The sequence below is a fragment of the Wolbachia endosymbiont (group A) of Clivina fossor genome (assembly GCF_964026865.1).
GTDB lineage: Bacteria > Pseudomonadota > Alphaproteobacteria > Rickettsiales > Anaplasmataceae > Wolbachia.
Map to the genome: position 1 here is coordinate 1,672,469 of NZ_OZ034707.1, position 57,671 is coordinate 1,730,139.

The following is a 57,671-nucleotide window of genomic DNA, read 5'->3' on the forward strand; positions in this document are numbered from 1 at the left end:
ATGAGGATTTTCAATGATCACTACAACGTTGATAGGTTTATTTTAGATGAAAGCTTTTTTGGAAGTTTGTTATCGGATTACTCAGGGATAAAAATTGAAAAAGATGGACCAGTATTATCATTTGGAAGAGTAAATTTTTTCAGATTTAGTGGTACATCAATTAAGGTTATAGAGAGTTATCTACGCAACCATTATGAACAAGCGCTTAGTAATGACATATATCGGTTAGATGCAGCAGTGCTTGGGGAAACAGAGCCTCACACAAAGGATTACAAAGGCATCTATGAAAGAAATCATCAGTGGTACAATTTAAAAGCACTATATCCACTACCACAGAGCTTATTACCATCGATTAAATTTGCTAAAGCGCAGATAGTATTATCGGACAGTTGGAACTTAGGAGAAATAAATGCGTGCTTTCCAGTTAGTAGTGTAGAGGAAAGAGGGAATAAATTTGTATTGGGAAGCGATAAACTGTCTGAACAATTTTGGAATTTAAAACATAAGCCAATTTTAGAAAGGTTTAGCGTTACTCACCACTACAAAGTAGAAAACTATACAGATCAGAAGATTACAAAATATGGTTTAGCAGAACACAATATTAAGTATGAAAACGATTTAGATTCAGAGCAAAAAGACTCAATACACGAATTAGAAAAGCACATTTTAGTATTTTACCCAGGAGTACTAAAGTGGCATGAACATCGACATTTGCACAGAAGTTGGAAAAATAGTCAAGTAATATCTATAATAAGTTAAGTACTTATATTTAGATACTCATATATTATATTAATAATAGGTAAAAGTGTATGAAATAAAAAGAAAAAGACTTGCTTTCTCATGCTAAAAAGGACATGACTTGAATAGCAGCAGGTAAATATAAGAAATTTATCTGACGCTAGAAAAGCTAATTTTGTGAGGTATGAAATGAGTTTTAGCAAGAGTAAGTTTTTTAAAGAAGTATCAAGTAACGGGTTTAAAAACATTAATAAAAGAAATGAAGAAGGAGAGACGATATTGCACCAAGCAGTAGAAATCTCCAATTACAAAACAGTGAGATTATTAATAAAAAAAGGGGCAGAGGTAAATGCAAGAGATAAAAATGGTTATACACCACTACACTGTGCAGTATTTGCGAAAAGCTTAGAAAATGTAAAAGTGCTGCTAAGGTCGGGAGCAGAAGTAAATGCCACTCAATATGTCAGTGGATGTACGCCACTCCACTCTGCGTGCAAAATAGGAGGAGCAGGAGTTGAAATAATAAAAGAGCTAGTAAAGGCAGGGGCTGAGGTTAATCAACTGAATAAATATGGTGCAACACCAATGTATTACATCTGGGAAAGTGAAAAGTATCGTCTATGTGATAGCAAAGAAAGTGAAAAGGCAAGTAAATTTTTGAGAGAAAAAGGAGGAATAACAAAAAGTAGAAAACTGACGTGCTATGGAATAGAGGGGCTAGTGGGAGAAATAGCAGACATGTTGGATAGGAGCTATATGCCGGAGCTAAAAATAATAGAGATAGGAGAAATAAGGAAGAGAGACAAATCACTAATAAAGGAAGAATGTCAAAATTTAGCAAGCAAAATAATGAGCCAAGTGAATGAAATGATAGATGAGGTAGAAAATGTAGTAGGAAGAAAGGCTTAAAAAGGGGACTTGATTTTAAAGAAAAGGTGAGGTGGATTATGTTAAAGCTTGGCAAATTTAATAAATCAGTAAAAGAATTATTAGAGAACTCATTTAAAAGTATTTATGCAAGAGACGAAAAGGAAAGAACAGCTCTGCATTATGCAGTAGAAGCAAAAACAGTGAAGTTATTAGTCGAAAAAGGAGCGAATGTGAATGCAGCAGATGCAAGAGGATATACAGCACTGCATCTAGCGGTAACGGAGAAACGCCTAGAAACCGTGAGAGAATTGATAAAGTCAGGAGCAAATGTAAATGCTGAAGAGTATGGCAATAAATGCACTCCATTGCACCTTGCATGTATGGTAGGTGAAAAAGAAATAGTGGAGGAGCTAGTAAAAGCAGGGGCTGAAATAGAGCAAGCAGATAAATTTGGAATGACAGCAATGGATTATGCAAAAAATAGCAAAGAGATAACCAAGATATTGAAGAAAGAAACAGACAGAATTGAAAAGTTATTTGAGAAATTGTGAGAGGCTAAAAGATATGGAAAAAAGTGTAGAAATAGAAAAGAAAGTAATGAATTTAGAGAAAAAAGCGTTGGTAGAGTTGAGGAGAATATGGAAGAAGGTATATGGGGAAGAAGCGCCTAGATACTCAAAGAAATATCTGGTACCAAGATTAGCATATAGGTTGCAAGAGGAGGCGTATGGAGAAATATCAAGAAAAGGTTCAAAAAGACTAGAGTATCTGGCAGATCGGCTAGAGAAGGGAAAGAGAATAAGTAGTGACAAACTGCCAGTAGAAGGAACAGAGCTAATATTAGAGAGAGGGGAAGAGACTCACGCGGTAATGGTAACAGATAAGGGTTTAATCTACAGAGAAGAGTTTTACACGTCATTGTCGGCAGTAGCAGGGGAAATAATGGGAATGAGTTACAACGGACCTTTATTATTTGGAATGCGTGATAAAAATGGAAGTTGAAAATGCTACAAGAAGTAAGATGTGTGATATATACAAGAAAATCAAATGAGGATGGGCTAGAACAAAAGTTTAACAGTCTTGATGCGCAGCGAGTAGCATGTGAAAAGTACATAAAGAGCAGAGAAGGCTGGGTAGCATTGGCCAAAAGGTACGACGATGGAGGTTTCTCAGGAAAGAACTTAGAAAGACCAGCGATAAAGGAATTGTTTGAAGATGTAAAAAAAGGAGAAGTAGATTGTGTAGTAGTATATACGCTAGATAGATTATCAAGAGAAACAAAAGACAGCATTGAAGTAACATCATTTTTTAGAAGGCACCGAGTAAATTTTATAGCAGTAACGCAGATATTTGACAATAATACGCCAATGGGAAAATTTGTACAAACGGTATTGTCAGGAGCAGCACAACTAGAAAGAGAAATGATCGTAGAGAGAGTAAAAAACAAAATAGCAACATCAAAAGAACAAGGTCTATGGATGGGAGGAACTTTGCCGCTTGGATATGATGTAAAAGATAAAGAATTAATAATAAATGAGAAAGAAGCAAAAACAGTGAAACATATATTTGAAAGATATTTGGAGCTGAGATCAATGGCAGAATTGGCAAGAGAATTGAATAATCAAGGTTACAGAACGAAATCAGATATCTTTAAAAAGGCCACGGTAAGGAGAATAATAACAAACCCAATATATATGGGAAAAATCAGGCATTATGAGAAACAGTATAAAGGAAAGCATGAAGCAATAATAGAAGAAGAAAAGTGGAAAAAAGCACAAGAATTGATAAGGAATCAGCCATATAGAAAAGCAAAATATGAGGAAGCTCTGCTTAGAGGAATAATTAGGTGTAAGAGCTGTAGTGTAAATATGACGCTGACGTATGCAAAGAAGGAGAATAAGAGATATCGATATTACGTATGTAATAACCACTTAGGGGGAAAGAATTGTGAATCAATAAACCGAACAGTAGTAGCCGGAGAAGTGGAAAAAGAAGTGATGAAGAAAGCGGAAGATTTATATGAAAAATGGGGAGAAAAAGCGGAAGAGTGGAAAAATTTAAGTTTTGGAAAGCAAAAAGAAGTAGTGAAAAAGTTAATAAAGGGAGTAATGGTGAGAGAGGATGGAATAGAGGTGCATTCTGAATCAGAGGAAAAATTTATACCAATAAAAAAGAAAGGAAACAAATGCACAGTAGTAGAGCCAGAAGGAAAAACAAACAATGCGCTACTGAAAGCAGTGGTAAGAGCCCATCTGTGGAAACGGCAACTAGAAGAGGGAAAATATGCAAATATAAAAGAGCTGAGTGCAAAAATTAATATAGATACAAGACGTATACAGCAAATTTTAAGGCTGAATTATTTAGCTCCGAAGATTAAAGAAGACATAGTAAATGGGAGACAACCGAGAGATTTGAAATTAGTTGATTTAAAAGAAATACCGATGCTGTGGAGTGAGCAATTAGAGAAGTTTTATGGTCTTAATTTATAAAAGCAACAGTATGTGCCAGAAGGAGCTGCTAAAAAGGGCTATGCCAAAAGATGTTGAGATTGATGTAGAAGAGCAAATCAATATAGGTGATGAAGATTTTAGCATATTGGATACAACAGTGATAGAAAATGTATCCAATTTTAGCTGCATATTTTAATAGTGGATTTGAAGAAAAATTCTGTAAACATCAAAAAAGGCAATACTCTAAACCCCAGCACACAACTCCAGAAAGTAGTACATGTGGAGCAATCTATAGCCTCCTTGAATCTGAAAGTGTACTTGAAAATTCATAAGCATTAAGTAAACTTTTTAAATAAAATAATTTCTTCCTTAACTTACTAAATAAACTTCCTCCATCATTGCTGTGTAACAAGTCATATACAAAGCTATGGTCTACTTACAAGCAGTGCCTTATGTTGATGAGATGCTTTTTCTATCTTTAACTCATCCATACTATAGCTTGGCAAGCTTGAATAGCATAAGGAATCTTTTTGTTCTTGCGTTTGTTTTGCCAAGACCTTATTTCTATAAAGTAGGGGTTGAAAATGATCATGGCCTCCATTTACCATATGTAAGACACTATTGTGATTACAATCTATCTTACCTGCTTTTGATCCTGAGCTATCTATTAACTGATGCAAGAACGGATCTTGTTGCTTATCAGTAGTGTGCAATGAGTTACTCTCTGCAACATGCAATTTCACACCATACTTACCACAAAGTACTCTGCCCTCGATATCGGAACGTCCCCAAAATTCATTCTTTCCAATGCTATTGATATATTGGTTACACGTAATTCCACGATTTACGAACTCACCTTCAACCTCATCAAAGTCATTGCCAATTTTACTTATAAACCACTCTGGAGGATTGTCTTGCGCAAATCTCTTACACTCATTCCTTAACTGCTCTACAGTAACTTTGATTCCCTTCTGTTGTTCTAGACTTTGCCTGAATGAATCAAAAAAACAGCTTCCATTATTGATTGCGTGCCCTAAATAGAAGTCATTAGGTACGTTTGATTTTTGCTCTTTATCACCTTGTTTTTCTGCCTTTTCAGTATCTTCTTTCTCTAAATTAAAAATCCCATTCCAATTGTATCTACCTTCTAGTCCTAATCTTTTACTCTCTCTTTCTGCCGCGTTAACTAAATCTATTTTAGAAATATTCTCTTTTTCTTCAGATAACCTAGATAGAGTTTTAAAGATATCTATCAGATGAGTTTTTATGTCAAAGCTCTTCTCCTTTTTAACAATACTAGATTCAATATTACGTAAATCTTGTAATAACTTATGCCTTCTAGCAATTTCCTCCATAGAATCCCTTCTTAACTCTTCACATCCTGTCCATTTGTTGTTAGACTCGCTTATTACTTCAGGATGCATCAATTTTCCAGACCTTTCAAAATATCCCTGTTCAATAGCATCGTAGACACAACAATTACCAAGTTCACAATCCTCGCCTAGCTCTTCTTCATGATCCTTGAATTTTTTCAATACTTCTTCTTTATTATTCACCTTTACTATAATTTTGCTTTTATCTTGTACGTCAGGATACAGTCTAACGTCTATCTTTCCCAAACTAGTATAGAAAGTTAATACTATATCACTACCTTCTGCAAGATCTGTGTAATTTCTTATGCCATTTTCTGTTGTAATTTCTACTTCACTTTTACCGATCTTTATTACATCTCTTCCACATTCTATACTTTCCTGGGTTAGCCCTAACTTCCCATTTGTGATCTTTGCAATGTCTATTATGCTGTTTTCCGAGTATTCTAAGTAAAGAGTAGAGTTATCCAGTTTTGCATCTTTTACCTCACCAGTAGCTGCACTTTTAGCAATTTCCATGAATTCTAGGACACAACTCCTATAATCTGCATAAGCTTCTTTCGTATTAATTTTGTGGTCTTCAAATTCTGATTCGAGTTTGTTAATTACGTCCATACTACTTGCGTTATATAATACTGCTCCCCTTGATATTAACTTACATATTATACCACTAGCAACTTTAGGATTCTTTCCTAATTTACTAATCTTTTTTATTACGTGATCTGTAAAATTATATACTTCTCTACTTTGAGAGGACCGTATAGAAAAATTAAACCTCACTCCGGACTCTATAGCTTCGTTTACAACTTTTTCCAGTTGATCTATATTTTTAACCTCAGATACTTTACCTAAAAACGTACTCAACTTTCTCCGCTGACTTGGTATTAATTTGCTCCCTAAAACCCCAAATTCTGGAAAGCATTCTTCCCTGATATAACCTAACTCCTTTGAATCACTTGCTCCTGCTTCCAAAAGTAAGTTTTCTACTTTAGTAATGCCTTTATAACCAAGAAAAATATTTCTTAGGTATTCAAGTGCCTCAGATGCTCCTCCACTCCCTCGAATCTTTAAAACGGTCTTTAAATCTTGGTCATTTTTGTGCTTACTAAAAAACTCTTTTAGATCATTAGTAAGTTTAACAATGCGATCCGAATAATCTTTGCACTGAAGATGATAGTAGTTCTCACTAAAAATATGATTTAACTCTTCCCTCAATCTCTTTTGATTGTCAGGCAGAAAGCACTTTTCAATCTCATAGTGATGATTATCGATTGCAACCTGTAACGCAGTCTTTTTCTGCTTGTCACGTATATCGGGATCAGCTTTGTTCTTTAGGAGTAAATCTACTTTGTTATCTGCCCACTCGTCATGCATACCAAATTCAGCAATATGGTGCAAAGGTGTTTTCCCTTCACTATCTTGCATATTGGGATTAGCTCCGCTCTTTAGGAGTAAATCTGTACTTTCATCACTATAATCATCATTAATAACAACATAATGCAAAGGCGTTCTCCCTTCACTATCCTGTAAATTGGGATCTGCTCCTTTTTTTAGGAGAGAAGCTACACTACAAGGACCACTAGCGGAATGTAAGGGTGTCTTTCCCTTGTCATCTTTTACATTAGGATCGGCTCCTGCACTTAAGAGTAAACCCACAATAGAATCATGCTCTTTGCCTTCCCGAGCTATACTCGATACCGCATGTAATACTGTAAAGCCAGATTCTCCTCTTCTGAGGTTAAGAACAGACTTTAGATCTGGGTTACCCCTATTGTTTTTTAAAAACTTCTTAAGTCTTACAATATAACCCTCGCTTTCATAAGCAGAAAGAGATAGGTAGACATTGAGAATGCTTAATAGTTCTTCATTTAACTCCTCTTGACTTTCTGTCAAAGTTGCGTTAAAAAACCATATACTCGTTAAGTCATCAAATAAAGAGCATGCAGGGAGTGGTGAATAGTAGTAATGAGGGAATAATTTCTTTTTAATTAATTCATACTCATTATCTACTTGCTCTTTCTCTAGGTTTTTTGATGCATCTTCCAATAAATAATCAGCTTCGTTTGTTTCTGAACTTCTTTCCTTGCTGATAACCTTACTAAATGTTTCAAAACTGCTGATTGACATATTTACCTCTAGCCTATAAAAACATGTTGCATGTAGTATGCAGCGTAAGTAAAACTAATACAAGCATAATTTTTCACTAAGATACTCTGCATATTAAGAAGAGAACTTATATCCCTTCTGTACACGCTTTTCTTCAACTTGACGCTGTGATTTTCTATGAATTCGCCTTCTTTTGGACTTGCTACATGAGTTCCTTTTACTTATCTGTAAGCGATTGTGCAACAAAGCTAGACTTACATAAAAAAATTTCTAGTTTACTATTATTATAATAATAGTTAATTTAAGGCATGGTTCGTAAATAATTTGTAAAGGAACAACACCTACGCAAAGATCTAGTTTTAGCAAAAGTTAGAAGCATTATATAAGGTTAAAATGCAAGCTTGGAACTTACTAATCTCATTACTTTTAATACTAAACGGTAGTATTGTGTATGCTGATAAAACAGCTATATCTTCATGTGATAAGATGCCTTCAGGTTATAATGGCAAGGTTTTTAGAATTAAGACTGATTATCCGACTGAAATTAGTAATAAAGAAAGACCATGGGAACATATATCATTTAAAGAGGAACCACAAAAATACGCTTATACAATTTTAAAGTATATATATGATGGGAATATTGATTATGATTTTGATTTACATTGTGATAAGACTGCTAATTGGTATCATGCACTGTGGATGCATTATGGGGTGAATGGTAGAGAATTTGTTAATGGTTTAACGAGAGAAAGATCCTTTAAGTCTGGTGAATTGCACAGCGGTCAAAAGTCTATGCTACAGAATTGGGCAATTTCTATTGTTAATGAGCAAGGAGCATATACGTATGGACAGGTATGGCAAGATATAGACAATCCTGATATTACTAAAGGTAAATTCTTAGATGGTACGGTAAGTGCAAAATTAGTATTTACAGAAGCAACGCAGGATGATATTCCAACTCTTAAAAACAGTATCACTTGGACTGGCTATATTAATCAATCTGAGAAAGGAACTCCAAAAGTACTTAAGCAACTGAGATTATTTCAAATTGATTTTTTAGTCAAAGATAAGAGATCAGAAGAAACAGGATGGGTTGCAGGTACGTTTATTTATGATTGTACTATAAATAACAAAAATCCATGGTTGAATATGAATTTAGTAGGCATTGCTTGGGGTAATGACCCTAATTATTTTATGGCAGATTATATAATAGGAAAAAGGTTACTAGAATGTTGGATAAATCCCGATGTGGCAAAAAATTCTTTAGGGTATTTGGGTAGACTTAATGGTCCAATAGATAATAAAAAATCTTCATGTTTATCATGCCATAGTACAGCACAACATCCTGAGAAACCTTCATCAGTGCCACCAGAGCATGAGCAAGAAATAAAACACTGGTTTAGGAATCTAAAGGAAGAATCATTTGATGATGGAGCATTTAGTTTTGATTATTCCAAGCAGTTAAGCCATGGCGTTAGAAACTACTATAGTGCTAAAAAGGAAAATGATCCTATTGGATGTAAAGCTTTTAATTATAAAGATATCGCTCAAGCTCTGATCAACTAAATGAGTCTTATAGTCTTTAAAGCGTGTTAGGTAAAACTGTCAGATGGAAAACACAACAGTTCTGTAAATAAAATACGCTTGAAAGAAGTAGCTAATACCAACATTCGTTATCGGGAAGACAGATGGGATATGTTATAAACTTGCTTAACTTCCCAACTATAGGCAAAAAGAGCTCTTTTTCATTTGTTCCATTACCAATGAAACTTGGTATAACTTTAGCATCACAACAAATTTAATTATTTACTCTTTCCAAAAATTACAAAAAAGTACCTACCTTCGTGAGAACAAATTAAACAAAAGCAGCGTTGTGTAAATAAAAACGTGAAATTGTTTGAAACAAAATGAGGCAATTTGGTTCGTATGTAAATTTAGCGAAAGTGAGCCAATATAGCTGATTTCAGTGTATAATGGAATTACCATATATAAAGAGTTCGTATGTATCACATGGTAGACCATCCCATCCCAAAACAAACTCTTCTCACCGCCCTTGGTTTTGAGTGCTGGAAATGGTTGTTTTATTTAAGTTATTAACTTAATTTTTTGATAAATTAATAATAATTCATTTGGAAATGATAAAAAATCAGAATAAATTTATAGTAAAAATAGATCTTTTTTGGTATCTAATAGGAGCATGGTAGAGAAAATGTATCTGTTAGTAATACAGCCAAAATACAACTTAAAAAGCTTAAGTAATCCATTTTTTGCTTTGCACTATATAGGAGATCAAAAAAAACAGCCAAATCACACTATATTTAACTTATTTTTATCCTAACAACTTTGCTGTTTAGCCATTTTCTACGAGCCACTGAGTAGACACTAATTATCTTCGTATAGAACTATGATCCAGTTGATTATATACCTGAAGAGTTTCTGGAAGAGATATAAGAGTATTTGGCAGTTCTGCATCATTATTGAATACAGCACAAGATAAAACTATCTCATTCCCATCAGTAACACGCTTATACCCTCTCTGACTCATATATCCTGCTGACTGTTCTTCTCCTTCATTCATTTTCTGCTGTACCTCTCCTTCATTACGAGCAAATTTCAATTCTTCTCCAATTGGATGAGTATTTCGACCGTGCTCTATAGGTCTTAATAACAAAAGATCTAACTTCTTTCCTCTTCCCACTTGGTATTCAATAAGCACTCTAGCAGGATTATCACAAGCATAAAATATCCCATGCAATATAGAATGAAATCTGGCCTCACTATTCACATTTATTGCATTCTTTAATGGAATTAGCACTCTAGAAATGGCTTCAAATAGTTGATTATGCCTATCTATATTTTGCCAATCATCTTCCATAACCATATTAGAAATATCATATACATTTCTAGCACTTAATACTGGTACAAGTTGACCAATAAAAGTACCTCTATTTCTCAGATAATTATGAGGTGATTGAAATAGTCTTACACCAACAGTTATACCTAGATCATCCTCAGCTCTTCTATCAGGATTTAGCTCACATATTACTTCATAAACTCTAGCATTTGGCCATCGTGATAAATCTAACTCCATATCTGGAAATTGATGACGCAACATATGGTAGAGATGAAATACAATAACTCTCTCCTGTTTCGTAAAAGATGCACGTAAAACCATAGTTAAAGCACGATCTCCAACATTTACTTGTGCAATTCTTCCTCGTGGACCCAGCATCCTATCATCATCATGATAGTGAAACAAATACTTAGTCACATTTATTCTACTTCTGCCGATTGATACAGTGTCTCTTGCAAATGCAGCACTTCCAAAAGTAAAACCATTCATATAAGAAAATATCCTATCACTGCCACTTCTAGCACCTGGTACTGCAGGTACACCAAAAGATGGATAAAGTAGATAATCTCTAACGTTTTCTTCAACTTCAACCTCTCCTTCTACTACAGCTTCAAACAATCTTTCTACCAAAGGAAAGCCTCTCTCTAAAAAATTTTCCACACTAGTCATAAAATGCTGCTGTTGTAGATCAAAATTCAATCCAACACAGACGGCATTTTCTGATGAAGTATAGATAGATACAGATGAAATAGGACATTTTCTAACATAATTTTCAGCTTGTTCCAATGCTCTATCAGCATATTTATCTCTAGTAGCTCCTGCCTTAAGTTCAATAATAATGGGAACAGAATCTGTCAATCTTTCTTGACCACGTACAAGAAAAGTGATATCTGCATACCCACCTCCTACAAATAGCTCAAGGTAAATATTAGCTGTATGCTGATACCTAAAATTCATAAAAAAGCCTGCTAAAAACCCATGATAATCTGACTCTTTACCATAAAAACTCAATGCATTTTTATATCTATTATGGATATTCAAAATATACCGAAGAACCTGTCCCGTTAAATACTCTACATTGTCTGTATTGTTACTCACAAGTCCTGCTAAATTTGGTAAGTTGTTTTGCTCAATATGAGGAGTAATGATTTGGAATCTATTATTTCTGTTTCCTATATCATTTCCATTAAATCTATTCCCTAACTCTTCACATTTTGTAGGTTCTTCATCATTCTGCCTCCATACATACACCTTGTACTCTATAAAAATCAAATTTCCTTGTAACTGTTGGTTTTGTCCAATAAATTCCCTCTCCACTTCTAGCCTTTCCCATTCACTAAACCTCGAACCAGCACTATTCCACCTATCAGCAATGGTGAAACATTTAACTATTCTTCTGCCTTGCTCACCAGCTTCATTAGTAAGAACAGCAACCTTTAGGTTTCCTTTTTTGTTCCCATCATAATTATCAAAACGAAAATAAACCATTTCATTGTTTAAAATACCAGCATCAAATGCAGTGGCAAACATGCCGAAAAAGAATGCAGGGAAGAAACGATCTTTACCTACGGAATGTAAGAAAGATGGGCATTGATCTAAAAAAGATTCAAATCTTTTAATAAAATCATGGCAATCCATACAATCATCACAATTTTCATCACTACATTCTCCACTTAACAGACTTCTAATTAATCCGATATTTTCGTCATTGTTATCCATAAAACACCTCTATTTACTGTGACCAGACAAACCGCTAACACCAGGAGTTCCTAACATGGACTGTGGATGATCACCATAGGCAACAACCTCAGGAGATAAGAGCATCTTCTTCCCCTCTAACTGAGAAAATAATCTTCTTGCTAATTCACTGTAGTCAATACCCTCTTTCATACCTTTTCTACCAACCATTTTTAAATTTTCAACTATACAGTCCTTAAAAGATGAAAAATCTTTAGGTGAGCAACACTTTTTAGCAAACAATAAAATTTCTAATATTTCTTCTCTCTTTCCAGAATCACCTTTATCATCATCGTGTTTCCAATCAACAACTAACGCTGCAAGAGTATCTTGTATTGATATATCAGAAACAACAGCAGCTCTTTTATGCTGATCAAAGCGATCACACTTCCAGAGATTTATTATCATCTTTCTAATTTCTAGACCAGGATTTTGTAACATGACCTTTGAAATAGAAAAAAGAAGAAGTGAGTAATTTTGGCTTGAAAGTATTTTATTTGCTGGTATTACAGTTTGTTCAAGAGTCAAATTTTCAACAACATCCTCAACTGTATCAACAAACCCCCAACGTATCAATGGGTTAAGAAGTGAGTATATTCCCTCATCTTCCTGTGATAATTTATCTAGCAGGGCATTTTTATCACCTATGTTACGCACACAAAAATCTAGAATGACAGCACTATTTTGGTTACATTGAGCAGAGGATAAAGCAATAATTGTTTCAGTAATCTTCTTATCTTTATCTTCTCTTTTCAAACGGTTACAAAAATATTCTACTCCTTCGCTCCACTTAAATTTTACAGCTCTCTCAAAACCATCTACCGCATTATCATGTTGCTCTAATTCTCCAGACTCTTTATTGATCCAAAAACTGAATACAGGATCCTGACTCTTCATATATTCTAGTAATGAGTCTCTCATGTATCTGTCAGTTATTGGATTGCTGTCACCATCAACTGCATCAGAAGGAAAACTATCCTTGTAAGATGCAAATTGCTCTTGAAAGAGAGGATGAATCTTATCTACCAGACAATACCTACATGCCATGTCATATCTCGAAAGCGGGTTCTCTATTTCACCTGATTTTTCTTCAGTAAACCTCTGTCCTAAAATTGTGTTGTTCAATCTAGTACCTGACCAACAATTTTCATCGCGAAATATGTTGCATAAGAATTCTAATTTGCTGTCTTCGAGATGTTTCACTTGCCTAGTATAGGTTTTTACCCATCTTTCAATAGCTAAACGCTTTCCAGCAGCAATTTTAGAATCTGCATATTTTATAACACCCTGTAATTTTTTAAGCACTGTAGCATGACGATCTGTTTTTCTTGGCATTGCACTCTCCATATAAAAATACTTACTGCATTATGCAAAAATTAGAATCAAATATCAACACTAAACTTATCAAGGACAAGAAAAATTTTATGAAAAACATTTTCTATATTTAGATATTATGCATTTAACTGATACGTAGAATTGGTGAGAAAATCAAACAGGCCATAGCGAGAATAGCGGAAGAGTTAGATATAGGCTCTAGACTAGCGGATAAAGAAATATAATAAGTTAAAAATGGATAGAGCTTTAAGGGAGTTGCAATACTTAGGCTTTTTTCTTGAGTTGTTCAATTTCATCTATCGAAAGGCCGGTAGACTCAGCTATTAAGTTAACAGATACGCCAGCTTTCAGTAAGTTTTTTGCAACTTCAATTTTACCTTCAATTTTACCTTTTTCATGGCCGATTTGGATGCCTTCATGAAGTTTTTCTTCAAGACTAGATAAATAATCATCGGTACGTTTCTTAGCTTGGTCATAAGCAAGACGTTCTTCTTTACTCCAATTATATTGGTTCAGCTCATCATAAGCCCTGCCAATAATTAAATCACTTCCTATTATTTTTTTTAGATCATCTTCACTTGTTTCACCAGCGTGTTGTTGTCTAAGTGAAGAAGGTCGCCCCTCTTCACTCGACTTCAAAACCGTACGTGAGACTTTGCGCCTCATACGGCTTCTCTCTAATTTGGTGCTTGTCATGCACACCTCCTGTGTAATTCATCGTGACAATGCCCATGTAACAAAGATAAATTTTTGATCATATTGTTTCGTCTATTCCGGTCTTTATGATGTATTTCTATTATATCATCACTTTCAAACCATAGTCTACAATTACCGCATTTACTTTGTTGTAACTTCAATAGTTTTATTACTCTTGATGGCTTATCTGGTATTTCTCTAAGACGATTACCCCAATAAACCCAATCACCATCATATGGAGATCTGGTTTTTTGCACTTTGATATGTCGTTTAATAACATGATCGCTGTGTATAATAAGATGTATCTTGTTACTTGTCATAAAACGCCAGTTATCGTTATTATACTTTTTAAAGTATTTTCTTTTTATCCAGCATTTCCCTTTGTTTGGGTGCCTAAAGACTGCCCACTTCCAGAGCTTTCTATGTATAGTATTATCCAATGAGCTAAAGATTTTACATGAAACTACTGAAGAGTAATATTGACTCCACCCTCTAATGATTGGATTGAGATTCCTTATTACTACTTCCTGTGGCGCCCCACGCATTTCTCTAAGTTTATGTTTAATAGCAAATATATGCTGCTTTATAGAATTACGACTTGGTTTTATTAATAATTTGTAACCTTTCTTACTTTCTTTTGTTGGATATTGTCTTATTGAAAATCCAAGAAAATCAAATCCTGGTTTTATTCCATTAATGATTTTTAATGTATGAGAAACTTTTGTCTTAGAAGGCTTTAATTCTAATCCAATGGTTTTTAACCATTCTTCAACTAGAACTTTTGCCCTAAGAATAATTTCTTCACTTTCATGTATGACGACAAAATCATCACAGTAGAAAATTACACTAATAGACTTTTGCGCATTTTTATGCGATATCCTACCATATTTTCTTTTCATGCATTGAAAGAGTTCGTTTGTTAATGCTTTTTTGATATGTTGCTCTAATCCGTGTAATGCAACACAAGCTAGCAACGGTGAGATCGTCCCTCCTTGAATTGTACCACGTTTTGTGGATTGAAACTTTCCATCTTCCATAACGCCTGCCCTTAACCATCCTCTTATGATTTTCTTTAACGTTGGTGTGGTATTGAGCTTTTCAAGCAGTTTATTATGGTTAATATTGTCAAAACATCCAGAAATATCAGCATCTAATACATATGCTGTTTTCTGTTTTAGCACATCAAATATGGCTTCAATTGCATCATGACATGATCTACCAGGTCTAAAACCATAAGTGTTTGGCTCAAGTTTTGCCTCCCATTCTGGTTCTAAAGCCATTTTTACAAGTGTTTGTTTTGCTCGACACGGATATAGTAGGTATACCAAGCGGGCGATGCTCCGATGGCTTACCAGGTTTTGGGATCCAGACGCGTCTTGATGGCTTTGCTTTTTCTTTTATATCTAAAGAATATGATAGTTGTAATCTTTCTTTTTGATTAAGATTAGCCTTTCCATCAATACCTGCAGTCTTCTTCCCCCTATTGTCCTGTGTTACTTTCCTAACAGCGAGTGTTTTTGCACTTGTTGATTTGAGTAATAATCTCTGAAGATTATGCATCTTTCTGATATCATTACATTTAGAAGCTTGGTAAATTCGTTTTTGTAGCTTAAATGAAGATTTCTTCAGCTTTCGCCAAGGAATTCCATTCCATTCATACCTAGCTTTTTGCTGGTCCATAACATATTCACTACTATTCACCACTTTACCTTCCAAATTAAAGTGTTTACGTCTGCGTATCCCAGATATTACTTTGGGCATTAGCTTCTTAAACAATCCTTCCACATAGCAGCTTGTGGTTGGCTACCTACTTATATTTTTATGAATATAAGAGCTTTTATGTGGTTACTCCGTTCCATGGCTTCGTTTCACGTTAAACTTAGATTCCTACTATTTGCCGGAAGCTGGGAACATCAATAACTAAAGTCTTCAATCTTTAGTTCCCCTTTTGCTTCGTACCATTTTGGTCTATGCGTAGTTCAACCTCTTTTCGCATACTATGCTTTGACGACAATTCAAACATAGGTTCCTCTCGTAATCATATCTAACTCTGTTTGCAGGGATTCACCATGAGGTTTAGTGTTACCTGCTTTTATCTCATGCTTGCATCCCAAAGGTTGCCACCCTTTAAAATGTGAGATATACATTATCCCCGATGTCTAGGGAAAGTGGAATTTAACCACCACAAAACCACGACTTTCAGGGTCGCACTAAAAAAATAACACCATTTCTCTATTATATTTTCTAATTGATCTTCTCTTTTCTTGAATTTAGGTAACTCTATAAAAGTAAAACTAAAATCTTTAAGATCATGTTCAAAAGTTATCTTATCAAAAGTAATATGATCAGACTTATAAGCTAGCTTATTAGGAAATAAGACAAAGTCGGCAATGGCAATAAAGATAACGCCTTTAAGATCATGATACTGATCACCTACATCAGCTTGACTTGAATAGGCCTTAGCGGCATAGTATTGGGCACGTTTTTCAAAGCCAGTAGTTTTAGCGACTTGCATCTCAATTATTGTTTTTATGCCTGTAGAATCAACACAGAGAACATCAACAATGCTTTGCTTTTGAGAGGCAATGACAGGGTCTTGAACGGGACTGAGAAAGGAGACATCTTTAATCTTATTGTCATCGGTAAGACCTAGTATATCATTAAGAAAGTGAATAAGAATATCTTTATTCTTCTCGGTGCCAAATATTCTTTTAAAGGCATAATCATTGCGTGCGTCAAGAAACTTCGAAAGAGCCATAGGAAATCCACTTAAAAAGCATTAATAATTATACACAATTGTGAAGAAATATTCAACTAAAATGCAAACATTTTGTATATCTTTATTTTGTAGTATTAACCTATATAATATTTATGGCAAATATCTCGATAAGGTACCAGATAGCACAAAAAGTAAGGAGCTGGAGGTTAAAACAAAAATATACCCTGAAAAACTTAGCAGACAAGGCAGGCATAAACTATCATACACTGCTAAGATATGAGCAAGGAGCATGTGGCATTCCAATTGGAAGGCTAAAAATCATAGCAGAGTCGTTATCAATCCCTATTAGAAATCTCTTTCCAAGACGAAAAGTACTAAAAGAAGATAGTTGTTTCGACAAAGCCAAGACCCAGGAAATGTATAATTTCATAGCACCGAACAGAAAAATCTGTCAAACCAGGAAGAAACTCTCCAATTTAAGTTTTTAGCAGTTTTTAAGTACAATTGTACAGGAGGTGCTTTTGCAGTTATAACCGAATTTTTCACTGGTGCCATAAGTGCCCGTTTCATAGCATGGTTTTGGGAGGAACGTTCGAACCATTGATGGAGCCATATTTTATGACTACCTCGTTTAGGAGATTGTATAATCTTAACCATTCCCAAGCTGAAGCACTTCGTTATTACAAATTATAGGAGCTACCATGAAAAAAGCAAAAAGTAAATTAGAGATAATGAATCCTAACGCAGCAGGAATAGATATCGGTTCATCTGTGCATTATGTATGTGTACCTGAAGAAAGAGATGAACAACGTGTACAAAAGTTTAGCTGCTTCACAGAAGATCTTCACAATATAGCAAAGTGGTTAAAGAAGTGTAAAGTTACTACAGTAGCTATGGAGTCAACAGGAGTATATTGGATTCCTTTGTTCCAAGTACTTGAATCGTATGGATTCGAAGTAAAACTGGCAAATGCAAGGCATGTAAAAAATGTACCTGGGAGAAAATCAGACGTCCAGGATTGCCAATGGCTACAACAACTACACAGTTATGGGTTAATCCAAGGATCGTTTAGGCCAGATGATCAAATGTGCATATTGCGTAGTTATGTTCGGCAACGTAAAAATCTTACAGAAAGTGCGACTACACATATTAATAGGATGCAAAAGGCGTTAGTACAAATGAATATTCAGTTACATAAAGTAATAAGCCATATAACAGGTGTCACTGGAATGCAAATTATTAAGGCTATAATCGAAGGTGAAAGAAATCCTAATAAATTAGCTGAATTAAGGGATGTGCGAATAAAGAGTGATAAATCGGCTATTGCCAAAGCACTAACAGGTGACTACAGAGAGGAACATTTATTTGCATTACAGCAGGAATTTGAACTATACAATGTTTATCAGGAAAAAATAGCAGAGTGTGACAAAAATATTGAAAACCACTATAAGACATTTGAAGCGAAATCTGACGAGAGTAAAGAGTTAAGCAAGGAAAGAAGTAAGTATCGAAAAGATAAGCCAAACTTTGCCTTGCGTGAAGAATTGTATCGAGTAACCGGTATAGATTTTACTAAAATTCCTGGATTTGATGTACTAACTGTACAAGCTATTATTTCGGAAATTGGTATTAACTACAGTAAATGGCGATCAGAAAAGCATTTTACTTCATGGTTAGGGCTAAGTCCTGCTAATAAGATTACAGGGGAAAAAGTATTTAGGACAAGAACTCGTGAGGTTATCAATCGTGCTGCAAATGCCTTTCGAATGGCTGCTTATGCCGTGGGAAAAAGTAAGAGTGCATTGGGTGCATATTATAGAAGATTAAAAAAGCAACTAGGATCCCCAAAAGCAATTACTGCTACAGCAAGGAAATTAGCGTGTATCTTCTATCAAATGTTGAGATACGGACAAAAGTATGTAGAAAAAGGAATGAACTATTACGAAACACGTTACAAAGAGAGAGTCGTGAAAAATTTGATCAAAAAGGCACGGGATTTTGGTTATATCTTGGTGCAACAGGAAGAGCTAGTTGAGGGAGTTTCTTAGGAGAAGAAAGGAATAAAGCACTAGCTTGTTGTAGTTTATATGTAGACGATTACGAGAGTTTGATTGAGAAACTGAAATCAGTAAAAAGAGGTTGCGAAACAGATAAAGACTTGAGTTATATAGAACCTTCTATAGATAAGATGTTAAGTGGAAGTGGAGTACAATTAAATATTTTAAAACAACTAAAAAAACTCTCTAGGGATTTGACGCAAGGAAAGTTACAACCCTTTAGAGCAAAAAATTATAAAGATGCAGATGAGTATTTTGTGCTGCCGTTTGTGGAATATATAAATGCCTTATTAATGTGTAGCAAAGTGTGTGCAAAAGAAAAGGAACTGTCTCAAATAGGAGAAAAATCAGAAGGAATAATACAAAAGATAAAGAGTACAAAACGGGAAATAAAAGATGGAATAAGGAATGTATTGTGGGGAAAAAGTGAGAGTAATGAAGATAGTGATATCTATGAAGAGGAGGAACGGGTAACAGATCTGTACAAAGCCTCTTTCTATTTAATGCGTTGGTATTGTGATGGTAAAACTGAGCATGAAGGGTGGCTGAAAAGAAAAATCTTAGGAAGAGAAACTGATGAGATAGGTCGTGAAGAGGTGAAAGAGGAATTTACTAATATAATGAAAATATACTATAAAGATTATTTAGCAAAAGAATTTAAACCTGAGAATTATGTAGGGGTTAGTAAAGTGGAAGGGTTGATGAGTAGGTGTAAAGAGTTAGAAGTTAGTATACAGAAAGCCCGAGCTGATCAGGAGAAGGTAAAGGTCAAATTGGAGAAGGTGGAAGTTGATCAGGAGAAGGTAGAAGCTAACTTGAGGAAAATAGAAGATGATCAGGAGAAGACAAAAGCTAAAGTACAGAAAACAATTGCACGGTCAGTGATACAAATGGAGAAGGCAAAAGCTAGTACGTCACAAATACAAAAGCTGCTACAAAATATAGCAGGAGATACAAACACTACACAACAATCCATGACTCAAATCCTTAAAGGAACAACAAAAAAGCAGGAAAAAACAAGTGCTAGTCAACAACAAAATGCTAGAGCTACCAATAATCAACAGGGTGCTCAAGCTTCTGGTACTCAATCTGATCAGCAACATGATCCAAACGCACAGCCGATGTCACGTAGCAGGCCATCAAGTCCCAGTGGTAGCAATGATGATCAGTCACGTCCAAGTAGTAAGTTAGATGAGGTACCGCCAATATCACGCAGTCAGTCAATGAACTCTTTACATTCTAGCGATAGTGATGTTGAAATAATCAGCAGATCACAATGTCGTTAATCTGACAGGCGTAGCAAGTTAAGCGGAAATGGCACAAGTGTGAAAGGAGGTAATGTTAGGTTAATGGTTTAAGAGATTTTCTAAAGAAATTATCTTATAGCTTCAAGATTGTGTAGGCCAGTCACTTGACATATTACATTGGTAGGAATACCCACTTCAAGTAGATTTTTTGCCATTTCTGTTCTCCCTATTTTTTTACCCTTTTCTTTATCAATCTGTATTCTTTTAGATACTGACATAATTAATGAATAAAATTTATCACGTATTTCTTCAGCCTCAATTTTATTATACTCTCTCACTAAATCTAGTACTCCATTTTCTCCTTCTCTATCCTCATTACTTCTTTCAATTTCAACATTGCCTTTTTCTATTAGTTCACTAATTTTCGGCAGTAGAGTTTTGGCGTGCGTTGATAATTTGTCTGCTGCGTTACATAGTTTTCCTATTGTCATAATATGGGTTCCTTGCTCATAGCGTCGCACCTGTTAAACCGACTTCATTTCCTAAATCCTCCTGAGAACGTCCCCTTGCTAGCCTCCAGTCTTTCATATTTTCCCCTGTTTTATAGGCTATAAAATTAACTATCTCTGTTTTATTATGTTTCTCAAGTTCATCTTTAGACAAGCCTGTTGTTTGGAGAATGATATCAAGGGAAATACCCGCTTTAAGTAGATTCTTTGCTACTTCTGCTTTTTTACCTTCTTCTTCCCCCATCTGGATAGATTTATTTAATGTAGAGGCTATCTTATACCAAATCTCATAAATAAGTAGGCAAATAACTCACAGAACAAATGGTTTTGATCGAACTTTCCGTAATATTACGAATGAATGCACATACAGTATCCTCCAATAAACTAACAGAGTCATATATTCTATTTTTAATGAGATTGTCTTTCAAATATTGCCATAAACGCTCTACTGGATTTAACTCTGGTGAATATGGAGGTAAATAGATTAAGGTAATATTTTGTGGTATTTTTAAACCTTTGGATCTATGCCATCCTGCACAATCCACAACAAGAAATGCCTCCCTTGTTCCTAAATATTGTGACATCTGCTCAAGGAATATATTCATACAATCAGTATTGACGTTTGGTACGAATAAGCTAGAACTCTCTCCATTTCTAGGATTAACTGCACTATAGAGATAAAAGTTTTGCCTACCTAATTTTACCTTAACCTGTGTCCTAATGCCTTTTTTAAACCACCCGTGTCCAATCTTTGAATGTGTGCCAAACCGCGACTCATCGAAGAAAAATAGCTCTTTTTCGGGATACGTGACAATAGTTTCATTAAGATTTTTTTTTAAACTCTTCTTGTTTATTTTTATCCTGTTTATTGTGCACAGGCCTTGGAGTAATATACGAAAAACCTAACTTTTGCATCAGTCTATGTGCTGTAGACTTACTTATACCAATTCCTAAAAATAAATAGACGAATAAAGAAAAATTTCTAAAATAGAATAATTTAAGAATTAGTGGGGAGTTATGGCAGGAAAAAGTAAAGCAATAGGAGAAGAATTATATAATAAGTGTAACCTGGAATTAAAGAAGCACGGCATAAGAGGAGAGATAGGAAGAAGATTACAGGCAATAATATCTGCAAAAGAATATGGAATAACAAAAGTTGCTCAAATATACCGAATTACTAGAACTACATTGATGAAGTGGATTACAAGATTTAAGGAAGGAGGAGTCAATGCGTTTAAAATACAACCAGGACGTGGAGTAAAGCCGAAGTTGAGCTACAAGCAGCAAGAAGAAATTAAAAATGTCATAGCAGAAGAAGGAGCCAACCTAACGGCTAAGAAATTAAAAATCATAATTGAGAAAATGTTTTCTATTGAGGTAAGTAAGTCTACAGCACATAGACTGATGCAAAAGTTAGGTTTTTCGTATATTACTCCAAGGCCTGTGCACAATAAACAGGATAAAAATAAACAAGAAGAGTTTAAAAAAAAATCTTAATGAAACTATTGTCACGTATCCCGAAAAAGAGCTATTTTTCTTCGATGAGTTGCGGTTTGGCACACATTCAAAGATTGGACACGGGTGGTTTAAAAAAGGCATTAGGACACAGGTTAAGGTAAAATTAGGTAGGCAAAACTTTTATCTCTATAGTGCAGTTAATCCTAGAAATGGAGAGAGTTCTAGCTTATTCGTACCAAACGTCAATACTGATTGTATGAATATATTCCTTGAGCAGATGTCACAATATTTAGGAACAAGGGAGGCATTTCTTGTTGTGGATTGTGCAGGATGGCATAGATCCAAAGGTTTAAAAATACCACAAAATATTACCTTAATCTATTTACCTCCATATTCACCAGAGTTAAATCCAGTAGAGCGTTTATGGCAATATTTGAAAGACAATCTCATTAAAAATAGAATATATGACTCTGTTAGTTTATTGGAGGATACTGTATGTGCATTCATTCGTAATATTACGGAAAGTTCGATCAAAACCATTTGTTCTGTGAGTTATTTGCCTACTTATTTATGAGATTTGGTATTATATCGTTAGAAATATACTTTTGGCCTGTAACTTTTCTTATAAATACATCTAATAAAAGAAGTGTACCATTTGTATCAATACCTTGAGCTGTAATAGCTTTAGAAGGTTGGGAATGCTTCATATCTATAAGCTGGCTTAAAAGGAGAAGAGATAAACTGAGAAACACCTTTAACAGCATCTACTATAGTATTAGCAAAAACATTTATCCATGAAGATGGCTTACTTGCTCCACTTGTAGCCTGATTGTTCTTTATCTTTGATTCAAGATTTAGTGAAGGTAACGCTCTTGTTGTATTAGGAGCTAAAGCCTGATTATCAGAATTAGTTGAGAAAGGTGGTTCTATGTGGGATTGATCTATAGAACGACGGCGGCGTCGCCCATTCTCTGCTTCACTTGAAGATTTTGCTGCTTGCATTTTTTCGTTGTTCAATTTCTCTTTTTCGTTGTTCAATTCCTCTACCTTTTCTCCAATAAAATACGGTATTACCTCAGGTGTTTGACTAGCGAAACTTCGAATTGCTTGTGGTGCAAATTTAGCTTGCAATAAATGAGTTATCTCATGAGCTAAGATATTATCCATAGCACGTGATCTGAATGTTACAATATTACGATTGTTTACGATCACCCCCTCTGCCCTATCGCTGTTAGCACCCAGAATGTCATTATACTGTTGAAAATCTGCCCTGTTATTGAAAATATAATACGTTAGATCTCTTTGCTCCACGTTCTCTGCAAAGCAAAACTTTTCCTAGCTCTTTTATTCTACTTTCCCTTCCTTCTTGATTTACTAACTTACCCTTTTTATTTTTCGTTAATACTGAAAATAGATAGTAACCGGGGCTTCTTTTGCCTTTTTTTTCTGCCTGGTAAATTTCTTAACATTTATAGCTTAGGTTAGTTACAAATTAAGAGCAATATTCACTAGGGAGGATGTCATCCGAGTAGCTTGACTACTTGGATCCAGGAAAGTTTGCTTGTGAGCAAGCAAACTATAGCTAACCCAAGTAAGGTTTCCCCGAGTGCTAAAATCAATAGCCGAATTGATATCGGGCCAAAAGTTCTGCAGAGCTTTTCTTATGGCATGCTTGATGGCAAACCATAACTTTTCAATTGGATTTAAATCCGGCGAGTATCTTTGTCTTTGCACATATTGCCAAATTTTTCAATTATCTTTTCTCTTGCTTATCTTCTCCATAGTCATTTTTTTCTCGTCTACTACTTTCAAAACACGTTCCCTCAGATCCTCACTTTGGCATCATTCTACCTTATCTAAAGCCATTTTATACCTTTTTATCCCTTCTGGGGTAACCTTTTTTCAGTTAGCTATATAACCCTAATTATGAATTAACAGACAGTAGAATCGAAAGATTATTACAAGGAAAAGTCTACACAGATCGACCTTTTTGTGAATCTGCGTTTCTGCTTTCTTCAACTTGTTTTGCAAAAGATGTTTCCTGTTTGCTGATATGCTGAAGTGGCTTAGCAATTTCGCGCACAACGGCAGTAACTGCTGTTAAAAATGTTTTTAACAATGCACCTAAAGCTCCACCAACTGCTTCCCTGCCATATATATGAGCTTGCTTTTCGTTATCGTCAGCAGTTTCCCCTGCTCTCCTTCTTGGATCCATCCTATGAGCAATCACCGAAAACAACACTCCCCTGATTGAAGACTTCACTCGTTTTTTTGCTTCATCATCATGTGCTGTTTCATGTCCATGACTTAAGTGTTTAGCGTTCATTAGCTCCTTTTGTTGCTGGGCAAACATGCTACTTAATACTTCTTCTATTGCTTGCTTCCTTCTTTTCTCTCTAACCCTTTTCATAGATTCTGATTTATCGCGAGTATGCTTTGTGGTTTCAAATTCTGCATCAATATCTTCAGATGCAGCCTGACTATATAAAGTCTCTATGAGCCTGTCTATGCTTCGCTTTATTTGCATAGTCCTTTCGTAACTATCCGAATTATCAATTCCTTCGTCGATCTGATTTAGAATATCCTCAAAAACTTTTAAATAGTCTTGAATATACTGTATTATGTATTGCTTATCTTCCTCTTTGTATTGTTCTTCTTGATTTTCATTTTCTAAACTTCTCTCTCTTCTGTCATTGTTATTTTCTTCAATATTACCACCGTCTTCCTCGAAAAGGTTTTCGTCGTTCATGATTTTTTTTAATTTAGTTAAAATTCTCACCAGTTACTATTGTATATGAAAAAATTAAATTAACATTAATGAAAAGCGTTTACAACTTCAGCACTCGCTAAAATTACAGTAAAACTGTCAAAAGCAGCAGGGTCATAATATCTCTCATACAGTTCAACTGAACACCGTAATCTGATCTTTTCCTTAGTGTTAAAATTAATTTCATAATCATTATTAGAGTTTAATATAGCAGAATTACGTAATAATTTATCAGCTAATACAGAGTCTAAAATTCCATTAATTTTTATCGTAATGTGTCTGCTTCCAGCACAATCGAGCACTTTTCTCCAGCCAAAAGAAGAAATATCTTTCACCTCTTCTCTGTTATTACGCAAAGTAAACCTTAGGTTTCGTATATTATTTAACACAATAAAATTATTGTCATGATCTTTAATTTTTAGCTGTAATTTGCTCATTATCGCCTCCTTTCATTAAAATATCAAAATTAATTGTTGAATGTAAAATTTCATCGTGCTGACTCATAGCACAATTACTTTCCAAAATAGTTTCATTATCAGAATATTTAATACTCTTAAGTATCAAGTTAATATGCCTTATAATGGCAAACATACTGCCTATATGATGGGTATATATGTCGCATGAAAATCTTGCCTTTGTAGCAAAATTGGACAGCATGTGCAGATTATTATAATTCACTACATGCAATCTCAGGTAAGGAATGGTGACCTGTTTAGGTAAGTAGTCATAAATGTTAGTAACATATTTCCTTAAATCAGAGTTTGCTTTTAGTGCTGCATAAATACTATTGTACAACTCGTTTATAGCTTGAATTTTTTCCATGATTAATCCTCGAAAGATATATAGCTAAAACATAAGCAGCGTTTCCCGATACAAACTCGTCATCCCGCTGCTTGTTAGCGGGATCTATGTGAGATACCGTGACGGTATGACGTAGGACTGCTGTCATTCCGCTACGTGTTAGCGGGATCTATGTGAGATACCGTGACGGTATGACGTAGGTAGCCCAGTTTGGATGACAAGAAAGAGCTACAAAACAACCTTTGGTTCGCGAAATGGAGAATACACCTTCTTCACTTCAGACAAATGGCTACTTACCCCCGATTCACGATCTTTGTAAATAGCAGAAACATGCCGCATAATACCTAGTTTTATCTGCTCAGGAACATTGTCATAGCCAGCCTCGTATACAACATCAACTCTTATTGCATTCAAATAATTGAAAAACTCAACGTAGCCCCCTACATCACTAAAATAATACTTAAGTGTTCTCTTCTCTTGACCTTTAGACATCATTGCAGTAGCCAATACTATCTTACTCACAGGGCCATAGCTTAAATAGATCCTACGAGGTACATAATCTTCATATGAAACTTGCCATGTTTGTTTCACCAGTGACTTTTCCATATGCCACTCAGCATAATCAGTTGCCATAAAAATTAGATCTGAAATCAACTTATCATCTTGATCGTTCTCAATGCGTAAAAAAGATTTAACCTCTTCTAAAGTAACTGGAAAAGATTCAGGCTTAGATTTACGTTGCACATGTATTCTTGGTGAAGTAGATCTTATTGACATAATAACCCTCCTTATAAATATATTTTTGTCATTCTAACGCTCCTTATTTTGTCATCCCAGCACCTTCTTCTGTCATCCCAGTGTCACGCACTGGGATGACAAAAAAAGGAGCACTTACCCCTACAACAACATTGCAAGCATTGATTTTTCTCCATATGAAAAGAGTCTGGAAGCTCTTTTACTCTAAACACGATGTTTACATCCTCAAAATTAATCTCAATTCGCTTAACTAACGTTCTAATAATATCACGTTTAGTTAGCCAGTCTGCATTATTAAGACTTGAGTTAATACTAGAGGAAAACCCCTCTAAATTTGTTACTACTAGAGTTAACTCTTGTGTGAGTTTTTTCTGATCAAATATCTTTTTCTTTTGTTCTTCAACCATTTTTAAGTTTTGTTTCATTGCTTTAATTCTTGGCTCAAATTCTTCTTGATCAATATATTCTTGAGTATAACTATCAATTAACCTTGCAATACCTCGTTTTAATTTATCTTCTTGTGTTTCAAGCAAAGCGCTTTTTTGATCTAGTGGTAAGTTCTGAAAGTCTACGTTTATACTCCTCTAATATTCTATTCGGATTTTTTAATAGATGTTTCACCTCTTCCCACACAGCCATGTCTAATGTATCTGTACGAATTAATTTGTTGTTACACATTTTATTACCGCCAAAACGGTATGAATCCGTGCCAACACAACGATAATATACCTGATTATTAGTTTTTTTCCCCTCCTTATTCCTTGCAGTGCTAGTACCATAATATGCATAATTGCAAAGCTTATACCAAACTTCGTTATTGGGAAGACAAATAGAATATACGATAAATTCACTTAAACCTCCAGTTATAGGCGGAAAGCACTCTTTTTCATTTGTCTCATTATTATTGAGAATTGGTATTACATACTACTAAACCTTGCAATAAATGTCTTGCTCCTCTTTGTCTTGTTCTTGCTATTTTTCTATTCTCAGCTAATTGTTCTTGAACGATTTCAAATAAATCTTCGCTTACTATACTAGGTACTTTAATATAAATCCAATCCTCTTTTGGAACAGGATAAGTAGAATAATTATCTTTTGGATGCTCGCAGGAGTTTTTTTTCGGTCTTATATGTTTTAGTTTTACGCCAAACCTTGTTTTACCAAAAGCTGCTTGTCCTTTATAAGCAGAGTTTTTTAACATACTCAAAACTACAGCCCTATCCCAATACTCTTTTCCAGTTCTCGTCATAATGGACATAGCACTTAGCCTACGACATACTTCTCCTATACTGGCTCTTTCTCTTCCTACCAAAGAAAATACTTTACGAACAACTTCAGCTTCTTCTTCATAAATCTCAAATAAGGCCTGTCCTGTTTCTGTATTTTTGTTTATATAACGATAGCCATAAGGAGCAGCACTCATTACACTTATACAACCCTTATTTGCTGCATAAATCTTTCCTCGACGACTTCGTTCCATGATTTTTGCACGTTCGTATTCTGCTATCATACCTTGCATTTGTAATAGTAATTGAGATTCTGGATTATCGCTAATTTGATAATTTAAAAAAATGACTTCCACTCCTAATTTCTTAAACTCTTCAAGTAATATCATCTGATATGCATACTTACGAGATAAACGATCAGGAGAATGAATATAAACCTTATCAATGTTACCTTCTGCTATTTTATCACGTAATTTTTCCAAACCAGGACGGATTATGTTAGAACCACTATAACCATTATCAATAAATTTATATTCATTTAATAATTTATGTCCATCCATACTAATTTGATTCTCTATAGCAGCAATTTGGCTTGCTATTGTATCTTCTTGTGCTTGCCTACCTGAAGAAACTCTTGCATATAAACTAACTGTTACCATTTTACCGTCCTCAAATCTACTTTCTTATATTCAGAGTTTTCTTCCTTTTTGCTCGCTTTTATTGGTTTACTTAACACTAATTTTTCATATGCATCTAATAGATACAACTCTGCTAATCGATTTACTTCATAACTACAACTAATCCGAACTATTAATTTTTTGTTGCCCATGAGCTCTACCATATATTATTCATCGAGACATATGGTTATTTGATCATTAGCTCTATAAATAAATTCAACTCTCCGTTCTTTTTGTAGAAGCTTTCGAGAAATAGTCTTCTCAAGTTTCAGGTTTATTGCAATATTGTTGGCGGAGTCCTTGCAGCTATTTGTGCTAACTCTGCTGCTGATAGTGGTATTGTACGGGATAATTTCTTTAACGTCTCAGCAAACTCGTTAGCTTCATTTTTTTGCTCGTCAAAATCTACTACTTTCTTAACATCAGCCATAGCACTTTCAAAGTCAATTGCAACTTTAATTGGCGCTGCAAGCGTTAATGCGAGTCCAGCCGTCTCCAACATTTGTGATTTAAAGTATGCTTTTCTTCCCAAAAACATGTCCCGATTTTTGATAGCGGTACTTAACTTACTATACTGACTTCTCAACTTCTCTGCAGAAGCACCTAGTTTATATTGATCTCTTATCAGAGACTGAATATTTTTTCCACTTTTCTTTACCTCTTGATTAAATACATGTAGCGCTTCTCTATTCTGTAAGTATGCTGTTTTTTCCTTTGCTGCCGATGCCTTAACTTTATTAAACTCAGCTTTTAAATTTTTATTGTCTCCCTTATGTTGTAAATATGCTGCTTTTGCCTCTTTTGCCAATACTTTAGCTTTATCAAAATTAACCTTTAAAATTTTATCTTTCTTCTGTTGTAAATAGGCTGTTTTTGCTTCTGCTGCTAATGCTTTGGCTTTATCGAACTCAGCCTTTAAAGTTTCTCCTATCTTTCCTTTCTCTTTTATCTGTTGAGCTAAAGACTTTACTTGTGTTCCTAAGCTTCTCCAGGATTGCTTGGCAACTAATGCATCATGACTTAATTTCTTAAACGTGGATACAGATTTCATCGATGCATCAAGTTGCTTTATTGTACCTCCAAGGCGAGAAAGTTGAGCATTACTTCCTGCCATTGCGCTATTAAAGCTACCATCTAGTATGGCACCTATTTTTACTGATAATGTTGACATTTTATTGCCTCCGCAGCCCTAACCCATAGAATAAATTCGTTTATTTCCATCTCAAGAATGTGCTCAATCCCGCCACCTACGACAGAACCGAGCATTATTACATTTGACCTCAAGTCCTTTGTATGATTGGTGAAAAAAAATCCTTTAATTCCTCCTGTACTTTCATGTAGTCTGCAAAATATAACTCCCAAATTGTTTCTTTTATTACAGATGCTAGGTTTGCTATTAATCCAACTTCTTTTTCAAAATCACTACCACCAGTGCGTTCCATTGTTAGGCAGTCTCTTACTTTGACTGGTCTAAAAGTTAATTCCGAAACCTCAATTCCTTCTACTGTTATTGGGTTATCAAGTTTTACTGTTTTCATCTTTTCTCCTCAAAAGTTAATTAAATAAAAGTCTATTTGGCTTTTACATAACTAATTTCTTTATTGTGATTATGGTCCTATAGCTTTGTGTTTTATTGGAATGGCAACACCCTTTTTCTAAGTTTTTTCAATAAAAAATATATTTAAAGTTTTGATCGTAGATTTAACAATCCTGTCTGCTTGTAAACGTTATCTCTATGTCCTATTGTGATGATAAGTACTTTGCGTTTTGAAGTATTCACATGATAGATAAGACGATATTTATCGAAACTTAACCTTCTAAACCCTAGTAATTTACCACGTAACGGTTTACCAGCTTTGTTGGGGTTAATCTTAAGCTCCTTTTCTATAGCTTCTTCAATGTTAGATTTTATTTCTTCCGGTAAAGCTGGAAAGTCTTTAATGTACCTCTTTGAAAGCTCAATTTTGTAGATACTCTACCCCCGCTTGAAGTCCTCATAATCGATTGTTTCTGCACCTGGAGCAGTACATTCCTTAACAATGTCAGCAACTGCAATCTCATCTATCTCACACTCGATTCCTTCTACAACTAACCTTTTTGCTAGTTCTTGAACGGATTCTTTGGTGATTCCAGCTAACTTAATAAGATTATGTGAAATTTTTGGATCAAAAGTTATACTAATTCTTGAATCTGCCATATGTTTTACCAAAATATACCACGATAATTATACAACATTTCTCTGAATTTTTCAATAAAAAAATATGTAAACTACATCAAATTCCTAAAACTGTTTGTAGCAAGGCCATCTGGTTAACACCATTAATCTTGCGAATCATATTATCAGCATCGATTTCTATTAACTCATTACCGCCTATAGTAAGTTTGTAATAATGCGCAGCTACGGTACATTTCAGCGTTGCTTTCTCAGCAGGTTTCCAACTGCCAAAATCAAATTCTCTGAATATGCCTCTAAGGTTGATAATTACTCCTTCAATATCATTACTTCCACTGCCTTGAAGACCACCCCTTAGCGTCAGAGAAACCGAATTCCCATCTATTAAACCAAAAAGCCTAAATAGCTCTGCATCATATTCGGCAAAAGTAAAATCAGCTTCGAGCTTTTCCATGCCCATATCGATATTTATTGGAATATCCATACCACCAGCTCTATATTCTTATATGTTAAAAACAAGTTCATAAATATTACAAAGTGGTAATACTAAGAACATGCAGAGAAGAGGAACCGTCTGTATTCTTGGTCATAAGGACCGCACTGAAGCAAGGTTCTCTTTTCTGTTTATATACTGAATAGTTCCGAACAACTGATTGAGCGTTGAGGCTCGTATATAAGGGTGGAAAATGCAGTACTACATATTATTCTATGGAGGAATTATGAATTCATCAAATATTATTGCTGGCATTGATGTTAGCAAAAGCAAACTAGATATCCACATTCATCCACTTGGACATCATAAAGTATTTGAAAATAACATTCAAGCTATTGATCAAATACTCGACTTTTTGCGGTTACATAACGTAATCAAAGTTGGACTTGAAGCAACTGGTGGGTACGAAAAATTATGTGCTTATACTTTACTAAGCCATGGTTTCGAAGTATATGTCATTCAACCTAGATGGGTTAGAGATTATGCAAAAAGCCTTGGCATTGCCACTAAAACTGACAAAATAGACTGTAGCATCATCTCACGTTATATTAGTAATACAGATATGCGTGTTACTCCTTTAAAAGTTAGTAATAGTAATGTTGACTATTTGAGGCAAAAATTATCTCGCAGAAATCAACTAGTAGAAATAGCAAAAATACAAAAAATACAAGCTCATCAGGTAACTGATATATCCATAATCAAACAAATGGAAGAGCTACTCGTTGTTTTGCAAAATCAAATCCAATCCTTAGAAGATCAGATGATAGAATTGGTTGATCAAAGTCAAGAGCTTAAAAAAAAATACATATCAATAACTAGTATTCCAGGTGCAGGTCCAATCTTAGCTATCACTATGATTTGTTATCTACCAGAACTAGGAACTATCAGACATAAAGAAATATCTAGCCTTTCCGGAGTCGCACCTTTTAATCGAGATAGTGGTTTTAGTAAAGGGAAAAGGTGTATTCAGGGTGGTAGAGCACAAATTAGAAAAGTTTTACATATGTGCATCCTTACTGCTCGTGAGTGGAATTCTTACATAAAAACTTTTTTTGATAGGTTGTACGATCAATATAAAAAACCATATAAAGTTGCTTCCACTGCTGCAATGAGAAAATTGCTTATTCTTGCGAACTCTTTAGTAAGAGATGGCAGGGTTTTTACTAAGGAATACAGCCCTAAATTTGCTTAGATCCAACATTAGCAGATTAGTGTGGATGTGTACAAGTGCGCTTATACATATTTAAAGCACTTATACACATCCACACTTATTAAAAGAATTTAAGCCAAGAATTACAACTTAAATGCCTAAAACTGTTTGCAGTAAGGCCATTTGATCAACACCGTTAATTCTCCGAATCATGTTTTCAGCATCAATTTCAATGAGTTCCTGACCAGATATGGTGAGCTTATAATAATGAGCGGCTACTGTACATTTGAGAGTTCCTTTCTCAGCAGGCTTCCAGCTACCAAAGTCAAACTCTTTAAAAATGCCTCTTAAATTGATTATTACTGCTTCAATATCATTGCTACTACTACCTTGCATTCCACCACGAAGAGTCAAAGCTACTGAATTTCCATCTATTAAACCAAAGAGTCTAAAGAGCTCAGAGTCATACTCAGCAAAAATAAAGTCTGCTTCAAGCTTTTCCATGCCCATATCAATACTTATTGGAATATCCATACCACCAGCTCTATATTCCTCTGTTTTAATTGTGAGTTTTGGTAGAGTGATCTCATCGATGCGGCCAGCATAACCACGACCATCAACTAACACATTAAAATTCTTTAAGATTTTTGGCAACATCTTTTTATGTCTTTAAAAATTATTTTCAGTATTTTCATTTTTTCTATTGACTTTTAACACAACTGCTTTGGTGTAATGCTTCTATTGCTTCCTTCATTCCCAAAAATTCAAAAAAGTTTCAAATCTAAATCGTTCAAAATTATTTTTAAGTTCATCTTCTCTTTCGGTAATATCTTCATCTATTTTTTCTATGGCTCTGCGAATACGTACTACATCTTGCACAGCAATGTTTTCTGGATGCGGCAAAGGATATCCTCTTTTGGTTTGGTCATTTGGCATTGATTTATGTGATAATCACTCTTAAATTTTTCACTCTTGGGCGATAAACAACCGTTCCGCTAAGCACCAACTTTACCCTTGTTTCATTAGCATTAAAGTTCGTCAGCACGTGGATTCTCTCTACCCAATTTTCTCCAATTGGTTTTCCCGTTGTTAAATTTACTAATTGCCATTCTTCCCCTCTCTGCACATATGCTTTAACATCTGCAGTACCAGGTATTAGTGCATCGTATGTTATGGTAATTTTAGTGTTGGAACCTGCTGTAATGCTCCTAGTTACGTAATCTCCTTCTTCCCCTATATTTCCTAGAACCAACTGTAACCCAGGGTAGAGAACTGGACTTTTTTTCCCCGATCCTTTGAGCGCTACTTTTACCGTTAATTCTCCACTTATTCTTGCGCGCAGTGCGAGCGGCAAATTATCAGACAGAAAATTTTCTTCTCCTTTCTCATCTGTTAAGATAAATTCTACATTAGTATCAAAACCCACTTTTTCTATGTTGGTTAGAGCGATTAAGTCTGATGTATTATTTGCAGTAACTTTGCCAAGATCAATAACGTGAAAACTTTCAGTAAATTTCGCTGCTAAAAGTCGAAAGGTAAGGTCAAAATTCTGATGCGGTGTCCATGTACTTGCATTGCTCGATGACAGTAATACTCCCACCTGATAAGGCTGACTCGTTACCCAACGGCTGTTTACTGCATCATATTTGCCAAGTTCTGCTATCTTTACCGCTGTATCTGCATCATCAGTAAGTAAAACTATCGCATACTCTTGCCCTCCATGGCAAAATACTGGTGACCAAGTTATACGTGTTGCTGTGCCATCAGTATTGATCTTAGTTGGCTCGATGGAATTTTCAGCGATAACTGTTTGCGAGGGCACTCCAACTGTTGTTTCCCTAATCTGCACAACAACACGTCTTTTGCCGCTATTTGTAAACCATAGCTCTACACCTCCTATATGCCTACTCTCATCCAAGGTAAATGTCTGTGCTAAAGGATCAACACGTTTGCTGGAAAAAACTCTTCTTCGCTCTTCTATGGTAATAGTTTTTTTACCAGTATATGTTGCTTCTCCATAGCTTCCTTTATCTCCATAAAACTGTACTAATTTAGTACCTGCTGGAATATTTGCCGGTACTTTCACCTTTCCCTTTAATTTTCCCTGGTTGTTAGCTCTTTTTTCCACTTTTTTTTCCCCCTATGCCACGGGTTGAATGACGATGCCATCGAATTTTATCTCTTTAAGCTTCTCATTTGGCTCAAAACCTTCGATCTCAAAATCTTGTACTGCTTCTCTCATAAATTCAGCTTCATGCGTACTACTTGACAGAAGCTCTGTTGTTTCTCTAGTATTAAATTCTCTTGTCACTGGACTTGACCAATTGGTCTTTACCTTGGTCCAGTGATCGATGTTTTTGTTCATGGTAACTTTTGCCGGTACTGGATCAAATGCCTGATAAGGATTTATCTTCATCTCTTTAGTTTGTAAAAGCTGCTCAAGCACTGGCTCAAGTTCATACGGCAATAAATAAGGTTCCTTACCTCTTTCAACATCAATAATTTCCACGTTTATCGGCAATATCAGTTCCTTATTTACTATTGCTGCAAACTGAACAATTCCTTGATCGCGCATATCATCATCAAAGAAGGGATCGACAAATACTCCTTTTTTAGTAGTAGGCTCTCTTGAATTTGCATCACTGCGTAGACGCTCCTCTGCAAAGAGTGCATAAAGATCTCTTATTCCACTCTTCATTGCTTCCAATTCATTCATCGGCACAGCATGGATAGCATTATTCACTATCTTTATTTTCCCCTCTTCCCCTTTTTTCCACGTCTGATGAATGTAGCAAAGCAAAAGTTGTCCGCTAGGGGCTTTAGGCATCGATGGTTTCCAAGGATGCGCAATTCCTTTTATTCTCCTTACTACCCCTTTTGCGTCTATGGTGATTAAATCATAGCGGGGCATCTTCCAGGTGTAATCAACTGAAACTAAACTGCCATCCACTGCTCCCTTTATTTTACATCCTTGTTCATCCACATCTTCAGGGCTTACATGAGTGCGAAAGCGGTAGGTTATCAGGTAACTGCTTCCTGGCGCTGGTTCCTTTCCCGGTAATGACCAATCAACATTTCCTCCACTGAGCTTGTAATCTGTACTGTTTTCATAGATTACGTCTCCTTGCTTAACTTGAATAATCTCCTGAACTGCAGAGTCAGGTATCGGATCAACAACTCCAGAGTATGAACCATGGGTCATGGTAATAGTTTTCTGAACAGTTATATCTACCCTTTTTATCTCACTAACCGGAAAATCATGAACTTTAAGCTCCATTACTCTTTGGCTATTTGGCTGAAAGGTGTGAAATTCTGATTTAACTGTTTTTATGTCTGGATCTTCATCAAAATAAACACGAATACTGTGAGGAAGTTCAATCTCATAGCCATCAACATGAGCTTTTCCCTCATTAATCACAAATATTTGTGCCCCTCTTTCTCCCCCTTTTTCTTCCCTCTGTAAAAACATTACTTCTAGGCCATTTACGACGTAGGAACCATTTGCTTCTTTATCGTAACGAGCAAGTGCAGTGGTCACTATGTTTGCTTGTGGTGGCGGTGAATGTTCTACCAACACTCCGTTTTCAATGTTATAAATTGGATAAAATTCTCCATCAGTGGAAAAACGTGGAGAAACACCTTCTGCTTGATAACCCCAAATGGTGGAAACTTTAAGCCTTGCAGCTCCAACTTCTTGATAATTACGTGTACCAACTGCAGGATCACGAAGATTTTCATCCTCAAGTTCTGTAATGGTAGATAGGGCGAAAAAAACACCTATGCGAACTGTGGTATTTAGTGGAATAGTAAATTCTTCCTTTTCGACGCTTCTAACTGCTCCACGAAGATAGATTTTTCCTGCTTCAAGTGTAATTTTTTCCCCATCTATGATACAATCAGCTCCAGCTATTACATCACCATCACGGAATATTGCATCACCTATGCCTTTAAGCTTAGAAAGAGTGTATTCTTGGGTTTCATTTAATTCTACCGATTGCAGACCTCTTCCTGCTAGGAATAAACTTTTTTCGTACCCTTTGTCAGGATCAAAACGATTATAATAGCCGTTTAGTGTCATTTTATTTTAAACGATTGTCAAAAAGTTACTACAAATGAAAAAGTTTCACGGGTTGCTGCAGTTCTAATGAGCGGTACTGTATGTTCCAAAACCAACAAAATCCCCGGGTCTTCTATATCTTGTGGTTCAAAATATCTCTGTCCTGGCGGTAATTTTTCTTTTACCTTTGTACCAACCATAACTCCTAGTTCCCGTATCACTTGATTTGCTGCGTCCGTGAAATCGAAAGTAAACTTGAGATAAAGATTATTGGTTGGTACAGCGGAAGATTTAAACCTTCCAGAGGGAGTAACAAGCTCTCCATTTTCATCACCCACGCAGAAGAGAACCTCATCGACAACGCGTCTGCCAAGTTCATTGAGCAGTTTTTCAGACGTAATGGACTCTGGTGGTGTATCTTGAGTATACTCTACAGTAACTGCATTATTTGCCGTGATAGAGCTATTTTCTGTGCGCTGAATAACACCAGTACCGCTATCAACTGTATAGTCTATACTTGGCTGATAAATTGTCTGTCCTGTAAAAACTTTTACGTTTTTAATAGTGGTATGATCAAGCTTTATTTCGCCATCAGGGGTGAAAGAATTTTCGACCTGATGGCTACTTCCAGAGTTTCCATCACCACTGCCCCAGGCAAGATGTATAACTTGCTCTTTTATACTTGCTGCTATTGCTGCTCGACCTGATTGTGTAAGAATTGAAATGTTTGACCCCTCTACTATATATATACCGTGTTTCCCATGGGTTTTTATGAAAAAAGTGGAAAAATTTTTTAAGCACTCATAAGTTTTACCTTCTCATACAAGTGGCCCTTTAGTTCTTGAGATAAGCTATCTCTCACAAGTTTAAAATCGAGATCAGCTAGTTCACAAACAGTTTCAAAAGACTCTGAATTTAACCATTTTATCGCTTCTTCTTTCAGTTTTACGTTTTTTCCTACTGCATCTTTCATAGCCCTCTCAATGACAGCAATCCAGAGCTTTGCCTCGTCGTACTTCAAAACGGTATCCAATCATTTTCAGTATTTTCTGAAGTAATAACTGTAGTGATCTTGTTTTTTTCTCCATAGCGATCAGCTTCAATACCTACCTTTGCTCTGAATTCTAACCCATTTAAATCTCCAATAGAGTTCAGCTTACGAGCAAGAGTTGCCTTTTCTGAATTATCATGTGGGTGAATATTGCGTGCTGACTCTAAAATGCTTCGAATCATAGCACGACCCATTTCTCCCCAAACATCCTCTCTTTCAACGCTTGCTTTGCCACTTTTAATACCAATTACTTGATAAATCTTACGTTTTGCATATGGCCCTTCAGTGACAGTAAATTCAGCGTTTAAATAGATGCTGCCAGTAGCGTAGCTTTTAGTGAACCAATCTTCATAACCTCCAGGTTTAATTGCCATTTTGACTTTTACCGCTGTACCTTTTGGTATTAAATTACTTTGTGATTTTGCAGTATTAAAATCAGTTAAATCCTGTAACATAAATACTCCCATAATAAAGTTGAATTAGCTGTTCCACTGGTCTACGAGTTGCCAATGGCCATTTATCTTATCAACAAGCTTGTTTGGCACACGTTCACCATTACGTAGTTCAAATACTATTTGACGTGCTGTGCCTACCCCTACAACAACATTGCAAGCATTGATTTTTCTCCATATGAAAAGAGTCTGGAAGCTCTTTTACTCTAAACACGATGTTTACATCCTCAAAATTAATCTCAATTCGCTTAACTAACGTTCTAATAATATCACGTTTAGTTAGCCAGTCTGCATTATTAAGACTTGAGTTAATACTAGAGGAAAACCCCTCTAAATTTGTTACTACTAGAGTTAACTCTTGTGTGAGTTTTTTCTGATCAAATATCTTTTTCTTTTGTTCTTCAACCATTTTTAAGTTTTGTTTCATTGCTTTAATTCTTGGCTCAAATTCTTCTTGATCAATATATTCTTGAGTATAACTATCAATTAACCTTGCAATACCTCGTTTTAATTTATCTTCTTGTGTTTCAAGCAAAGCGCTTTTTTGATCTAGTGGTAAGTTCTGAAAGTCTACGTTTATACTCCTCTAATATTCTATTCGGATTTTTTAATAGATGTTTCACCTCTTCCCACACAGCCATGTCTAATGTATCTGTACGAATTAATTTGTTGTTACACATTTTATTACCGCCAAAACGGTATGAATCCGTGCCAACACAACGATAATATACCTGATTATTAGTTTTTTTCCCCTCCTTATTCCTTGCAGTGCTAGTACCATAATATGCATAATTGCAAAGCTTACATACTACTAAACCTTGCAATAAATGTCTTGCTCCTCTTTGTCTTGTTCTTGCTATTTTTCTATTCTCAGCTAATTGTTCTTGAACGATTTCAAATAAATCTTCGCTTACTATACTAGGTACTTTAATATAAATCCAATCCTCTTTTGGAACAGGATAAGTAGAATAATTATCTTTTGGATGCTCGCAGGAGTTTTTTTTCGGTCTTATATGTTTTAGTTTTACGCCAAACCTTGTTTTACCAAAAGCTGCTTGTCCTTTATAAGCAGAGTTTTTTAACATACTCAAAACTACAGCCCTATCCCAATACTCTTTTCCAGTTCTCGTCATAATGGACATAGCACTTAGCCTACGACATACTTCTCCTATACTGGCTCTTTCTCTTCCTACCAAAGAAAATACTTTACGAACAACTTCAGCTTCTTCTTCATAAATCTCAAATAAGGCCTGTCCTGTTTCTGTATTTTTGTTTATATAACGATAGCCATAAGGAGCAGCACTCATTACACTTATACAACCCTTATTTGCTGCATAAATCTTTCCTCGACGACTTCGTTCCATGATTTTTGCACGTTCGTATTCTGCTATCATACCTTGCATTTGTAATAGTAATTGAGATTCTGGATTATCGCTAATTTGATAATTTAAAAAAATGACTTCCACTCCTAATTTCTTAAACTCTTCAAGTAATATCATCTGATATGCATACTTACGAGATAAACGATCAGGAGAATGAATATAAACCTTATCAATGTTACCTTCTGCTATTTTATCACGTAATTTTTCCAAACCAGGACGGATTATGTTAGAACCACTATAACCATTATCAATAAATTTATATTCATTTAATAATTTATGTCCATCCATACTAATTTGATTCTCTATAGCAGCAATTTGGCTTGCTATTGTATCTTCTTGTGCTTGCCTACCTGAAGAAACTCTTGCATATAAACTAACTGTTACCATTTTACCGTCCTCAAATCTACTTTCTTATATTCAGAGTTTTCTTCCTTTTTGCTCGCTTTTATTGGTTTACTTAACACTAATTTTTCATATGCATCTAATAGATACAACTCTGCTAATCGATTTACTTCATAACTACAACTAATCCGAACTATTAATTTTTTGTTGCCCATGAGCTCTACCATATATTATTCATCGAGACATATGGTTATTTGATCATTAGCTCTATAAATAAATTCAACTCTCCGTTCTTTTTGTAGAAGCTTTCGAGAAATAGTCTTCTCAAGTTTCAGGTTTATTGCAATATTGTTGGCGGAGTCCCTGCAGCCATATATGCAAGCCATGAGATGAGAAAATCGCTTTTACCAACCTTCGGAGCTCCACCAAATACTAAAAGACCACCTGGAGTTAAAACTCTTGGCTCAATAATATCACCTGGTCCAGAAGATTTTTCGTTTAAGTATTGATCTGCAAGAAAGAAGGTAACGTTTTTTCTACATGGTATGCGAACAGTTGTAGCTAAAAACTTTTCAACATCTATCCCTTCTTGAATACAATCAGCAGCATCCCAAGTTTTTGGTTTATCTTCAGGAATCTTAAGCGTGACAAGTGATGCAACACCAAGTTCTAAAAGTTTCTTTTCAGCGTTTTTGGCATATTTATTGCCTGCTTCATCATTGTCTGGCCAAATGATAATATGTTTACCTTTTAGCAAAGTCCAATCTGTTTTCTCAATAGGTGAATTTGCCCCAAACATCGTTATTGTTGCCGTTATGCCTTTATTTATTAAACTTTCAGCACATTTTTCACCTTCAACGAAAACAATTTTGTCAGATTTAATTATACCTGGAATATTATATAAAGGTCTTGGGTTTGGTGCAGTACTACTTGAGTTTTTTACATCAAAACAGCTATATCGTTTTCTTCCTGCAGCATCATAATAACGATAAATTTTAGCTATTACTTGGTTGTTTTCATCGTGGTAATCCCAATGTATTTCTGATTGATTTAAGTATTCCAACTGATTTGGTTGAAATGTTGAACGGCCAAGCCATTGTTCTATATCTTCTATGGTATCAAGAAACTTCGTCTTGCCAGTAACATCCCGCCAGAGATCAAAGATGTCACCACCATCACTCGTAGCAAAATCAACCCATAATCCGGCTTTTTCTCCTCTTGTATCTTGTAAAAAGCATCTAATGTTTTAAGCTTAAGCATTAGGTGGAGGAGGGAAGAACTCTGTTTCTCCTCTTAGATATAAAATCTGTAAGTAAGATAAGAGTTCCCTCCTCAAAAGTATAGGCTGGACGGTATCGTAGAAAGACCTAAATGGCTCTAATTCTGTATCCACAAGGTTAGCCTTACTTTTCGTTTTAAATGGTAACGTATGGGGTTATATATGATCAACAACTTTCTTGGAATTGATGTATCAAAAGATCGCTTTGATGTTTTTCTTTCATTCATAAGTAAAAAAGAAAAGCGTGAAACTAGGAAAAGGAGCTTTAAGAACGATGATCTTGGGTTTCAAGGTCTGCTGAGTTTTCTACAAAAGCATAATGTGGAAGAAGTAAAGGCATGCATGGAGGCTACTGGTTGTTATAGCGAAGCTTTGGCTGAATTTTTGCACAATGCTGGACATTTTGTTAGTGTTGTAAATCCTTATTGTATTAAATCTTATGCGAGGAGTAAGCTCGTAAGACAAAAGAATGATCAGACTGATGCAGAAATTATTGCTGATTATTGCCAAAGACAGGAACCAACTCGTTGGACACCACCTTCTTCTGAATTGAAAAAACTAAGACATCTTTATCGTTGCTCGGCTGCGTTAAAAGATGAATTGACATTAATGAATAATCATCTAGAAAAAAAAGAGAGACTACCTAAAGAAGTTGCAACTGCTTGGGAAGACCTTGCAATGAATATAACTCAAAAAATAGAAACAATAAAAAACTCCATACATGAACTATTAAAGCAACACAAAGAGTTATTGGAAAATTTTCAACTTCTATTGACTATTCCAGGTATAGGAGAGGAGTCAGCAATAGCTATTTTAGCTGAAGTTCCTGACATAAAGGCTTTTAGAGATGCCAGGCAATTGGCAGCATACGCAGGAGTTATACCACGAAATATGACGTCAGGTTCATCTGTATATGGCAAACCCAGATTAAGTAAATCAGGTTCACAAACATTACGTAAGGCTCTGTTCTTTCCTGCCATAGTAGCTAAGAATCACAATCCTATCATTATGAGTTTTTGCCAAATATTAAAGGAAAAGGGTAAGCATAATATGGCCATCGTTGGTGCTGCAATGCGTAAACTACTCCATATCATTTTCGGTATCCTGACATCCAAAAGTGCTTTTGATCCAAATCATATCAAGAATTACAGAACTAGGATGTTGACTGTGGTTTAAAATCAAAAAATGCTTCCAATCCATTCAACATATTCACTAACTGTAATCTGTGTACTGTTACACAATCGGAAGTATTTTTTGATTTTATGATACAGCTTGAGTAATTTTTTTGTTGACTAGCAAGACGGTATCTTATTTTGTAGTATTTGTGGTACTAGTGCTGATTTTTCCATGAGCGTACGTGCAAACTGTGAAATCATATGCATGAAACGAAGTTCAGGATTAAGCTTGTGCAGTAATGAAATAGGAATATCGTTTAAAAATTGTGCTATATTCCTCGAAACACTTTCGCTGAGCATAAATGAATTAGCTATACCATTGTTTACTTGAATAAGTTGGTATTGGTCATCGATAAATAATTGAAATGTTTGCCAGTGTTCAATACTTCCCCATTTGCTAGTAAACAATTCTTCTTCCGATAGCTTTTTCTTGGAAGAGTAGAAAGAATAATCTGATTTCCCCGTAGGATATTTTTGCCAATGCTTATAAGCTGTTTGCAGAATACTGTGAAAATTTTTTTCAAAAAAGAGTGGATTATTCGTCAAGATATTTTCGATACAGCTAGCAAGGTTAGGAATAGTCGATAGATCAATATCATTTAAGTTTACTTGGTCATATACTTTAACTTTAGAAGACGATTTAAATAGATCATTAATTTTTAGAATACTTTGAATGTTTTCTAATTTTCCATTTCCAAAATCATCAATCAGCGACAACAAGTCACAATTATGAATATTGAAAATTACGAAAGGATTTTTATCAATTTCTGCAGCAATAAGATAAATTACAGCAGCAATATGTTTACAAGGCATAGCCCAATCAGGACAATTGCAACTTGCGTTCATTTCTTCCCAATTCGAGGGAAACAATTTAATACCTGAGTCGTTAAGTTTATCAAACAAAAGTGTTGGTAATTGTTTATTTATTAATTTAGGTAATATAGAGTGAGAATTTTCAATAATACAACGGATAGCTGATGAATTTAATTCATTGAGTGTTATTTTAACTTTATATGGATGAGGTCTTGAACCACTAACTTTGGCTGTAATTGTATTGCCATTGATTTGAATACCAAAAGCTCGACCAGTATTAGCATAAGTTCTACCACGTGAAAGGCGGTTATCGTAATCAACTTCATTGAAAGATTGAAGCCATTTCTTACCCCACCATGTTCTTCCGTAAATGGACATCGTACAAAATCATATATTTTAGCCTAAATAAACTCAAGTAATCTAACATAAATCACTACAAAATGCCAAAAAAACAACAGAAAAGGCAATATGAAAACCTTTTTTTCTACAGTCTCTTCATTTTTTGTGATTAAAAATTATTTTAACTTTTTTTCAAAAAATCCCGGAAAAAGTAGTAAGAAATCCGGTATATATATAATAGAAGGGCATTGTTTTGATGAGGTTAGTTTACCTCTACGCGCTTCAAACACAAGAGCTTCAAGAAAATGTCAATCCTAATACTCGACCTCGGCAAACAAACCGGCTGGGCTATTTTCACCGATGGAGTAATTCAAAGTGGCAGTGAAAACTTTCATGGTAGCCGTTTCAGTGGAGGTGGCATGCATTTTTTGAGTTTTCATAATTGGCTTAATTCTTTGAAAGACATTTCTGCAGTGTATTTTGAGGAAGTAATACTAAATCTCATAAATAAGTAGGCAAATAACTCACAGAACAAATGGTTTTGATCGAACTTTCCGTAATATTACGAATGAATGCACATACAGTATCCTCCAATAAACTAACAGAGTCATATATTCTATTTTTAATGAGATTGTCTTTCAAATATTGCCATAAACGCTCTACTGGATTTAACTCTGGTGAATATGGAGGTAAATAGATTAAGGTAATATTTTGTGGTATTTTTAAACCTTTGGATCTATGCCATCCTGCACAATCCACAACAAGAAATGCCTCCCTTGTTCCTAAATATTGTGACATCTGCTCAAGGAATATATTCATACAATCAGTATTGACGTTTGGTACGAATAAGCTAGAACTCTCTCCATTTCTAGGATTAACTGCACTATAGAGATAAAAGTTTTGCCTACCTAATTTTACCTTAACCTGTGTCCTAATGCCTTTTTTAAACCACCCGTGTCCAATCTTTGAATGTGTGCCAAACCGCGACTCATCGAAGAAAAATAGCTCTTTTTCGGGATACGTGACAATAGTTTCATTAAGATTTTTTTTTAAACTCTTCTTGTTTATTTTTATCCTGTTTATTGTGCACAGGCCTTGGAGTAATATACGAAAAACCTAACTTTTGCATCAGTCTATGTGCTGTAGACTTACTTACCTCAATAGAAAACATTTTCTCAATTATGATTTTTAATTTCTTAGCCGTTAGGTTGGCTCCTTCTTCTGCTATGACATTTTTAATTTCTTCTTGCTGCTTGTAGCTCAACTTCGGCTTTACTCCACGTCCTGGTTGTATTTTAAACGCATTGACTCCTCCTTCCTTAAATCTTGTAATCCACTTCATCAATGTAGTTCTAGTAATTCGGTATATTTGAGCAACTTTTGTTATTCCATATTCTTTTGCAGATATTATTGCCTGTAATCTTCTTCCTATCTCTCCTCTTATGCCGTGCTTCTTTAATTCCAGGTTACACTTATTATATAATTCTTCTCCTATTGCTTTACTTTTTCCTGCCATAACTCCCCACTAATTCTTAAATTATTCTATTTTAGAAATTTTTCTTTATTCGTCTATTTATTTTTAGGAATTGGTATAAGTAAGTCTACAGCACATAGACTGATGCAAAAGTTAGGTTTTTCGTATATTACTCCAAGGCCTGTGCACAATAAACAGGATAAAAATAAACAAGAAGAGTTTAAAAAAAAATCTTAATGAAACTATTGTCACGTATCCCGAAAAAGAGCTATTTTTCTTCGATGAGTTGCGGTTTGGCACACATTCAAAGATTGGACACGGGTGGTTTAAAAAAGGCATTAGGACACAGGTTAAGGTAAAATTAGGTAGGCAAAACTTTTATCTCTATAGTGCAGTTAATCCTAGAAATGGAGAGAGTTCTAGCTTATTCGTACCAAACGTCAATACTGATTGTATGAATATATTCCTTGAGCAGATGTCACAATATTTAGGAACAAGGGAGGCATTTCTTGTTGTGGATTGTGCAGGATGGCATAGATCCAAAGGTTTAAAAATACCACAAAATATTACCTTAATCTATTTACCTCCATATTCACCAGAGTTAAATCCAGTAGAGCGTTTATGGCAATATTTGAAAGACAATCTCATTAAAAATAGAATATATGACTCTGTTAGTTTATTGGAGGATACTGTATGTGCATTCATTCGTAATATTACGGAAAGTTCGATCAAAACCATTTGTTCTGTGAGTTATTTGCCTACTTATTTATGAGATTTGGTATAAGGCCCGATCCACCGCTAAAAGTATCAGAGTGGGCAGATAGGAATCGTCAACTTTCAACAATAGCATCATCAGAGCCAGGGAAATGGAGAACAGAGAGAACGCCGTACCTTAAGGAAATAATGGATTCACTATCTTCGTCTTCGTTGGCTGAAAAAGTAGTATTTATGAAAGGAGCACAAATTGGAGGAACAGAAGCTGGAAACAACTGGATAGGCTACATTATCGATCAAACGCCAGGGCCAATGCTGGTAGTACAGCCGACAGTAGAAATGGGAAAGCGCTGGTCCAAGGGAAGGTTTGCACCGCTCATTGAAGATACGCCATGTTTAAGGAGTAAAATAAAAGACCCAAGGTCGAGAGATTCAGGGAATACTGTGCAGAGCAAAGAGTTTCCAGGAGGAACGGTAGTAGTAACAGGTGCCAATAGTCCAGTGGGTCTGCGTTCGATGCCAGTAAGATATCTTTTTTTAGATGAGGTAGATGCATATCCAGGAGATTCAGGAGGAGAAGGAGATCCAGTTCTTCTCAGTATCGCGCGAACTAATACATTTACGCGGAGAAAAATATTCTTGGTTTCAACCCCAACTGTTCATGGAATCAGCAGAATAGAGAAGGAATTTGAGAGCTCAGACAAACGATACTTTTTTGTACCTTGTCCACATTGTGATCACTATCAGGTGCTGAAATGGCCACAAATAAAGTGGAAGGATAAAAATCCAAATACAGCCCACTACGTTTGCATAGAGTGTAGGGGAGAAATAAAAAATCATCAGAAAACAGAGATGCTAGCCCGTGGAAAATGGAGGCCTACTAATCCAATAAAAGGTGAAAAAAAAGGATTCCACCTTTCAAGCTTGTATAGCCCAGTTGGCTGGTATAGTTGGAAACAAGCAGTAGAAGATTACCTGCATGCGAAGGAAAATGAACAATTACTGAAAGTTTGGATAAATACAACACTCGGAGAAACCTGGGTAGATAAAGGAGAAGTACCAGACTGGAAGCAATTATTTGAGCGTCGAGAAAATTTTCCGATAGGTACGGTGCCGAGGGGCAAAGTGATATTGACGGCAGGGGTTGATGTACAAAAAGATCGTTTAGAGGCAGAAATTGTAGCATGGGGAAGAAACCGAGAAAGTTGGTCAATAGACTACCAGGTATTTGAAGGTGATACTGGAAGTGGAGAAGTATGGGAAAAACTTTCAGAGCTTTTGAATCATCATTTTATCGGTGAAAATGGTCTTGAATACATGATAAGTATGATGGCGGTAGATGCTGGGTATGCAACACAAGAGGTATACAACTGGGTAAGAGGTCACCAAGGCTCTGGAAGAGTGATGGCAGTAAAAGGAGCAAACAAAGCGCTAGTGCCGCTTAACAGCCCAAGTAGAGTTGATGTAACAGTTGGCGGACAAAAGCTAAAGAGAGGAATGAAGCTGTGGCCAGTTGGGGTATCGATATTAAAGTCCGAGCTTTTTCAGCTACTTAATGTTTTAAAAAACGGGCCGGGATATTGTCATTTTCCCGAATATCCACCTGAATATTTTAAGCAACTTACTGCAGAACAACTAATTACCAAGGTAGTAAAAGGGTATACCAAGCAAGAGTGGCAAAAGATAAGAGATCGAAATGAAGTACTAGATTGCCGAATTTACGCAAGAGCTGCGTCTATTGCCCTGGGGATTGATCGTTGGCCAGAGAGTAAATGGGAGAGTTTAGCAGGTGAAAAAGCTAAAAAGTCAAAAAGAGTGAGAAGAAGTCAATGGTTGAGTGAGAAAAGTTGATGTACAACCAAGAATATTTAACTCAAGTAGAAGAAGCGATAAGGAAGCTACAGAGCGGAGAGAGAGTGGTATCGATTGCGTATGGTGATCATGTGGTTAGGTATGGAGAAGTTCAGATAAAAGATCTATTGGATTTAAGACAACGAATTAAAGCTGAGCTAAAAGTTGCAGGTGTGAAGAGAAAGATTGTTATTTCAACGAATAAAGGGATCATATAATGATAAAAATCGTTGAAAGGAACACTATGACAAAAATTATAGGAAAAGAATATACAGAATTTTTAGAGCAGTTGAAAGAACATATTGCTACTAATCGTTACAAAGCAGCACTTGCGGTTAATAGTAAGCTTATTTTGCTCTATCATTATACTGGTACAGAAATCTTAAAACGGCAAAAAGAATATGGCTGGGGAGCGAAAGTTATTGAACAACTAAGTAAAGATTTGCGAGATGCTTTTCCTGATATGAAGGGGTTTAGCATTCAAAATCTAAAGTATATGAGAAGGTTTGCGGAAGAATATAGCGAAAACGAAATTCGTCAACAAGCTGTTGACCAATTACCTTGGGGTCACAATATCGTAATAATGTACGAAATTAAAAACAAAGAAGAAAGATTTTGGTATGCTAAAAAGTCGCGTGAACACGGCTGGTCTCGCAATATCTTGTCGATGCAAATTGAAACAAATTTGTATAAACGTGAAGGTAAAGCAATAACAAACTTTAGGAATAAGCTTACATCGCCTCAATCAGATTTAGCACAGCAAACGCTTAAAAATCCTTACGTATTTGATTTTTTGAGTCTTGGTAAAAAAGCGCATGAAAGGGAAGTAGAAAAAGCTCTTGTAGCTCACATAGAACGTTTCCTTTTAGAACTTGGTGAAGGGTTTGCATTTTTAGGAAGGCAGTACCATTTACAGGTTGAAAATAGAGATTTCTATTTGGATTTACTCTTTTACCACGTTAAGCTTCGTTGCTATATTGTAATTGAACTAAAAGCAGGGAAATTCAAGCCAGAATACACTGGAAAGATGAATTTTTACCTTTCAGCAGTTGATGATTTATTAAGACAGCCAGGTGATAATCCATCAATTGGTCTTATCCTCTATCGCTCTAAAGTTGGTGTTGTAGCCGAGTATGCATTACGTGACATGAACAAGCCAATAGGGTTAGCAGAGTATCAAATCACTGAAAATCTACCAGAAGAGGTAAAAACAGCTCTGCCAACAATAGAAGAATTAGAAGCTGAATTATCAAAAGTTTCAGACAAGGAAAAGTAATGCTACTCAAATCATTCAAACAATTATTCCACAAATCACCAAAGCCTAAAGGTTCAGCATGGGATGGAGCTGGATCTGGCAGAAGATTATTGCACTTTCAACCAGAGTCAGGAAGTATAAACAATTTGCTGTCTCAGAGCCTTGAACACCTGCGTAGTCGATCACGTGACATGGTAAGAAAGAACTCGTATGCGGCAAACATCATCGATACGATAGTAAGTAACTCTGTTGGGACAGGAATAAAGCCGCAATCAAAAGCCAAAGATGCAGAGTTTCGGAAAAAAGTGCAAGAATTATGGCTGAGATGGACAGATGAAGCAGACAGTAGCGGAGTGAGTGATTTTTATGGATTACAAGCTCTTGTATGTAGAAGCATGATAGAGGGAGGGGAATGTTTTGTAAGACTCCGAACAAGAAAACGAGAAGATGGTCTTTGTGTGCCGTTGCAACTGCAAGTACTTGAATCAGAGCATTTAGACAATAAGAGCAATCAAACCCTTGCCAACGGTAATGTAATTAGAAACGGGATTGAGTTCAATAGACTTGGGCAGAGAGAAGCGTATTACCTTTTTCGAGAGCACCCTGGTGAAGGATCATTTGGCGAATCAGTGAGAGTTCCAGCAAACGATGTTTTACATATCTATAGACCTCTGAGACCTGGGCAAATTCGAGGAGTACCGTGGCTCTCTACAGTACTTTTGAAGCTCTATGAACTTGATCAATACGATGATGCTGAACTCGTTAGAAAAAAAACAGCAGCAATGTTTGCAGGGTTTATCACCAGACTCGATCCAGAAGCAAACATCATGGGAGAAGGAGAGAGTAATGAACATGGAGTAGCGCTGTCAGGTTTAGAGCCAGGGACTATGCAACTTTTAGATCCAGGGGAAGATATCAAATTTTCAGAACCATCAGATGTTGGAGGAAGTTATGAAGCATTCATGAAACAGCAATTGAGGGCAATAGCAGTAGGTATGGGGATAACGTATGAGCAGCTAACAGGAGATCTTACCGGGGTCAATTATTCATCGATACGAGCAGGGTTAATAGAGTTTTGCCGGAGGTGTGCAATGTTACAGCATAACGTGGTAGTATTTCAATTTTGCCGGCCAGTATGGGATAGGTGGTTAGAATTAGCAATACTATCTGGAGAATTAGACATAAGTGAAAAAGGGGCAAAAGCGGCAAAAGAGGTAAAATGGATAGCACAAGGATTTGATTGGGTAGATCCACTAAAAGACCAGCAAGCACAGCAAATGGCAGTAAGGAATGGGTTTAAGAGCAGGTCAGAAGTAGTTTCAGAGCTAGGTTATGATATTGAAGAAATAGACCAAGAAATTGCTGAAGATCAAAGACGTGCTAGTGAACTGGGATTAAGTTTTGACTCGGACGTCAGTAGTTTTGATTCTAATACTGAAATAATATAAGTGAGCTGGCTCAATAAACCGATGATGATAGAGCAAAGAAGCTTTGATTTATTGTCATTACATGCAGAGAAGCACCCAACGTTTAAAAATATAAAACATGCAGTAAGAAATAATAAAAAGGGAATAAAAGTAATACCGATACATGGGATCTTGACGAAGAATGCAGAAGCTTTTGATGATGTGTTGGGGATGACATCATATGAGAAGATACGTGAAGAGATAGAAGAAGCTTTAATAGATGAAGAAGTAGAAACAATAATTTTGGACATAGACAGCCCCGGAGGAGAAGTAAACGGTTTATTCGACCTTTCCGATTTTATCTACAGTGCAAGGGAAAGTGGAAAAAAGAGGATAATAGCGATGGCAAATGATGATGCGTATTCTGCGGCGTATGCAATAGCGTCAAGTGCTGAGAAAGTATTTGTAAGCAGAACATCAGGAGTGGGAAGCATAGGGGTAATAGCAAGTCATATAGATCAAAGTGGGTTTGATGAAAAGCAAGGGGTAAAATATACCACAGTATTTGCTGGAAATCGAAAAAACGATTTAAATCCGCATGAGCCGATAACGTCTGAAAGTGTGGAAAGCTTACAAGAGGAAGTAGACCGCCTGTATGAGATGTTTGTCCAGCTCATAGCACGAAACAGAAATTTGTCCACGGAAAAAATCAAATCAACGGAAGCAGGGCTATATTTTGGCGAGAAAGCAATAGAGATAGGACTTGCTGATGGAATAACAACGTTTTCTGAATTTATAGATAATTATAGGAGAAATAATATGAGCAAAGTTGAGATAAAAGAACAAGCAATAGATATTGATGATCTAATTGAACAAGGAAGATGTTTAGGGTACGAAAGCTGCCGTAAAGAAGTATTATACCAAACTTCGTTATTGGGAAGACAAATAGAATATACGATAAATTCACTTAAACCTCCAGTTATAGGCGGAAAGCACTCTTTTTCATTTGTCTCATTATTATTGAGAATTGGTATTAGAGGTAATACGATTATGTAATTTATCAAAGATGCCAGAAAAGATAGGAGAATTTATCGAGCAGAATGTAAATGCCAAACAAGCGCAAGAGATATTAATGTCGATACTAGCAGAGAGAACAAAGAAGACAGAGATTTTGAGTACAATACCGCAAAGTACACCGGAAGACTTGATGATGCAGGTAGCAAAAAGTCGGAGCATTTGATACCGCGGTCTAACATACGCCGCGGTAAATAAGTGTTCAAAATGCGCCAGAATAGCCAATTATAGAGCAACATATCTTTTACCGCGGCGAATAGCGACTTTAAACACAGCGGAATAAACAAAGGAAAAAAAGGGGGAGAAATATGACAAGCATAACTGAAACAAATAATTTAGGCGATCTTCTAAAATATGAAGCGTCTAATCTATATTCAAGAGATCAAATAACAGTAGCAAAGGGGCAAAACCTAAAGCTTGGCATGGTTGTTGGTCGTGATAAAGATGATCTAATTAAAATTATAAATGCAACGGCTACAGATGGCACACAAACGGCGATAGGTGTAATAACAAATGATGTAAACGCAACGGAAACCACCAAAGCGGTAATCATTACACGTATAGCAATACTAGCAGATCATGCAGTTGTATGGCCAGCAAATATAACAGAAGAGCAAAAAGCTGCAGCAATAAAGTAACTTGAAGCACGGGGCGTTATTATCCGCAAAGGGGTCTAAACTCAACTTAAATTAGTAAGGAAAACAAGGGGGAAAAACATGCAAAATCCATTTACAAATCCGGCATTTAGTATGACAGCATTAACAAATGCAATGAACATATTGCCGATAAATTATGGCCGAACAGAAAATTTAAATTTATTTCCAAGTAGGTCAGTAAGATTTCGACATATTACGATAGAAGAACACCATGGAGTTTTAACTTTATTACCAACGCAATCACCAGGAGCACCAGCAACAGTGGGAAAACGAGGAAAACGGAAAATAAGAACTTTTACCATTCCACATATTCCGCATGATGATGTAGTATTGCCAGAGGAAGTACAGGGAATAAGGGCATTTGGGTCAGAAAGTGAACTTAAAGCGCTGGCAGATGTAATAACTGATCATTTGCAGCTAATGAGAAACAAACATGCGATAACGTTAGAACATTTGCGGATGGGAGCGCTGAAGGGAATCATTCTTGATGCTGATGGGTCAGAGTTATTAAATCTTTATAACGAATTTGAAATTACACCTAAAGTAGTAAATTTTGCACTGGGAACAGCAACAACCGATGTAAAGCGTAAGTGTCTGGAAGTATTGCGTCATGTTGAGGATAACTTAAGTGGTGAGTACATGACTGGGATTCATGCGCTGGTAAGTCCAGAGTTTTTTGATGCACTCACTTCTCATGCTAAAGTAAAAGAAGCATACGAGAGATGGCAAGAAGGAGCAGCATTAAGGAACGACATGAGGTCAGGATTTACGTTCTGTGGAATAACATTTGAGGAATATAGAGGACAAGCAACTGATCCTGAAGGAAACGTAAGAAGATTTATTGAAGGAAATACCGGCCATTGTTTTCCACTAGGAACAGCAAGCACATTTACGACATACTTTGCACCGGCGGACTTTAATGAGACGGTGAATACCCTAGGACAGCCATTATATGCAAAACAAGAGCCAAGAAGATTTGATAGAGGGACCGATTTACATACTCAGTCAAATCCTTTACCAATGTGCCATCGTCCAGGAACATTAATCAAAGTCGTTGCAGCATAACAATACAGGTAGAGCAACTATAAAAGTGGTGAGGCATGAGACTGCTCTACCTGTATGCCCCTTCTTAGCGTGCATGTAGAGATTAGTGCATAAAGGTAAAATATGCAAGGAAAAATAAAAAGATTATTTGCAGATTGTTTTGCACATCTAGGGCAGCAAGCGTTGTATGAATCAAAGGATAAGTCATACATGGTTCAGGTGCTGAAACAACAACCAGATAAATTATATGGAATTGGTGAAGGACAATTTGTCGGGGAGATGTTGATTTTGGAGGTGAGTGTCTTTGATATATTGCAGCCAGTAGTAGGAGATACTTTTTCCATAGGTAGTTGTAGATACAGAGTACACACACCGCCACTTAGGGACAATTCGGGAATGCTATGGAAAATTCAAGCGTTAGGGGTGTAAATGCGTATAAACATAGAAATCACCGGTAGCATAGATGCAGAGAAAGCGAAAGTGGAAAAAGCAGCGGTGAGGGCATTAAACAAAACAGCACTGTGGGTAAGATCGCAAACTGTTAAACAAGTTAGCGAAGAAAAACAAATACCAAAAAAAGCAATGAGAAAAAAGTTAAGTGTGGATAAAGCAAATAGAAAGCGTTTATGGTCGATAGTAAAGCTCAGTTCGCAGTGGATAGGAGTAGCAAAACTTGGGAGCATAAAACAGACAAAGATAGGAGCAAAGGTAGGAAGCCGTATGTATGAAGGAGCATTTATAGCAACAATGAAAAATGGTCATATAGGAATATTCAGAAGAAGGTATATGACACCGTTACCAATAGATGAAATTAAAGTAAACACGCAAGCTCGGGAAATAATGAAAGAGTTAGTTGATAATGAAGTAGAAAGAGTATTTGAGAAGTATTTTGATCAGCAAATGAGTTATACCAAATCTCATAAATAAGTAGGCAAATAACTCACAGAACAAATGGTTTTGATCGAACTTTCCGTAATATTACGAATGAATGCACATACAGTATCCTCCAATAAACTAACAGAGTCATATATTCTATTTTTAATGAGATTGTCTTTCAAATATTGCCATAAACGCTCTACTGGATTTAACTCTGGTGAATATGGAGGTAAATAGATTAAGGTAATATTTTGTGGTATTTTTAAACCTTTGGATCTATGCCATCCTGCACAATCCACAACAAGAAATGCCTCCCTTGTTCCTAAATATTGTGACATCTGCTCAAGGAATATATTCATACAATCAGTATTGACGTTTGGTACGAATAAGCTAGAACTCTCTCCATTTCTAGGATTAACTGCACTATAGAGATAAAAGTTTTGCCTACCTAATTTTACCTTAACCTGTGTCCTAATGCCTTTTTTAAACCACCCGTGTCCAATCTTTGAATGTGTGCCAAACCGCGACTCATCGAAGAAAAATAGCTCTTTTTCGGGATACGTGACAATAGTTTCATTAAGATTTTTTTTTAAACTCTTCTTGTTTATTTTTATCCTGTTTATTGTGCACAGGCCTTGGAGTAATATACGAAAAACCTAACTTTTGCATCAGTCTATGTGCTGTAGACTTACTTACCTCAATAGAAAACATTTTCTCAATTATGATTTTTAATTTCTTAGCCGTTAGGTTGGCTCCTTCTTCTGCTATGACATTTTTAATTTCTTCTTGCTGCTTGTAGCTCAACTTCGGCTTTACTCCACGTCCTGGTTGTATTTTAAACGCATTGACTCCTCCTTCCTTAAATCTTGTAATCCACTTCATCAATGTAGTTCTAGTAATTCGGTATATTTGAGCAACTTTTGTTATTCCATATTCTTTTGCAGATATTATTGCCTGTAATCTTCTTCCTATCTCTCCTCTTATGCCGTGCTTCTTTAATTCCAGGTTACACTTATTATATAATTCTTCTCCTATTGCTTTACTTTTTCCTGCCATAACTCCCCACTAATTCTTAAATTATTCTATTTTAGAAATTTTTCTTTATTCGTCTATTTATTTTTAGGAATTGGTATTATATGAAATAATGTTCTGGGGAAATTTACATGAGGCAATTTGTAATAAGCTCAGGGAAGAGATACCAGCGATACAGACATGTGAAGTGTATAGAGCGGTACGTCGGGAAATAGTAGCCCCAGCAGTGTTTGTAGAGCTTGTGAGTTTAGAACCAGGAAAAGATCCGGGAACAGAGGAATTGGCGCTGAAAGCAAGATTTGAGGCAAGAGTGATAGTTGATGGAACAGTCGAGAATTCCTCCTATGATTGTTGTCAATAAGAAATTTCATATTTTGTAAAATCTTTAAAAACCCGGTTGTCTTTAAGTATGTAGAAAATGTCTGTCAGAGATCGGTAGCTCTCAATTGCATAAAAGTCAATAATGATTTTTGTATTACTCAAAACATTTTCTGATGTAAAATTCAGCTCTAATGTAATTTTTTATTTATTACTGTACCATCTTATTCGATCAAAAGTTGTTTCATTGACAACAAAAATACTAATACTAAGTTTTTAATTAATATTTTTAAATTAATGTAGCTAATGAATATGTGCGTCTACATACACTTAAAGCACATATTCATTTGGCTTATAAAAACTAAGGTATCATATTTTCCCTTACAATTATTGTTCAATAAAAAATTCAAATTTTGTAAAATCTTCAAAAATCCAGTTCCTTTTCAGTGTATAGAAAATGGTTGTTAGAAATTTTCTAGCAGTTGCAATAATAGCCTTAGCAGAACCACGCTTCTTTTTCACATGCTCGTAAAAACTTTTCAGGTAAGGACTATATCGTATAGCGACCCAGGTACACTGTACTAAAGAAGTTCGTGCCATTTTTGGCCCATATTTGGTGATTCTTCCAATAGTACATTGCTGATTAGATTGAGAAACTGATGGTACAACTCCGAAATAAGCAGTGAGCTTTTCAGGATTGCTAAAATCATTAATATCGCCAATTGTCGTGATAAAAACTGCTACAGAAATTGCACCAATACCTTTAATACTGATAAGGTTATTAAATCCAGGAAGTTGCTTAGCAAAAGCAGTAATTTCTTCTTTAAGCTTCTTGAGATTTTCTCTAATAGCTTCCAGTTGATAGATAATTACTTCAATCTCTATCTTTTCTATATAATCCCAATTGTGTTTTTGAATAGAGCGTTCAAATCCAGCTTTAGTTGTCAGCGTTTCCTTCTTAATTTTTATCCCATGATAATTAAAAAGACCGTGCATTTTATTGATTAGAGATACTTGTGATTTCACTAACTGCTCTCTTGTTCGAAGAAGAGAAGCTAACTGCTGGCATTGTTTGCTTTTACATCTCGCTTCAGGCAACATATCCTTGCTTAGAAAGAAAGCAATAGCTCTTGCATCATGCCTGTCTGTCTTCTTTACAGAGCGGCGAATAACTTCAAATTGCCAGGGTGCAATTATCACTGCGCGCTTGACGTAAGATGACACTGCATCATAAAAGAAACAGCTATTACCTGTAGCTTCGAAAGCTATTTCATCTTCTGATTTAAGACCTTCAACGAAATTGTCCAAGTTCTGTAAGTGAAATGTGCGAATATATTCTTGCTTTCCTGTTTCTAAGTAGCAAACAGTAAAGCTATTAGTATGTAAATCAACACCTATGTAACGCATAAATTTTCCCTCTTATTGAATACTACAAAATATCAGAGTAGAATATTACCGGTTGGTCCAACCTCCTATACGCGGTCACCAAATTTTATGGGCCGCACGATGGTTTTCGGTGGCAGGGGCGGTTAATCTCGATAACGAGGTCTAATCCCATTATTGCATATAAAAGCAAAATAGGGCCTCATGAATCCTTTCAACCTGCCACCTATCCACTCTGAGAAGTTATTATCTTCTCATGCTTCCAGCCAAGCAATAACAATTCATATCATCTCGATAGTTGTGAGGTCACTGGCAGCAGAAGTAGCAAGAGTAGTAAATAAGAATACTTGGAACGTGGACAATGTTTCAGCAGGTGAATTTATATCAGCGGAAGTAGACAATTTTAGACCAGAATTAGATGCATATCTAGTGTGGCTGGTCGAATGGATCCACGAGCTACATACAGGTGAGTCGAGATGGTCTGAAATAGGTGTGATACCACATACCATAAATGTAGGAGATGTACATGTTATACCAATTCTCAATAATAATGAGACAAATGAAAAAGAGTGCTTTCCGCCTATAACTGGAGGTTTAAGTGAATTTATCGTATATTCTATTTGTCTTCCCAATAACGAAGTTTGGTATTAGAGCATAATTTTGCCATTGCAGAGCTAAATAGAAAGCTAGCGAACATTATTCGTATAGGTCTAGTTAAAGAAGTAGACTATGAAAAGGCAAGAGTGCGGGTAAAAGTAGGAGAATTTATAACCGATTGGCTTCCATGGGTAACGGCAAGAGCAGGAGAAGATATAAGTTGGTTTGCACCGAATATTGATGAGCAAGTTGTGATATTTTCACCACTTGGAGAGTTATCGTTAGGAGTTGTTTTAGCTGGGATATACCAACAAAAATACCCTGCTCCGGAAAGCAAAAAAGAGGTAGATTGTTTTTTATTTGAAGACGGGACAAAAATATCATATGACAAGAAAAACCATCATTTGGAAGTATCTGTAGTTGATAAGATTACTTTTAGGGTTGGAGAATCAAGTGTAAAGATTACCAAGGGTGGTATAAAACTCAATGCAAAGAGAATCGACCTTAATTAATAGAAGAGCTATAGTTTGTGTAGGAGATTATTGCAGTGGAATACCGGCACATGTTTGTATGAGTGGTAGTAACGACGTTTTTGTAAACGGTAGATCTGTGTGTCGAAAAGGTGATATTGTAACTCTGGGAGAGACGATAACACAAGGATCAAACAGCGTATTTGTGAATGGTATTGGGGTAACAAGAACAGGAGACTTGGTATCGTGTGGTTTTAAAGTGATAGGTGTTAGCAAAAATGTATTTGCAGAATGAGAGGCATGAATGCTAGCACGGGAAAGGAATTAGAAGGAATAGAACATTTGAAACAATCAATAATTGATATATTAACCACACCGATAGGATCACGTATTATGCGGAGAAATTATGGGTCACGACTATTTGAATTAGTGGATAAGCCAA

General features: G+C 35.7%; 57 protein-coding genes and 12 pseudogenes (2 of these 69 running past the window's edge). 29 read left to right on the forward strand and 40 right to left on the reverse strand.

Annotated features, from left to right (window positions below; genetic code table 11):
- The 5 genes from AAGD99_RS08390 to AAGD99_RS08410 all read left to right on the forward strand — a co-directional run.
- Positions 1-759, forward strand: the 3' portion of a protein-coding gene (locus tag AAGD99_RS08390) for a phage tail protein (RefSeq protein ID WP_341823123.1). It extends 402 nt beyond the left edge of the window; 759 of the gene's 1,161 nt are visible here — the last part of the coding sequence; its start codon lies beyond the left edge, outside the window; its stop codon occupies positions 757-759.
- Between the two features lie 168 nt (positions 760-927).
- A complete protein-coding gene (locus AAGD99_RS08395; protein WP_341823122.1) occupies positions 928-1,647 on the forward strand; it encodes an ankyrin repeat domain-containing protein in 720 nt (239 codons plus the stop codon).
- A gap of 38 nt (positions 1,648-1,685) precedes the next feature.
- A complete protein-coding gene (locus tag AAGD99_RS08400; protein WP_341823121.1) occupies positions 1,686-2,159 on the forward strand; it encodes an ankyrin repeat domain-containing protein in 474 nt (157 codons plus the stop codon).
- Positions 2,160-2,172: 13 nt separating this feature from the next.
- Positions 2,173-2,610: a DUF2924 domain-containing protein gene (locus tag AAGD99_RS08405; protein ID WP_341823120.1), complete on the forward strand. Its 438-nt coding sequence runs from the start codon at positions 2,173-2,175 to the stop codon at positions 2,608-2,610.
- Between the two features lie 2 nt (positions 2,611-2,612).
- On the forward strand, positions 2,613-4,097 hold the full coding sequence (locus AAGD99_RS08410; RefSeq protein WP_341823119.1) for a recombinase family protein: 1,485 nt from the start codon (positions 2,613-2,615) through the stop codon (positions 4,095-4,097).
- Between the two features lie 386 nt (positions 4,098-4,483).
- On the opposite strand, the gene AAGD99_RS08415 is transcribed toward AAGD99_RS08410, so the two are convergent.
- Positions 4,484-7,555, reverse strand: a complete 3,072-nt coding sequence (locus tag AAGD99_RS08415) for an ankyrin repeat domain-containing protein (protein WP_341823118.1) — start codon at positions 7,553-7,555, stop codon at positions 4,484-4,486.
- Positions 7,556-7,927: 372 nt separating this feature from the next.
- Here AAGD99_RS08415 and AAGD99_RS08420 point away from each other — a divergent pair, with 372 nt between their 5' ends.
- A complete protein-coding gene (locus AAGD99_RS08420; protein WP_341823117.1) occupies positions 7,928-9,100 on the forward strand; it encodes a hypothetical protein in 1,173 nt (390 codons plus the stop codon).
- A gap of 820 nt (positions 9,101-9,920) precedes the next feature.
- Here AAGD99_RS08420 and AAGD99_RS08425 read toward each other — a convergent pair.
- From AAGD99_RS08425 to AAGD99_RS08450, 6 genes and pseudogenes are all read right to left on the reverse strand, one after another.
- Complete coding sequence (locus AAGD99_RS08425; protein WP_341823140.1) at positions 9,921-12,107, reverse strand: hypothetical protein; 2,187 nt, start codon at positions 12,105-12,107, stop codon at positions 9,921-9,923.
- A gap of 9 nt (positions 12,108-12,116) precedes the next feature.
- Positions 12,117-13,460 (reverse strand): hypothetical protein, encoded by a 1,344-nt coding sequence (locus AAGD99_RS08430; RefSeq protein ID WP_341823141.1) that lies wholly within the window; start codon positions 13,458-13,460, stop codon positions 12,117-12,119.
- Positions 13,461-13,724: 264 nt separating this feature from the next.
- A complete protein-coding gene (locus tag AAGD99_RS08435) occupies positions 13,725-14,156 on the reverse strand; it encodes a hypothetical protein (RefSeq protein WP_341823142.1) in 432 nt (143 codons plus the stop codon).
- Positions 14,153-15,436 (reverse strand): reverse transcriptase domain-containing protein, encoded by a 1,284-nt coding sequence (locus tag AAGD99_RS08440; protein WP_341823143.1) that lies wholly within the window; start codon positions 15,434-15,436, stop codon positions 14,153-14,155. Before AAGD99_RS08440 ends, AAGD99_RS08435 begins: the two co-directional genes overlap by 4 nt.
- Entirely contained in the window at positions 15,402-15,941 is a 540-nt protein-coding gene (locus tag AAGD99_RS08445; RefSeq protein ID WP_341823144.1) for a reverse transcriptase N-terminal domain-containing protein, read from the reverse strand. The genes AAGD99_RS08440 and AAGD99_RS08445 overlap by 35 nt, the downstream gene beginning before the upstream one ends.
- A 427-nt stretch (positions 15,942-16,368) precedes the next feature.
- Positions 16,369-16,914, reverse strand: a pseudogene (locus tag AAGD99_RS08450) (Rpn family recombination-promoting nuclease/putative transposase); the annotation flags it as partial.
- 113 nt (positions 16,915-17,027) lie between these two features.
- On the opposite strand from AAGD99_RS08450, the gene AAGD99_RS08455 reads away from it, so the two are divergent.
- The 3 genes from AAGD99_RS08455 (at position 17,028) to AAGD99_RS08465 (ending at position 20,218) form a co-directional block, all read left to right on the forward strand.
- Positions 17,028-17,363 (forward strand): helix-turn-helix transcriptional regulator, encoded by a 336-nt coding sequence (locus AAGD99_RS08455; RefSeq protein WP_341823145.1) that lies wholly within the window; start codon positions 17,028-17,030, stop codon positions 17,361-17,363.
- Positions 17,364-17,576: 213 nt separating this feature from the next.
- Positions 17,577-18,923, forward strand: a complete 1,347-nt coding sequence (locus AAGD99_RS08460; protein WP_341822314.1) for an IS110 family transposase — start codon at positions 17,577-17,579, stop codon at positions 18,921-18,923.
- Between the two features lie 59 nt (positions 18,924-18,982).
- A complete protein-coding gene (locus tag AAGD99_RS08465) occupies positions 18,983-20,218 on the forward strand; it encodes a hypothetical protein (protein WP_341823146.1) in 1,236 nt (411 codons plus the stop codon).
- Between the two features lie 89 nt (positions 20,219-20,307).
- Here AAGD99_RS08465 and AAGD99_RS08470 read toward each other — a convergent pair whose 3' ends face one another.
- The 3 genes and pseudogenes from AAGD99_RS08470 to AAGD99_RS08480 all read right to left on the reverse strand — a co-directional run.
- On the reverse strand, positions 20,308-20,670 hold the full coding sequence (locus AAGD99_RS08470; RefSeq protein ID WP_341823147.1) for a hypothetical protein: 363 nt from the start codon (positions 20,668-20,670) through the stop codon (positions 20,308-20,310).
- Positions 20,671-20,818: 148 nt separating this feature from the next.
- Positions 20,819-20,938: pseudogene (locus AAGD99_RS09035) on the reverse strand (transposase); the annotation flags it as partial.
- A gap of 37 nt (positions 20,939-20,975) precedes the next feature.
- A pseudogene (locus tag AAGD99_RS08480) lies at positions 20,976-21,639 on the reverse strand (IS630 family transposase); the annotation flags it as partial.
- A 66-nt stretch (positions 21,640-21,705) separates the two neighbouring features.
- Here AAGD99_RS08480 and AAGD99_RS08485 point away from each other — a divergent pair.
- A protein-coding gene (locus tag AAGD99_RS08485; protein WP_341822277.1) for an IS630 family transposase occupies positions 21,706-22,720 on the forward strand; the annotation gives its coding sequence in 2 pieces (ribosomal slippage) (positions 21,706-22,170 and positions 22,172-22,720; 1,014 coding nt in all).
- Positions 22,721-22,830: 110 nt separating this feature from the next.
- Here the strand turns inward: AAGD99_RS08485 and AAGD99_RS08490 are convergent.
- The 15 genes and pseudogenes from AAGD99_RS08490 to AAGD99_RS08560 all read right to left on the reverse strand — a co-directional run.
- Complete coding sequence (locus tag AAGD99_RS08490; protein ID WP_341823149.1) at positions 22,831-23,457, reverse strand: hypothetical protein; 627 nt, start codon at positions 23,455-23,457, stop codon at positions 22,831-22,833.
- Between the two features lie 306 nt (positions 23,458-23,763).
- Positions 23,764-23,865: pseudogene (locus tag AAGD99_RS09040) on the reverse strand (IS630 family transposase); the annotation flags it as partial.
- A 253-nt stretch (positions 23,866-24,118) separates the two neighbouring features.
- A complete protein-coding gene (locus AAGD99_RS08500) occupies positions 24,119-24,895 on the reverse strand; it encodes a hypothetical protein (protein ID WP_341823150.1) in 777 nt (258 codons plus the stop codon).
- A gap of 65 nt (positions 24,896-24,960) precedes the next feature.
- Positions 24,961-25,350, reverse strand: coding sequence for a phage tail tube protein (locus tag AAGD99_RS08505; RefSeq protein ID WP_341823151.1), 390 nt, complete (start codon positions 25,348-25,350; stop codon positions 24,961-24,963).
- Positions 25,325-25,735 (reverse strand): DUF3168 domain-containing protein, encoded by a 411-nt coding sequence (locus tag AAGD99_RS08510; RefSeq protein WP_264732286.1) that lies wholly within the window; start codon positions 25,733-25,735, stop codon positions 25,325-25,327. The genes AAGD99_RS08505 and AAGD99_RS08510 overlap by 26 nt, the downstream gene beginning before the upstream one ends.
- Positions 25,736-25,942: 207 nt before the next feature.
- A complete protein-coding gene (locus AAGD99_RS08515) occupies positions 25,943-26,491 on the reverse strand; it encodes a head-tail connector protein (RefSeq protein ID WP_341823152.1) in 549 nt (182 codons plus the stop codon).
- Between the two features lie 83 nt (positions 26,492-26,574).
- Positions 26,575-27,003 carry a hypothetical protein gene (locus AAGD99_RS08520; RefSeq protein WP_341823153.1) on the reverse strand — a complete coding sequence of 143 codons (429 nt, stop codon included), beginning with the start codon at positions 27,001-27,003 and terminating at the stop codon, positions 26,575-26,577.
- Entirely contained in the window at positions 26,996-27,388 is a 393-nt protein-coding gene (locus tag AAGD99_RS08525) for a zinc ribbon domain-containing protein (protein WP_341823234.1), read from the reverse strand. The genes AAGD99_RS08520 and AAGD99_RS08525 overlap by 8 nt, the downstream gene beginning before the upstream one ends.
- A complete protein-coding gene (locus tag AAGD99_RS08530; protein WP_341823154.1) occupies positions 27,372-28,355 on the reverse strand; it encodes a recombinase family protein in 984 nt (327 codons plus the stop codon). Before AAGD99_RS08530 ends, AAGD99_RS08525 begins: the two co-directional genes overlap by 17 nt.
- Complete coding sequence (locus AAGD99_RS08535; protein WP_182319925.1) at positions 28,349-28,525, reverse strand: hypothetical protein; 177 nt, start codon at positions 28,523-28,525, stop codon at positions 28,349-28,351. The genes AAGD99_RS08530 and AAGD99_RS08535 overlap by 7 nt, the downstream gene beginning before the upstream one ends.
- A gap of 149 nt (positions 28,526-28,674) precedes the next feature.
- Positions 28,675-29,544 (reverse strand): annotated as a pseudogene (locus AAGD99_RS08540) (phage tail tape measure protein); the annotation flags it as partial.
- Between the two features lie 109 nt (positions 29,545-29,653).
- On the reverse strand, positions 29,654-29,911 hold the full coding sequence (locus tag AAGD99_RS08545) for a phage tail assembly protein (protein ID WP_341823156.1): 258 nt from the start codon (positions 29,909-29,911) through the stop codon (positions 29,654-29,656).
- Positions 29,912-30,054: 143 nt separating this feature from the next.
- Positions 30,055-30,345, reverse strand: coding sequence for a type II toxin-antitoxin system RelE/ParE family toxin (locus AAGD99_RS08550; RefSeq protein WP_341823235.1), 291 nt, complete (start codon positions 30,343-30,345; stop codon positions 30,055-30,057).
- A gap of 3 nt (positions 30,346-30,348) precedes the next feature.
- The gene (locus AAGD99_RS08555; RefSeq protein WP_341823157.1) at positions 30,349-30,570 is read right to left on the reverse strand and encodes a hypothetical protein; all 222 of its coding nucleotides are present in this window, start codon (positions 30,568-30,570) and stop codon (positions 30,349-30,351) included.
- A 76-nt stretch (positions 30,571-30,646) separates the two neighbouring features.
- A pseudogene (locus tag AAGD99_RS08560) lies at positions 30,647-31,048 on the reverse strand (phage major tail tube protein); the annotation flags it as partial.
- Positions 31,049-31,265: 217 nt separating this feature from the next.
- Here AAGD99_RS08560 and AAGD99_RS08565 point away from each other — a divergent pair.
- On the forward strand, positions 31,266-32,231 hold the full coding sequence (locus tag AAGD99_RS08565; protein WP_341822569.1) for an IS110 family transposase: 966 nt from the start codon (positions 31,266-31,268) through the stop codon (positions 32,229-32,231).
- A 108-nt stretch (positions 32,232-32,339) separates the two neighbouring features.
- On the opposite strand, the gene AAGD99_RS08570 is transcribed toward AAGD99_RS08565, so the two are convergent.
- From AAGD99_RS08570 to AAGD99_RS08620, 11 genes and pseudogenes are all read right to left on the reverse strand, one after another.
- Entirely contained in the window at positions 32,340-32,846 is a 507-nt protein-coding gene (locus AAGD99_RS08570) for a phage major tail tube protein (RefSeq protein WP_341822570.1), read from the reverse strand.
- A 93-nt stretch (positions 32,847-32,939) separates the two neighbouring features.
- A complete protein-coding gene (locus AAGD99_RS08575; RefSeq protein WP_341823158.1) occupies positions 32,940-33,125 on the reverse strand; it encodes a hypothetical protein in 186 nt (61 codons plus the stop codon).
- Positions 33,126-33,129: 4 nt separating this feature from the next.
- A complete protein-coding gene (locus AAGD99_RS08580; protein ID WP_341823159.1) occupies positions 33,130-34,317 on the reverse strand; it encodes a hypothetical protein in 1,188 nt (395 codons plus the stop codon).
- Between the two features lie 12 nt (positions 34,318-34,329).
- Positions 34,330-36,267, reverse strand: coding sequence for a DUF4815 domain-containing protein (locus AAGD99_RS08585; RefSeq protein ID WP_341823160.1), 1,938 nt, complete (start codon positions 36,265-36,267; stop codon positions 34,330-34,332).
- A 17-nt stretch (positions 36,268-36,284) separates the two neighbouring features.
- Positions 36,285-36,971, reverse strand: a complete 687-nt coding sequence (locus AAGD99_RS08590; RefSeq protein ID WP_341823236.1) for a hypothetical protein — start codon at positions 36,969-36,971, stop codon at positions 36,285-36,287.
- Positions 36,972-37,039: 68 nt separating this feature from the next.
- A complete protein-coding gene (locus tag AAGD99_RS08595) occupies positions 37,040-37,267 on the reverse strand; it encodes a hypothetical protein (protein ID WP_341823161.1) in 228 nt (75 codons plus the stop codon).
- The gene (locus tag AAGD99_RS08600) at positions 37,264-37,752 is read right to left on the reverse strand and encodes a hypothetical protein (RefSeq protein ID WP_341823162.1); all 489 of its coding nucleotides are present in this window, start codon (positions 37,750-37,752) and stop codon (positions 37,264-37,266) included. Before AAGD99_RS08600 ends, AAGD99_RS08595 begins: the two co-directional genes overlap by 4 nt.
- A 109-nt stretch (positions 37,753-37,861) precedes the next feature.
- Entirely contained in the window at positions 37,862-38,284 is a 423-nt protein-coding gene (locus AAGD99_RS08605) for a hypothetical protein (protein ID WP_341823163.1), read from the reverse strand.
- Positions 38,277-39,518 carry a recombinase family protein gene (locus AAGD99_RS08610; RefSeq protein ID WP_341822336.1) on the reverse strand — a complete coding sequence of 414 codons (1,242 nt, stop codon included), beginning with the start codon at positions 39,516-39,518 and terminating at the stop codon, positions 38,277-38,279. Before AAGD99_RS08610 ends, AAGD99_RS08605 begins: the two co-directional genes overlap by 8 nt.
- Positions 39,512-39,688, reverse strand: a complete 177-nt coding sequence (locus tag AAGD99_RS08615; protein ID WP_182319925.1) for a hypothetical protein — start codon at positions 39,686-39,688, stop codon at positions 39,512-39,514. Before AAGD99_RS08615 ends, AAGD99_RS08610 begins: the two co-directional genes overlap by 7 nt.
- Before the next feature lie 146 nt (positions 39,689-39,834).
- A pseudogene (locus AAGD99_RS08620) lies at positions 39,835-40,716 on the reverse strand (toprim domain-containing protein); the annotation flags it as partial.
- 198 nt (positions 40,717-40,914) lie between these two features.
- Here AAGD99_RS08620 and AAGD99_RS08625 point away from each other — a divergent pair.
- A complete protein-coding gene (locus AAGD99_RS08625; RefSeq protein ID WP_253309747.1) occupies positions 40,915-41,928 on the forward strand; it encodes an IS110 family transposase in 1,014 nt (337 codons plus the stop codon).
- 116 nt (positions 41,929-42,044) lie between these two features.
- Here the strand turns inward: AAGD99_RS08625 and AAGD99_RS08630 are convergent, their stop codons facing one another.
- Positions 42,045-43,118 carry an SWIM zinc finger family protein gene (locus AAGD99_RS08630; protein WP_341823164.1) on the reverse strand — a complete coding sequence of 358 codons (1,074 nt, stop codon included), beginning with the start codon at positions 43,116-43,118 and terminating at the stop codon, positions 42,045-42,047.
- 266 nt (positions 43,119-43,384) lie between these two features.
- Between AAGD99_RS08630 and AAGD99_RS08635 the strand changes: the two are divergent.
- Positions 43,385-43,570 (forward strand): annotated as a pseudogene (locus AAGD99_RS08635) (Holliday junction resolvase); the annotation flags it as partial.
- Positions 43,571-43,580: 10 nt separating this feature from the next.
- Here the strand turns inward: AAGD99_RS08635 and AAGD99_RS08640 are convergent.
- Positions 43,581-44,595, reverse strand: a protein-coding gene (locus AAGD99_RS08640; protein ID WP_341822214.1) for an IS630 family transposase whose coding sequence is annotated in 2 segments (ribosomal slippage) — positions 43,581-44,129 and positions 44,131-44,595 — 1,014 coding nt in all. Because the reading frame shifts where the segments join, the coding sequence is not laid out codon by codon here.
- A gap of 66 nt (positions 44,596-44,661) precedes the next feature.
- Here AAGD99_RS08640 and AAGD99_RS08645 point away from each other — a divergent pair.
- The 11 genes and pseudogenes from AAGD99_RS08645 to AAGD99_RS08695 all read left to right on the forward strand — a co-directional run.
- Positions 44,662-45,325: pseudogene (locus tag AAGD99_RS08645) on the forward strand (IS630 family transposase); the annotation flags it as partial.
- Positions 45,322-47,118: a phage terminase large subunit family protein gene (locus AAGD99_RS08650; protein ID WP_341823165.1), complete on the forward strand. Its 1,797-nt coding sequence runs from the start codon at positions 45,322-45,324 to the stop codon at positions 47,116-47,118. The pseudogene AAGD99_RS08645 and the gene AAGD99_RS08650, both read left to right, overlap by 4 nt.
- Positions 47,118-47,336, forward strand: coding sequence for a gpW family head-tail joining protein (locus tag AAGD99_RS08655; protein WP_341822205.1), 219 nt, complete (start codon positions 47,118-47,120; stop codon positions 47,334-47,336). The genes AAGD99_RS08650 and AAGD99_RS08655 overlap by 1 nt, the downstream gene beginning before the upstream one ends.
- 26 nt (positions 47,337-47,362) lie before the next feature.
- Positions 47,363-48,394, forward strand: a complete 1,032-nt coding sequence (locus tag AAGD99_RS08660) for a YhcG family protein (protein ID WP_341822206.1) — start codon at positions 47,363-47,365, stop codon at positions 48,392-48,394.
- Positions 48,394-49,821: a phage portal protein gene (locus tag AAGD99_RS08665; protein WP_341822208.1), complete on the forward strand. Its 1,428-nt coding sequence runs from the start codon at positions 48,394-48,396 to the stop codon at positions 49,819-49,821. Before AAGD99_RS08660 ends, AAGD99_RS08665 begins: the two co-directional genes overlap by 1 nt.
- A gap of 21 nt (positions 49,822-49,842) precedes the next feature.
- The gene (locus AAGD99_RS08670; protein WP_341823178.1) at positions 49,843-50,835 is read left to right on the forward strand and encodes a S49 family peptidase; all 993 of its coding nucleotides are present in this window, start codon (positions 49,843-49,845) and stop codon (positions 50,833-50,835) included.
- A pseudogene (locus AAGD99_RS08675) lies at positions 50,810-51,019 on the forward strand (S49 family peptidase); the annotation flags it as partial. The gene AAGD99_RS08670 and the pseudogene AAGD99_RS08675, both read left to right, overlap by 26 nt.
- Positions 51,020-51,161: 142 nt before the next feature.
- Positions 51,162-51,491, forward strand: coding sequence for a head decoration protein (locus AAGD99_RS08680; RefSeq protein WP_341822210.1), 330 nt, complete (start codon positions 51,162-51,164; stop codon positions 51,489-51,491).
- 78 nt (positions 51,492-51,569) lie between these two features.
- The gene (locus AAGD99_RS08685; protein WP_341822211.1) at positions 51,570-52,574 is read left to right on the forward strand and encodes a major capsid protein; all 1,005 of its coding nucleotides are present in this window, start codon (positions 51,570-51,572) and stop codon (positions 52,572-52,574) included.
- A gap of 102 nt (positions 52,575-52,676) precedes the next feature.
- Entirely contained in the window at positions 52,677-52,982 is a 306-nt protein-coding gene (locus tag AAGD99_RS08690) for a hypothetical protein (RefSeq protein ID WP_341822212.1), read from the forward strand.
- Positions 52,983-53,480 (forward strand): phage tail protein, encoded by a 498-nt coding sequence (locus AAGD99_RS08695; RefSeq protein ID WP_341822213.1) that lies wholly within the window; start codon positions 52,983-52,985, stop codon positions 53,478-53,480.
- Here the strand turns inward: AAGD99_RS08695 and AAGD99_RS08700 are convergent.
- Positions 53,471-54,485, reverse strand: a protein-coding gene (locus AAGD99_RS08700; protein WP_341822214.1) for an IS630 family transposase whose coding sequence is annotated in 2 segments (ribosomal slippage) — positions 53,471-54,019 and positions 54,021-54,485 — 1,014 coding nt in all. Because the reading frame shifts where the segments join, the coding sequence is not laid out codon by codon here. The genes AAGD99_RS08695 and AAGD99_RS08700 overlap by 10 nt on opposite strands.
- 88 nt (positions 54,486-54,573) lie before the next feature.
- Between AAGD99_RS08700 and AAGD99_RS08705 the strand changes: the two are divergent.
- Positions 54,574-54,801, forward strand: a pseudogene (locus tag AAGD99_RS08705) (hypothetical protein); the annotation flags it as partial.
- A gap of 365 nt (positions 54,802-55,166) precedes the next feature.
- Here AAGD99_RS08705 and AAGD99_RS08710 read toward each other — a convergent pair.
- Positions 55,167-56,186 carry an IS110 family transposase gene (locus AAGD99_RS08710; RefSeq protein ID WP_341822215.1) on the reverse strand — a complete coding sequence of 340 codons (1,020 nt, stop codon included), beginning with the start codon at positions 56,184-56,186 and terminating at the stop codon, positions 55,167-55,169.
- Between the two features lie 267 nt (positions 56,187-56,453).
- Here AAGD99_RS08710 and AAGD99_RS08715 point away from each other — a divergent pair.
- The 4 genes and pseudogenes from AAGD99_RS08715 to AAGD99_RS08730 all read left to right on the forward strand — a co-directional run.
- Positions 56,454-56,693: pseudogene (locus AAGD99_RS08715) on the forward strand (hypothetical protein); the annotation flags it as partial.
- A 110-nt stretch (positions 56,694-56,803) separates the two neighbouring features.
- Complete coding sequence (locus tag AAGD99_RS08720) at positions 56,804-57,271, forward strand: phage baseplate assembly protein V (RefSeq protein WP_341822216.1); 468 nt, start codon at positions 56,804-56,806, stop codon at positions 57,269-57,271.
- Positions 57,246-57,524, forward strand: coding sequence for a PAAR domain-containing protein (locus tag AAGD99_RS08725; protein WP_341822217.1), 279 nt, complete (start codon positions 57,246-57,248; stop codon positions 57,522-57,524). Before AAGD99_RS08720 ends, AAGD99_RS08725 begins: the two co-directional genes overlap by 26 nt.
- On the forward strand, positions 57,521-57,671 hold the beginning of the coding sequence (locus AAGD99_RS08730; RefSeq protein ID WP_341822218.1) for a GPW/gp25 family protein. Its footprint extends 185 nt past the window's final position; the window shows 151 of its 336 coding nt (coding positions 1-151); it begins with the start codon at positions 57,521-57,523; the stop codon falls past the right edge of the window. The genes AAGD99_RS08725 and AAGD99_RS08730 overlap by 4 nt, the downstream gene beginning before the upstream one ends.

Excerpts from the sequence above, each read along its gene's own strand:
- AAGD99_RS08400 (WP_341823121.1), top strand. The coding sequence starts at position 1,686 with ATGTTAAAGCTTGGCAAATTTAATAAATCAGTAAAAGAATTATTAGAG.
- AAGD99_RS08415 (WP_341823118.1), bottom strand. The coding sequence starts at position 7,555 with ATGTCAATCAGCAGTTTTGAAACATTTAGTAAGGTTATCAGCAAGGAA.
- AAGD99_RS08515 (WP_341823152.1), bottom strand. The coding sequence starts at position 26,491 with ATGTCAATAAGATCTACTTCACCAAGAATACATGTGCAACGTAAATCT.
- AAGD99_RS08695 (WP_341822213.1), top strand. The coding sequence starts at position 52,983 with ATGCGTATAAACATAGAAATCACCGGTAGCATAGATGCAGAGAAAGCG.
- AAGD99_RS08545 (WP_341823156.1), bottom strand. The coding sequence starts at position 29,911 with ATGAAAACAGTAAAACTTGATAACCCAATAACAGTAGAAGGAATTGAG.
- AAGD99_RS08555 (WP_341823157.1), bottom strand. The coding sequence starts at position 30,570 with ATGGCAGATTCAAGAATTAGTATAACTTTTGATCCAAAAATTTCACAT.
- AAGD99_RS08600 (WP_341823162.1), bottom strand. The coding sequence starts at position 37,752 with ATGTTACAGGATTTAACTGATTTTAATACTGCAAAATCACAAAGTAAT.
- AAGD99_RS08670 (WP_341823178.1), top strand. The coding sequence starts at position 49,843 with ATGATGATAGAGCAAAGAAGCTTTGATTTATTGTCATTACATGCAGAG.
- AAGD99_RS08690 (WP_341822212.1), top strand. The coding sequence starts at position 52,677 with ATGCAAGGAAAAATAAAAAGATTATTTGCAGATTGTTTTGCACATCTA.
- AAGD99_RS08470 (WP_341823147.1), bottom strand. The coding sequence starts at position 20,670 with ATGACAATAGGAAAACTATGTAACGCAGCAGACAAATTATCAACGCAC.
- AAGD99_RS08615 (WP_182319925.1), bottom strand. The coding sequence starts at position 39,688 with ATGGGCAACAAAAAATTAATAGTTCGGATTAGTTGTAGTTATGAAGTA.
- AAGD99_RS08625 (WP_253309747.1), top strand. The coding sequence starts at position 40,915 with ATGATCAACAACTTTCTTGGAATTGATGTATCAAAAGATCGCTTTGAT.
- AAGD99_RS08565 (WP_341822569.1), top strand. The coding sequence starts at position 31,266 with ATGAATTCATCAAATATTATTGCTGGCATTGATGTTAGCAAAAGCAAA.
- AAGD99_RS08710 (WP_341822215.1), bottom strand. The coding sequence starts at position 56,186 with ATGCGTTACATAGGTGTTGATTTACATACTAATAGCTTTACTGTTTGC.
- AAGD99_RS08660 (WP_341822206.1), top strand. The coding sequence starts at position 47,363 with ATGACAAAAATTATAGGAAAAGAATATACAGAATTTTTAGAGCAGTTG.
- AAGD99_RS08685 (WP_341822211.1), top strand. The coding sequence starts at position 51,570 with ATGCAAAATCCATTTACAAATCCGGCATTTAGTATGACAGCATTAACA.
- AAGD99_RS08395 (WP_341823122.1), top strand. The coding sequence starts at position 928 with ATGAGTTTTAGCAAGAGTAAGTTTTTTAAAGAAGTATCAAGTAACGGG.
- AAGD99_RS08630 (WP_341823164.1), bottom strand. The coding sequence starts at position 43,118 with ATGTCCATTTACGGAAGAACATGGTGGGGTAAGAAATGGCTTCAATCT.
- AAGD99_RS08680 (WP_341822210.1), top strand. The coding sequence starts at position 51,162 with ATGACAAGCATAACTGAAACAAATAATTTAGGCGATCTTCTAAAATAT.
- AAGD99_RS08505 (WP_341823151.1), bottom strand. The coding sequence starts at position 25,350 with ATGAGCAAATTACAGCTAAAAATTAAAGATCATGACAATAATTTTATT.
- AAGD99_RS08610 (WP_341822336.1), bottom strand. The coding sequence starts at position 39,518 with ATGGTAACAGTTAGTTTATATGCAAGAGTTTCTTCAGGTAGGCAAGCA.
- AAGD99_RS08655 (WP_341822205.1), top strand. The coding sequence starts at position 47,118 with ATGTACAACCAAGAATATTTAACTCAAGTAGAAGAAGCGATAAGGAAG.
- AAGD99_RS08460 (WP_341822314.1), top strand. The coding sequence starts at position 17,577 with ATGAAAAAAGCAAAAAGTAAATTAGAGATAATGAATCCTAACGCAGCA.
- AAGD99_RS08500 (WP_341823150.1), bottom strand. The coding sequence starts at position 24,895 with ATGAACGACGAAAACCTTTTCGAGGAAGACGGTGGTAATATTGAAGAA.
- AAGD99_RS08530 (WP_341823154.1), bottom strand. The coding sequence starts at position 28,355 with ATGGTAACAGTTAGTTTATATGCAAGAGTTTCTTCAGGTAGGCAAGCA.
- AAGD99_RS08575 (WP_341823158.1), bottom strand. The coding sequence starts at position 33,125 with ATGCCAAATGACCAAACCAAAAGAGGATATCCTTTGCCGCATCCAGAA.
- AAGD99_RS08410 (WP_341823119.1), top strand. The coding sequence starts at position 2,613 with ATGCTACAAGAAGTAAGATGTGTGATATATACAAGAAAATCAAATGAG.
- AAGD99_RS08440 (WP_341823143.1), bottom strand. The coding sequence starts at position 15,436 with ATGGCTTTAGAACCAGAATGGGAGGCAAAACTTGAGCCAAACACTTAT.
- AAGD99_RS08510 (WP_264732286.1), bottom strand. The coding sequence starts at position 25,735 with ATGGAAAAAATTCAAGCTATAAACGAGTTGTACAATAGTATTTATGCA.
- AAGD99_RS08725 (WP_341822217.1), top strand. The coding sequence starts at position 57,246 with ATGCAAAGAGAATCGACCTTAATTAATAGAAGAGCTATAGTTTGTGTA.
- AAGD99_RS08570 (WP_341822570.1), bottom strand. The coding sequence starts at position 32,846 with ATGTTGCCAAAAATCTTAAAGAATTTTAATGTGTTAGTTGATGGTCGT.
- AAGD99_RS08425 (WP_341823140.1), bottom strand. The coding sequence starts at position 12,107 with ATGGATAACAATGACGAAAATATCGGATTAATTAGAAGTCTGTTAAGT.
- AAGD99_RS08430 (WP_341823141.1), bottom strand. The coding sequence starts at position 13,460 with ATGCCAAGAAAAACAGATCGTCATGCTACAGTGCTTAAAAAATTACAG.
- AAGD99_RS08665 (WP_341822208.1), top strand. The coding sequence starts at position 48,394 with ATGCTACTCAAATCATTCAAACAATTATTCCACAAATCACCAAAGCCT.
- AAGD99_RS08585 (WP_341823160.1), bottom strand. The coding sequence starts at position 36,267 with ATGACACTAAACGGCTATTATAATCGTTTTGATCCTGACAAAGGGTAC.
- AAGD99_RS08420 (WP_341823117.1), top strand. The coding sequence starts at position 7,928 with ATGCAAGCTTGGAACTTACTAATCTCATTACTTTTAATACTAAACGGT.
- AAGD99_RS08405 (WP_341823120.1), top strand. The coding sequence starts at position 2,173 with ATGGAAAAAAGTGTAGAAATAGAAAAGAAAGTAATGAATTTAGAGAAA.
- AAGD99_RS08435 (WP_341823142.1), bottom strand. The coding sequence starts at position 14,156 with ATGACAAGCACCAAATTAGAGAGAAGCCGTATGAGGCGCAAAGTCTCA.
- AAGD99_RS08535 (WP_182319925.1), bottom strand. The coding sequence starts at position 28,525 with ATGGGCAACAAAAAATTAATAGTTCGGATTAGTTGTAGTTATGAAGTA.
- AAGD99_RS08455 (WP_341823145.1), top strand. The coding sequence starts at position 17,028 with ATGGCAAATATCTCGATAAGGTACCAGATAGCACAAAAAGTAAGGAGC.
- AAGD99_RS08650 (WP_341823165.1), top strand. The coding sequence starts at position 45,322 with ATGAGATTTGGTATAAGGCCCGATCCACCGCTAAAAGTATCAGAGTGG.